The sequence below is a fragment of the Verrucomicrobiota bacterium genome (assembly GCA_016200005.1).
In the GTDB taxonomy this organism is placed as follows: domain Bacteria; phylum Verrucomicrobiota; class Verrucomicrobiia; order Limisphaerales; family PALSA-1396; genus PALSA-1396.
In genome coordinates this window covers 1-57,671 of record JACQFP010000020.1, presented here as the reverse complement: position 1 = coordinate 57,671, position 57,671 = coordinate 1, and the positions used below count along the sequence as shown (strand labels likewise).

Below are 57,671 nucleotides of genomic sequence, written 5' to 3'. Positions count from 1 at the left end.
CAAACCGATCCGTGCGCTCCCAATACGCAGACTTGACGCCCGGGCTTTTCTGGATGGCGTTCGTCGGCGGTCCTTCAGCCGCAGCCTGGGCGCGCGGTTGCGAGAGCGCTGGCAGCGAAAGTCCGGCGAAACCGGACAGGCTCAAGCCGAGAAACGTCCGGCGTTTAATCGTTCCTCTCGATTCCCGTGCAACATCCGGTTGATTCTCGTTCTCCAGATTCAAGTTTTCTTTGGTTTCCATCCGGCCCCCTTACAGTGCCGCCAACACTTCCGCTGCGTGCTCGGCCGGTTTGACCTTCGGCCAGATTCTTTTGATGCGTCCGTCCGCGCCGATCAGAAAGGTCACACGATGCGTGCCCATGTATTTCCGGCCCATGAAACTTTTCTGGCCCCAGACGCCATACGCCGAAACGATCTTCCTGTCCTCATCCGCCAGCAGCGTGAACGGCAGCTTGAATTTCTCCACAAATTTGTCGTGCGACTTCACCGGGTCGATGCTGACGCCGAGCACAACGGCGCCTTTCCTTTTGAACTCGGCAAAGTGATCACGAAAGGCACACGCTTCCTTGGTGCAACCGGGCGTGTCGTCCCGGGGATAAAAGTAGAGGATGACGTTTTTGCCTTTGAGGTCGGCCAGCGAAATTTGGCCGCCGCCGCTGGTCAACGCAGAGAATTCCGGCGCTTCATCGCCTGCTTTTAATTTGAGTTCGATTTCTTTTGCCATGTTACTCGTATGATTCGGTCGGTGGTTTGGATCAAATACATCCTTTTGCAGCATTAGGTCTTCAACTTCGAACTCGCCTCGGCCTTGGGGCTGGCGCTCAACTGCCGAACGCCGTCAAAGATGTAAAGCAGGCCGGAGGCGCCGGTGCAGACCGCGGCGCCAACATTCCAAACCAGAAGCCAATGCGCGTCCCAGCGCAACAATGTCCAGAGCACGACGGTCATTTGCACCACGGTCGCCACCTTGCCGATCATTCGTGGATGAACAATCACCTTCCCGACCGTATAATGAATCACCACCATGCCGATCAAGATGATTACGTCCCGCCCGATGATGGTCATGGTCAACCACAATGGAATCTGCTCCAGATACGGCGCGTTGTTCAGGCTCAGGAGCACGATGCCGGAGACGAGCAGAAGTTTATCCGCCAGCGGATCGAGAATCGCGCCCAACTCGCTGCGCTGGTTGTAGTGGCGCGCCAGGTAGCCATCCACGCCGTCACTGATGGCGGCGATGGCGAATGAAACGATGGCGAGCAGCCGATACAGTTCGTTACCGCTGCCGACATAGTAGAGGACCTGCGCGATAAAGAATGGTACCAGCAAAATCCGCAGAATCGTGATTTTGTTGGCCATGGTCATGGACTGCACGCGCCATCATGCGCGGCCAGAGTTGGAGTTCAAGCTTTAGCTTGTCGGTGGAATGATCTGGTTTATCGCCCTCCAGTCCTAACCGCCGACAAGCTGAAGCTTGAACTCCAACGCGGTTTAAGGGCGCCGCCGATAAATAAACCACCAAAACCAGAGCGTGCCCAGCCCGCCGCAAATCGCTGCGCCAATAAAATTCGCGTGCGGACTGAAACTCCACAACCACGCTCCGAGGAACGAGCCGCTCGTCACCATGCAATCGCGAATCAAATAATACGCCCCGTACGAACGCGCCCGGAGTTCCGGTCTGGCCTCGGCGATGATCAATGCCTTGCGCGCCGGCTCGCCGAATTCCTTCAGCCCCCGCACCATAAAAGCCAATGCCAGCCACGTGAAGTTATCCGCCCAGAGCAACGTGATCGGAAACAGTGTAAAGAAGCAGAACGTCACCAGCACGAAAGGGCGACGACCGTATTTGTCTGCCAGATGAGCGACTGGAATGTAGCAAAGCATCGCGGTCACCATTTCGATGGCCACCAGCCAGCCGAATTGTTCAGCGTTCAACCCGCCGTGATTCATCGCCCACAAGATCACCCACGCGAAGGGAATGCGTTCACAATAGCGGATGAGGATGTCGCTGACCAGCAATTCACGCAGCGCGGGCGTGAAGGAGTTGACGACGGTGAAGAACCCAATCTGTTGCGACCCACCCCCAACCCCTTCGGTGGAGGGGAGCAAGGAAGAACGCGTGCCCCCAGAATTATGCCCCTCCTGGGAGGGGTCAGGAGTGGGTTTTGTCTCAAGCATGAACCATTGGAAGACCGCGGTGAGCGAGCTCAGTGCGATGCAGATGAGCAACGCGAGCTGCACTCCCCTGCCCCAACCGTAATGATTCACCAGCCAGCCGCCGATCAGCGGACCGAGCATCATCGGCACGCGGCGCACCATCGATTGCACGCCAATACCCATCGTGTGCCGGCTTGATTCCAGTGACGTGGCGACCACAGAGAAGGTCGTCGGCAACGACAGCGCGCTCCAGGCCAGAAACAGAAACGCGCCGATAACGAGCGCCAGCCAGTGTTGCCAGAAGATAACCAACACATAGCCGGCCAACGAAAGCGCGTTGAAGAAGAGCAAGGAGCGGCGCTGACCCCAGCGATCCGTCAACCAGCCGCCGGGATAGGCGTAAAGCGCGCCGAGCAATGTTTGCAGGGCGTCGAACAAACCGATAATCAGGATGCTTGCGCCCAGCGTTTCGAGATATTTCGGGGCGAAGTTGAGCCACAATCGCTCGCCCGTCAGCGCCAGCACCAGCGCAACCAGCAGCAACGAGGTGTTCCGTCGCAGCGCCAGAAAATCAGCGATTTGTTTCCAGCCGTTCATCTATCGTTATTTTCGGAGAGTCTAAGGTCTGGAGATCTTAAGTGCAGCAGATTTCAGAACCCCTTCGGAAGCTTATTGTCGCTGGCATATTGCTTTCCGTCTTGCCAATCCCAATACGCTAAAGCTCAATCTGTCGGGGAAACATGAACACAACGAATAATAGGAATCCAGTAGTGGGAATATTGATGGGCAGTGACTCGGACTGGCCGACAATGAAAGCCGCGGCCGATACCTGCGCGGAGTTCGGTGTTCCCTGCGAATCCAAAGTCATTTCCGCACATCGCACGCCGAAAGATTTGGAAGCTTACGCCAGCAGCGCGATCAAGCGTGGTCTGCGCGTCATCATTGCGGGAGCGGGCGGCGCGGCGCATCTGCCGGGCGTCACGGCGGCGTTCACGACGCTGCCCGTCATCGGCGTACCGATCGATAGCAAGTCGCTGAAGGGACTGGACTCGCTGCTGTCCATCGTGCAGATGCCGCCGGGAGTGCCGGTCGCCACGGTGGGAATTGGCTCGGGGAGGAATGCCGGTTTGCTCGCGGTGCAGATTCTCGCCTCCTCGGATGCGAAACTCCAGCAGGCGATGGTGAAGTTCAAGGAAAAGCTGGCCGAGGAATCGCGAGCAAAGAACCACACGTTGAACATCAAATCCTGAGCATGCGATCAATCCGGTTCAAGACCCGCTCCTTACCCAACACTTCCAATAGATGGTAGAGACTCGGCCCGGCGGCGCTTCCGGTGCAGGCCATCCGGGTCGGATGCACCAGTGCGCCAGCTTTTACTCCCAGTTCGCCTGCAACGGCTTTGAGCGCGGCTTCCAATGACGCGGCGTCGAAGGTAGCGAGTTTACCGAAGGCGTCGCGCAGTTTTTCCAGGCGCGGTTTGTTTTCGGGCAAGAAACTCTTCTTCGCGGCTTCGAGGTCGTAGATGATTTCGTCGCGGAAATAAAAGCCGCCATACGCCGGCAGTTCGCTGAAGGTTTTGATTTTGCCTTTGCAGGTGTCGAGCGCGGCTTTGACGTAGTTCACGTCGTGCTTGTTGGTGTCAATGCCGGCCTTGGCGAGCGCGTGGACGGCGAGTTCGTAGAAGCGGTCGTTAGGCAGTTCGCGACAGTATTCGCCTTGCAGCCAGAGGAGTTTGTCGAAGTCGAACCTGGCGTTGTGGCGGAGAATTTGCGGCAGGTCGAAGCGCTCGACGACTTCGGCGAGCGAAATTTTTTCCGTGTTCTCCTTGGGTGACCAGCCGAGGAGGCACAGATAGTTGTTCACGGCTTCGGGTAGAAAACCTTCGTCGAGATAAGTCGTGAGGGACGCGCCGCGGTCGCGCTTGCTCATCTTGCTGCCGTCGGCGTTCAGGATGAGCGGGATGTGCGCGTAGCGCGGCGGCTCGACGCCAAACGCGCGGAAAAGCGCGATGTGCTTGGCGGTGTTGCTCAGGTGATCCTCGCCGCGAATGACGTGCGTGATGCCCATCTCCAGATCGTCCACGACGTTGACGAAGTGGAACACCGGCTGGCCGTCCGAGCGAACGATGACGAAGTCGGGGTCGGCTTCCTCGCGGTCGGTGAGTTTACGGAGCACGTCGCCGACGACGAGGTCGGGGATGACAATCGGCTCGCGTTGCATCTTGAATTTGATCGCGCCCTCGTGTTCGTAGGCGAGCCCGTGCGAGAGCAACGCTTCGACGCGGCGTTGGTAGTTCTCACTGCGCTGACTTTGGAAATACGGGCCGCGGTCACCCTTGCAGGCGCCGGTGGCATCGCTCGTGAGCGGACCTTCGTCCCAATGCAGGCCAAGCCAGCGCAGGCCGTTGAGGATCACGTCCACAGCTTCCTGCGTGTTGCGCGCGGCGTCGGTGTCTTCGATGCGCAGGACAAACGTGCCGCCGGTGTGCCGGGCGTAAAGCCAGTTGAACAGCGCGGTGCGCGCGCCGCCGATGTGGAGAAAACCCGTCGGGCTGGGTGCAAATCGTACGCGAATGCTCATGCGGTATTCCGGATGTTACGTTTCCAAGATAAAGAATTTCATCGTCACCAGGACAAGGGTAGCGAGACGCGAGAGAAAGTGGCAAGCCTGTCGATGAGACGCGAATCGACTCCAAGCCAACCAACTGTCAGTCCACACGCCAGACAAGTCAGTTACGTACTCGGTCTGCGCCCGGCTTTGATTCTCGGACAGATTTTGGTCAGGCGGAGAAACCATGCTCCCAACCCGGAGGTTCGAAACGCTCCCTTGTCAGAGCCAGGGTGGTTGCTCGGCCAGATCGACATTTATACATGAAGCTGGGCCAGCGTGACATTCACATTTCCGTACGTCTTGCGGGGCATTGCGTGACAAAAAAGGCCCGCCTTTCGGCGGGCCTTGAACCGACGCTAAATCCGGTCGGCCGTGTTTGGAGTTCTATTATCGCACCAACCGGACGAACAAGTTGCCGCTTCCGATCGGTATGGTCACCGTCTTCGAGCCGCCAACAACGACGATCGGTGGCTGCGGACTCAGGTCGGCGTAGGGACCCGTGACGCTCGTCGCGCTCTGGACAACGTAATCGCACGTGTTCGTCGCCCACGAAACGATGACATTACTTCCTGACTGGGCAATGCCCAGGATCGGCAGTGTCGGATCAGCCTCGGGCGCCGGATGGCTGATGACCGTATAGACAGTCGTCTCAGTCGCCGAATCAGCACCCGCGGACGGGTTGTTCGTGCTGTTGATCGAGCCTTTCGCGGCGATGCAGATTTCCTTCGTCGTCATGGCAACGCTGGAACCGATGGTCTGAATCGTTTGTACTCCAGCACCAACCCGGTCCTGATTCACAAACGGGAAGAACTCGGGGCTCAGGAAGCTGAAGTTACTCCTACGCGGATTGAACTGCACCACCCGCGCCGCGATTTGGCGAAACGAGAAATTGGCCGCATCGGAATTATCTGGATTGACTGCGTATGTGACACACACGCGATCACAGGCATCCACTGCCAGATTCACGCGGTCCGGGCCATGATTTCCACCTCCATCACCTGGCTGGTAACAGGTCGTAATCGCTGTCTGGGCGACAAACGCTCGTGTCCGTGAATCCCAAACCGCCAACCGGACAATACCATTCGTGCCTTCGTTGATCTCACCAGCCAGATAAACGTACGGGCTGAAGATATGAGAGGCAATGCGCGTCCCGTCCCCACGACCTGTGTCAAAGCTGACCCCCGACGCGCTTTGCAGAGTCGAGCCTTGGAGATTCCCGGCGTTGTTGTAGAAGTAAATCGTGTCATGGCAACGCACAGCAAACCCACCCTTGAACGCGCTCACATTGTCCCAAATGTCCCGCGGATCAACCAGTGTGTTGCTTTTCACGATTCCACCACTCGGTGTTATGATCGCAAAAGTAGTGACGTTGGCAGCGGGATCGGTGTAGGTCGTCTTGTCATGAATCACTACCACGCTGTTCCCATTGTCCAAGACCGTCAGTCCGCCGCCAAAACGGGAGACTTCCGGTGCATTTCCCGCATACGCAGCCGTCTGCTGACCATTGACAGCATCGAAGGCCTTGTGGAGTGGACTTTGCACCAAGGTTGAAGTATTCAACGAATAGGTTTGAACGGCACCGTAACGGTTCCCTCCGTTGTACATGCCGCTCGTGGTCCCGGCAGCCCAACGGGTGTCGGACAGGAATGGCGCAAATCCATCAGGCGAAGATTCACCGCCAGCAATAAAGCTCGTGGCGCCCGGACGCTTATCACCGGCCACGCGGCCAGGGTTTCCGTTTTGGCGGGAACCGTTAATTTGCCCCCGGTAAGCCGCACCCGCGTCGGTGTAGAACGCCTCACCGATCTTGGCCGTGCCGCCACCGACGGGCTGTAAAGTGACTGCGTAGCGCTGATTCACTTGAGCTCCATCGTCGGCAAAAGTGTTGGCTTCAATCAGGAACGTGCTATTGCCCAGCACGCTGCAGAAAGGTTCCCAGTTCCCCAAGTTCGGAACTTGTACCGCCGGGTTGAGCGGACCATTTGTGTAGAAGTTGGCGGAATTGTACCAGAGGGCTTTATCCGGCACAATGGTCGTCATGCCAGCCGCGCTGGCGCTGCAGGGAGTTAGATTGCAGGGCGGGGCGTCAAATATTCTGAGGGCAAGAACATTATCTGCAAGGACCGGGCTGTTCAGACTGCCCCACATCACGGCGATGGTATTGCCTCGCCAAGCAACGCGCGGCCGTCCAGCAGTGTTGCCCGCGATGGCATTAGTCGCATTCTCGCGCTCGCTCACATAGAACACGGGCCCAATGGGATTACCACAAGGATCGAACACGCGCGCTTGAGTCAAGCGGAACACGTTGCCGTTATTAGTGTCATTATTTGAGGCGTCAAACGCTACAATGACCCTCCCGGCTTCGTCAATGGCCGCATCCAGACGGTCGGAATTGGCGTATAGGCCCGAGTCGTTCGTTTCCGTAACCGCGCGCGAGTAACGCACAGTGCCATTGGCGTTAAACACCGTTACCCAGGGTCCTCCTGCGCCGCTGTTAACGGCATACACATAAGCGTCGTTGCCATTGCCTTTGAAACCCATGCCGTCCCCGCGACCAGCAGTGGCCGCTTCTGGATGGCCCGTCACTGCTGCAACATTGATGTTCGTCCCCAGCGGGTTGCCATTATTGTCAAACAAGCGCATCTTGTCCCCAGCCTGACTAAAGCGGATCGCAAAACCATTGGCTGTCGCCGCCACACCGTGCCACGCGTCCTGCCCCGCCGTCTGATCGCCAGCCAGTTCTGAAGTCGCCACTGAATAAGCCTTCACCACCCCGCCCGACGAATTCAAGACTTTATAAACCACAACGTTGCCGTTGGTCTGGCCGGTTAGCGCACGGTCTTCTGTCTGACGGCTAAAGCCCGCGATCACGATGTTCCCGTTGGACAAGAATTCAAGATCAGTTGGCCGGATATCACCGTTACCGCCGTTCGGTTCTGTATCTGCGTCGGAAAATGACACAATCCCTGCCACGTCCGGACCTCCCGCAGATGTGTTCCGGCTACCATCGTTGTTAAGCAACTGCACGAACGGAGAACCATTCGCCGTAGCACCGCCGCCATCTACGTTGATGGCGGTCAACTCTGGAATTTCACAAGCGATACCGTCGCACCCGGCCATAAACCCAAACCCCGGGCCAAACCAGTTGCCCTTGGCCTTCCCTCCGTAATCTCCAGTGTAATGCGGAGTCGGACTGCCATTCGAACGGAAGAAGGACCGAGTCGTGCAGTTCGTGATCGCTTCCGCGGTCGCAAAGCATGCGCTACCCACAATATTTGTGATCGTTACCGCCGGCGTGAGCAAAGCGCCCAGCGCGCTATACACCGTCCAATTAGCTTCAAAATCCAAGATCCCGCCGTCGTCATCCTCATATGCCAAGACCACATTGGTATTAGACGTGATGGTAATGTCACCAGTCTCGAGACTGTTGTTGTTGTAGTTGGTGTTGACGTCGATTGTCGACGTTCGTGGGGTCAGCCCGGCGTCTTCCGGCGAGCCCACTTGGGCCAGCGAGAGCGACGAAGTTATGACCAATGCGAGGAGTGTTATGATTTTTGTTTTCATGGTTCTCATGGGGGTTGAGTTGAGATTTTCAGAACGTCTGTTCAATGACAGCCATTGGGTTATGCCTATTTCTACAAACGATCAAGTTTCCATGCAAGTGTTTTTTTTACTTTTTTTTCCACTTGAGAGTTATGAATTTCGCTTTCACAGCCGGCTTCCACTTTAGATTTTCTGAACGGCCGTTGTTTGTATTATTTACCACGTCTCGCAGTAATCAAATCCTGAAACCATGAAAGGATGCCCGTTGATTTTCTTACACGGGTGTCACAGTTCGATCGACCGAACCAGGTAAGGAAATGTTGCATTTGATTGCGCGCACAAATGAATTCGTGGTGAACTTACGCGGGAGCATCCTCTTTATTCGGAAGTTGGGTTCCATCAGTAGATGGTATCAAAATGTTCCGGCAGATTGCCAAAACTGGGTTTCACCGTTTCAACGTGCCCATCGGCAAAAGTAACGGTCCCCTTACCGGAGTGGCGGTTGCTGATGTAGCTGGGCAAGGAAGTGAACGGCGGGGGATGTGCCAGGCCAATGAGTCTGACCGTGGTCGGGGTCCACCGCCCATCGTCGGGCAAATTCCTGTAGGCGTGTTCTTCAACGAGCATGAGCTTGGCCCCTGGGCGGCGAACCGTGGTTGATTTGAAGAGCAGCGGGTCACCGTAACCCGGATCACCAGGAATAAGCGAAGTAATACCGTGGTTGATCCCGTTCATCGTCAGGCCAGTACCCTCGAACCAACTGTTGGCTGTGTAACTGTAAAGGTAGTTTCCCACTGGTTGTCCGTTCGGAGTAGCTGCGCGCACCTTAATGTCTCGGTCGGACGGGCATTGAAACAGATTGGTGACGAAGCGGCCGATAAATGGAACGATGGCCCCATTGTTGATATCTGCCCTCCGAGAGTTGGCGGTAATCCTAGCATCATCGCAATTCCAATAAATCCAGTCTTCGTCCACCGGCGGGGTAGGTTGTCGGGCGGCGCATCCGGGAAAAGTGTCCCGGTAGTCGCCCACGTAAAGCATAAACGCCAGCCCGATTTGTTTTAGATTGTTGATGCAACTGACATGCTGGCCTTTCGCCTTCGCTTTTGACAAGGCGGGCAAAAGAAGGCCCGCGAGAATGGCGATGATGGCAATGACGACCAACAACTCAATCAACGTGAATGCCCGCCCTGATGACCGCGCGGAGTGGCGGGTAATTCGAAACCGTCGGGTGAAACTCAGGACGCTATGCGTCTCTTTCTCGGCGACCATTCTGGTCACCGACGAAACGTCGGTAGTTTTCATGAACCTTTTGGGATTTTAAGTGATACAAAAATAATTGTTACACCTGTGGTGTCAAGAATCATTTGGGGTTCTTGCCCAGCGATAATCGTTTGAGTTGATGAAGCCGGGATTGACCGTGTTTGGTGAAGGGCCGTCACCTATTCGTAATGGCGGGCTTGAATTCCGCATCCAACCGCTTCAGCACCGCGTAGAAGTTCTCGAGGTTGGCTTCCGTGGCATCTTTGTGGCGGCGGCCTGCCGAATTATCAATTTCCTCAATAATCTGTTTAAGCTCCACCAATATGGGGTCCACTCGCTCCTTCTTGTCACCCTCCAGCTTACGAGATAACGCATCCACGAAAGTGCCGATGTAATACATCTGGTTATGGATGAACAGAAGGTCGTTGGTCTTGAATGCTGTGCTCAGCAATGCTGGTTGCTGTTGCAAAACATTGTTCACGGCTTCCGGCGAATGCGGGTCAACCTTCACTGCGGGCTGGGGCTTGTTACAGGCGCTGGCAAGCAAACCAAACATCACTACGCACAAACCCGTCATCGATGTTATTGTCTTCATAATTGTTCTGAAAGCGCCAAGGTGAATTTCGCGATTGTTGCAGGAATCTTCAACTCAAAACTACGTGAAACCGTTGCGTTGGACGCACCAGTGGCGCCCTCGGACATTGAGATCAACCCTGGTTCGTCGCGTAACATTGATACGTGCCGGGTGCGCCCCCCCCGCAAAGAATCCCTGCCGGGCTTGACCAACGCTGACGTAAAGCTTGAAAATGCTTCCTACTTTTGTAAGCGTGCTTCGAAACACAATCGTTATGAAACTGTTCCGTGTATCCATCGGAATTCTTCTGGGCTCAAGTTTGCTCTTCATGATCGGGCTGGCGCAACCCAAACTTGACATCGCCTGGCAGGGCACGAACGTCTTGCTCTCCTGGTCGGCCACCAATTCCACGAATATCATTCTGCAACAAACCACCACGCTGCCGTCATCCAACGACTGGACCGCCGTACCGCAACTGCCCGCCCCGGGTACCGGCACGTTCTACGTATTGCTCCCACCGACGAACAACGCTTTGTTCTTCCGCCTCTTTCTCGCCGCCAGCAACATCGTTGATGAACCGGACGACGCTTTCATCGATTCGAATGGCGATGGCATTGATGGCGATGTGACGCGGGCGATCTTCGTCGCGACGTCCGGTAATGACGGCTTTCCTGGAACGATGGCGCAGCCCGTGCGCACCTTGGCGGAAGGCATTCAGCGCGCGGCAGCGGCAAACAAGGACGTTTACGTAGCGGCTGGCGTTTATACTTCAGGCACGCTGAATCTTTCCAATGGAGTTTCCATTTATGGTGGCTACAGTTCTGCCGATTGGTCGCGCAACGATGCGTTCACTGTCAATGTCACGGTCACCAACGCAACGGCGGTAAACGCTGGCAATCTCACGAACAGGACGACGCTGGATCATTTGACGATCACCGGTGGGAACGCGTCAGGTGCAGGGGCAAGCGCCTATGGCATTTATGCCCTTAACGGTTCCGGCCTGGTTATCCGGCGCTGTTCGATTCAGGCAGGCAATGGTGGGAACGGAATTGCGGGTTTCAGCGGCGTTAACGGAGCAAACGCTGTAGACGGCCAGCTCGGTCAGCCTGGCTGCGAAGATAGTTCCGGCTTTTGCAGTTCTTGCAACCGGCCGGGTGGCGGCCCAGGTGGAACTTCGCCTTGCGGGCGAACCGGAGGTCAAGGTGGCGGTCCCGGTAACGGCGGTTCATCAGGCTCGTCCGGTCTCATCGGTGCTGGCGGCACCCTTGGCGGCCAAGGCACTCCTTGCTGTAATGGAAATTGGGATACGCCCACCAACTATTGGGGCAGCAACGGCGCGAATGGCACCAATGGCCTGAATGGTAGTGCCGGATTGCAGGGCGGCTACACGCAACTGGGATACGCCTCAACGAGTGGCAGCTCGGGCACTGGCGGTACCCCCGGTAACGGCGGCGGCGGCGGCGGGGGGGGAGGTGGTGGTACTGTTAACTGCGATTCCTATGGCGGGGGTGGTGGCGGGGGTGGTGGCGGGGGTTGCGCCGGAACTGCCGGCACTGGTGGCCAATCCGGCGGTGGTTCGTTCGCCATTTATCTCTGGAACTCGGACGCGGGAATTGAGAACAGCACACTCGCTACCGGCAATGGCGGCGGCGGCGGCGGCGGCGGCGCTGGCGGCGGCGGTGGTGCTGGCGGCCTCGGCGCTCATGCCGCAACACTTCTCGGCGCAGGGAACAATTACGGCGGCGGCGGTGAACAAGACGATGGCTCAAATGGAGGTCGCGGGGGTGACGGTGGCAACGGCGGCAACGGCGGACATGGTGGCGGTGGGGCCGGCGGGCCTTCGATCGGGCTTGTGCGTGCCGGCAGTTCGAATCCACAAACGAATTCGCTGAGTTTCACCCTCGGCAACGGCGGGGACGGCGGCAGATCACCGGGCAACGCTGGACCGCCCGGAGTTGTGTCAACGACTTACCCCTAGCAACCGGCGATAGATAATATAAGTCTCTGGTCACCACCAAAGCGGTCATCATCGTCACCGGAACGGGGCAAATACTTTCTTCCGAACGATCGAAAAGCATCCCAGTATCCCTGTCGGGCTTAACCAACACTTGACCTTTCCATTCCACAAGGCATACTACGCGGCTCGGTCTGAAAAATTATGCAGCATATACGCAACATCGCCATCATCGCCCACGTTGACCACGGCAAGACGACGCTCGTCGATTGCCTGTTGAAACAGTCGGGCACCTTTCGCGCCAACCAGGCCATCGCCGCCGAGGAGCGCATCATGGACTCCATGGATCTGGAGCGCGAAAAAGGCATCACCATCAAGGCCAAGAACGCCGCGTTCAAATACAAGGATTATCACGTCAACATTGTTGACACGCCCGGCCACGCGGATTTTGGCGGCGAGGTCGAACGCATTCTCAACATGATCGACGGTGTGTTGCTGGTCGTCGATTCGGTGGATGGCCCGCAGGCCCAGACGCGCTTCGTCCTTCGCAAGGCGCTCGAAGTCGGCGCCAAACCCATCGTCGTCATCAACAAGATCGACCGCGAAAATGCCATGCCCCACAAGGTGCTCGACGCGGTGTTTGAATTGTTCGTCTCGCTCCATGCGACCGATGAGCAACTTGATTTCCCGGTCATTTATGCCAGCGCCAAGCTCGGATTCGCCAAGGTGGAATTGGAGCACGTCAGCGGCACCATGGACCCGTTGTTCGAGGCGATCATCAAACACATCCCGCCGCCCCGCGCCCATGCGGGCACCGATTTGAAATTGCTCGTCGCCAATCTGGATTACTCCGATTACCTGGGTCGAATTGCGCTGGGCAAGATTCTCTGCGGCCAGATCAAGGTCGGCGATCCGCTCGTTTGCATCCACGGCAACGGCAACAGAACGAAGTCCAAAGCCACCGCGCTCTTTCATTTTCAAGGATTGCAACGGATTGAAATCCAGGAAGCCCATGCCGGCGACATCATTGGCGTGACCGGCTTCGACGATGTGTTCATCAGCGAAACCATCACCAACTCCGAGACCGTGACGCCGGTCCCGTATGTGCCGATCGATCCACCGACGATTCAAATGCAATTCGCCGTCAACGACAGTCCGCTCGCCGGGCAGGACGGCAAACTCGTCACCGCCCGTCACATCTGGGAACGGCTCGTCAAGGAAACCCGCACCAACGTCGCGCTGCGGGTCGAGCAGACGGACGCGCCGAACATTTTCAACGTCAGCGGGCGCGGTGAAATGCAGATCGCCATCCTCGTCGAGCAGATGCGACGCGAAGGTTACGAAGTCCTGGTTTCCCGTCCCGAAGTGATTTATCGCAAAGACAAGGACGGCCACCTGCTGGAGCCGATTGAAAAGCTCTTCCTCGAAATCCCCAAAAGCTCCATGGGCGACGTGTTGCAAAACCTGGCCGACCGCAAGGGCGAAATCATCAACATGAATCATCACGGTGATGAAGTGAGCATTGAAGCGTTGATTCCCACGCGCGGCCTCATCGGTTTTGAAACCGACCTCGTCAACCAGACGCGCGGCCTCGGCGTCATGAGCCATCTCTTCCACGAGTATGGCGCGGACCGCGGCGACATTGCCGCGCGCAAGAATGGTTCGCTCGTCAGCATGGAATCCGGCGAAGCGATGGCCTACGCGCTGAACATGGTCCAGGAACGCGGACGGCTCATGGTCGAACCGGGCGAACAGATTTACGTCGGGATGATCGTCGGCGAAAACGCCCGCGAGAACGACATTCCGGTCAACCCGTGCAAGGCGAAACGTCTGACCAACATGCGTTCGCAAGGCGATGGCAAAGGCATCCAACTCGACGCGCCGTTGCGGATGTCGCTCGAACGCGCGCTTGAATACATCGGCCCGGATGAGTACGTGGAAGCCACGCCGAAGAACCTGCGCCTGCGCAAGAAGGAACTCGACGAAACCAAACGCAAACGCGCCGCGCAAAGCCGGGCGACTAGAGTGGTGGCGGAGTAACAACGACATTGCCTACTGTGGAAAGTTGAACGCGTCACGAGCTTTGCTCGTGTGGCTAGTTTCAATTCGGCGTGGCGGGCGAGGCCGGCCGTCTTGGCGGTCGAACCGAGCTTCGATCGTTTGCAGATGCATTCCTCGACGCGGGGCGATCCTTCTGCCGCCGACCGTCCCAAATCCGCTGAAAGCCGCCAAGGCGACAGAGACTCCTCCGGGTGCGCCGCAAACTCCCCGCAAGCTACCACCGGCCGTTCGCGGGGAACGAAACGACCGGGGAGCTGGTGTCGCGCGAACGGTTTCTCGACGCGGTCTGGGGCCTCGCTGGATTCCCGCCCACGCGCACGGTGGACAATCACATTGCAAATTTGCGCGCCAACATCGAACAATCCCGACGAACCGCGCTGGATCAAGACCGTGCCTGGGGTGGGATACCGGCTCGAAACAAGATGAACATCCAACATCCAACATCGAACAACCAACACTCAATTGAACGGCGAGCAACCAGCGGCAATTGGATGTTCGATGTTGGGCGTTGGTTATTGGATGTTTTTGCTTTTTTGCGGCCAGCCGATTTTACAAAAGTGTGACAATTGGTTGAGGCCGGTTGCGTCAAACTTGAAAGAAATCAGACAACTATGAAGACAAAACTTTTGCTCGGCGGAATTCTTCTGATCGCCGCAACTCTCGTTCGCGCGGCCACCAACGACCTCAGCAGCGCGCTCCAGAAAGGATTGTTTGAAGAAGAAGCCAATCGCAATCTGGACGCGGCCATTCAGGCGTATCAATCGGTCGCCGCGCGATTCGACAAAGACCGGCAACTGGCGGCCACGGCCATCTTCCGTTTGGGCGAATGTTATCGCAAACTCGGCAAGACCAACGAAGCAAATGTCCAATACGAACGCATACTGCGGGATTTCTCCGATCAAACCGACTTGGTGAAATTGAGTCGGAACAATGTGCAACGTCCACAATCCGGTCCCGAGGCTTTCACAGAGGCACTGCGCAGAAATGTGCAACAAAACGCTGCGCAAACTGAAGCGGCTTCCATGCAAGCACAAATTGAGGAACTGAAAAGGCTGACCCCCGAAAAGCGGCGGATCGCCATCCAGCAAAATTATCCCAATCCGTATTTGACCACGTTGATGCAGGACTTGAGCCGGGCGGAACAAAACTTGGCCGGTCTCCAAAAGGATTATGGCCCGGAGAGTTCAGAAGTGCAGAAGGCCCGTGCGGTTTTGGACACGATCAATAATCAGATCAATGCCCAGTTGGAAGGCGTGATGCAAGGACTGGAGCTGAAAATGAAAGCTGCACTTCAAGCGGCAAAAACGGAGCAAGCATCATCTGAGAAAAATGCTTCCGGCGGCGGCAGTGACGCCCTTGCCACGACCGACGACGAGGAAAAAGAAATCCGCCGCATCCAGGCGATGATCCAGAACAGCCCCGACCTCATCAACGCACCGTCGGGTGATCCCAACCTCACGCCGCTGTGCCGCGCTGCCCGCATGGCGCAGTCGCGAGTCGCGGAGTTCCTGTTGTCCAATGGCGCGGACGTGAACTTGAATCGGCCCCTCTCCTACGCCGCAGGTGACGGGCATAAAGCGATGGTCGAATTGCTCCTGCGACGCGGAGCGGCGGTCAATGCCGTCGACGGCGCGGGTCAGACGGCTCTGCACCGGGCGGCAGAACGCGGATTCCTGTCGGTCGCTGAAGCTCTGTTGGCCGCCAAGGCCGACCCGAACCTCCGCGACGAAACGGCGCGCACTTCGCTTACCCTTGCAGTGGAGAACGGCTCTCGGCCCGTGGCAGCGGCGCTGCTCGCGCACGGAGTGGATCCGAACATTGTCAGCCGAACGCGCAAGAATTGGGGGCGCGATCGGACGACCGAAGGTGCGCCGCTTCATTTCGCCGTCGTGCGCGGAGACGCGGCGATGGTCTCCCTGCTGCTGACCAATCGTGCGGACCTGACCTTGCGCAATTCCTTCGGTGAATCGCCGCTCGACCTCGCGGCGATTCTGGGCAAGACGGCCATTGCGGCTCAACTGCTTGCCGCGGGCGCGGAAGCGAACGGCAGCGAGCCTGCCACAGGTGCATCAACCCCGTTGCACCACGCCGCAAGCGGTGGGCACCGCGATGTTGCAAAGCTCCTGCTCGAACACGGCGCCAATCCGAACGCAACTGCTGTTCGCGGCCAGGCTGAGGTCACGCCATTGATGATCGCCGCCGGCAACGGAGACGCCGAGATCGTTTCGTTGCTGCTGATGCACAAGGCCAATCCAAATCTGCTGGACGCGCAAGGCAACACAGCGCTTTGGAACGCCATCAACAGCCGAAAAGTGGACGTGATAAGATTGCTGCTGGCGAACGGAGCAAATCCCGACCAACTCCGTGCCGACGGCTATGCGCCTCTGGTCATCGCCATTGGCAACCTTCAGGACAAAGCCATCGTGGCCGCGCTTCTGGATGCTAAGGCAGATCCAAACGCCAAGGACAAGAGCGGCATGACTCCGCTGCATCATGCGGTTCAGATCGGTCGGAAGGAATTTGTTGAACTGCTATTGGCAAGAGGCGCTGATCCCAACATCCGGAACAACCAGGGTCAAACCCCGCTGGATATCCTGAAGCCGAAAAGCGGTGAGTTGGCTGAATTACTCCGCCAGCACGGCGCGCTGGATGAGTTGCCGGACTTTTCCAGCGTTCGCGTGACGCGGGCAGGTGTTCCCCAGCAGATCGTGTTCAGAAAAGATGCAAATGGAATCAACGGTTTCACCGTGCTGGAGGCGGTTCGCAACTTTTATCCTCAACCCGTCAACTCGCAGAAGTTCGTTGGCGGTTCCTTGGTTTCCTACCAGCAGAACCCCACCGCACTGTCTTTCCCGGACTTTTCAAGGATTACTATCGTGCGGCGGACTGGAACCAAAGCGGGCGAGCAAAAGGAAATTCAAGTGAATGTACTTGGAGGGACAAACGGTTTTGATCGAACAAAGGATGTAAGTCTTGAATTTGGCGATTTGGTTGAAATCCGGGAACGGGAGCACGCCTTGTCGGAAACGGCGGTTGGTTTGACTCACAATCAGGATCAACAACTCCTAGAGTGTCTGTCACGGCAGGTAATCTTCGTTATCAAAGGCCAGCCGAACGAAGTCGCGATTCAAGGCCGTTCAGAAGCAGCGTATCTCTCGTCCGCGCTTCAGCAAGACACAGTGCGAAGAATTCTCCGCTCTTCCTCTGACCTGTCTCGCATCAAGGTCAAACGAACCAACCCTGCGACGAACGAGACGAAGGAATTCGTTGTGAATGCGCAGGAGTTCCTGGATGGCAAAAAGCCGCGTCAAGACGACCTCTGGCTGCGCGACGGCGACGTAATCGAAGTGCCAGACAAACCCTGAAAAATACCCAAACACCCAAAATCCAAGCACCCAAAACACAAACGCCCAAACCGCGAGCGGCGCAAAGTATTGGGCCTGGAAACAGTTGGGTATTTGGTTGTTTGGGTGCTTGAGTGATTGGGTAATTGAAGTTTTCTCGCGCGCCACTTTCCCACTTTCCCACTTTCCCTTTCGATTGTAGCCTCGTCGCGATGCTCAACTACATCTGGCTTGGACTGGTCGTGGGCGCCGTGCTCATCGGCGGTTGGGACGGCCGGCTCAAGGAGGTCGCCGACAAAAGTTTCGAGATGGCCGAGTTCGCGGTGGTCAAGACGGCGTTTCCGCTGATCGGCATCATGGCGCTGTGGCTCGGCATCATGCGCGTGGCCGAACGCGCGGGGCTGGTGACGTTGCTCGCACGCGCGCTGCGGCCCGTCATGCGCCGAATTTTCGCGGATGTCCCGTCCGATCATCCGGCGATGGGTTCGATGTTGATGAACATCGCCGCGAACATGCTCGGTCTGGGCAACGCCGCCACGCCGCTCGGCCTGCGCGCAATGAAGGACCTGGAATCGCTCAACCCGCGTCCCGGCACGGCGACGAATGCGATGTGCACCTTTCTCGCGATCAATACCAGTTCCGTGCAGCTCATTCCGGTCACAGCCATCGCGATTCTGGCCGCGAACAAATCCCCCAACCCAACGGCGATCGTGGGCACGGCGATCATTGCCACGGCCTGCGCGTGCTTTTGCGGCGTGACGATGGCGAAGTTTCTCAGCCGGTTGCCGATATTCCGGTTGGCGGAAGCACCCCGCGCTGATGAATCGGGTAGCAGCCGAGGTAACGAGGCTCACTCTGAAATCCGAAACAGTCAGAGCCGACTGACGTCGGCTGCTACCAATCAAGAGACTGACAGAGCTGCCGTCAAGGAGGCAGCCACGTTGCAACCGCTGCGATGGTGGGGCGGCGTCATTCTCGCCTCGTACGCGTTTTTCTTCCTTGTGTTGTTTCTGCGGTTGGCGTTTCCGAGTGTGTTGGGTTTGGAGTTGTCCGCCGAATCCGCGGCGCAAACAACTTTTGTCCGGGTGGTAGATTCGATTTCCAAACTCTCGATTCCGTTTCTGCTTTCGGCATTTCCGCTTTACGCAGCACTGCGGCGGGTAAAGGTCTATGAAGAATTCGTGGACGGAGCGAAGGAAGGGTTCGAGGTGGCGATTCGCATCGTGCCGTATTTGGTGGCGATCCTGGTGGCCATCGGCATGTTCCGCGCGGCCGGCGGCATTGAGTTGATCACAGCGTGGCTCAAGCCGCTGATGGATGTTTTGCACTTCCCATCCGACTTGCTGCCGCTGGCCTTGATGCGGCCATTGAGCGGCAGCGGGTCGCTTGGAATTTTCACAGAACTGGTGAAGCAATTCGGGCCAGACAGCTTGATTGCGCGCATGGCGGGGACGATTTACGGAAGCACGGAAACGACATTTTATGTGCTGGCAGTTTATTTCGGCGCGGTGAGCGTGCGGCGCACACGATACGCGGTGCTGGCGGGATTGACGGCAGACTTGGTGGGAATCATTGCTTCGGTCATTATTTGCCGATTGGTTTTTCCGGCGTAGCCGCCGACGTGGGAAGGCGGCTTTCAGCGTTGGAATCCCGTTTCCGACGGTCGATCGGTTACAATGGCTTTCAAGGCGGACGGCGGCTGTTCGTGGGCCAGCGGGCGTTCAAGGAGAAACAATAATAGGCTTCAAATCGGGAGCCAAAAAATGAAAATGGCGCAAATTGAGGGTGTAGATTCTTTCCGCGCCCGCCTTCCGTGCGGACGCGAGCAGCAGCAAATCGTAAATGGCGGCGCCCCGGCTGCCGATCGGAACGGCGGATTGAATCGCCTTCAGATAATCTGAAAGCGACAACGTAACGGGGTCGAGAAGTTCGACGATGCTTTTGTCAATGGCTTGCCGGGCGTCGGCAGGAGGAATGCCGAGCTTGCCGGTCAAGGTGTTGTAAATCTCCGCCAGACTATGGAGTGAATAACATCCGCCTCGCGCACGATTGAGTGCGGCGCTACAGGCCGCGTGATGCGATTCGTCCTCGCACAGTGCCGCGACCAAAATCGACGAATCAAAAAAATCCTTCATTCCCGATCCGCCCGCGCCTGTTCGATGGCTTCGACGGCATTGAACTTTTTACCGGTGCCGGCGAGCACCAACAGCCGACCTTTCTTCCTCAGGCGGGACACAGATTTTGAAGGGATCAATTCCAGTTCGATCCGGTTTCCCAATGCATCGACGCGAAAAACGGCGGGGCCGTTCAGGTTCAATTTTCCACGCAGCCGCTTGTTTAACACAATCCGGCCCGCCGGGTCCATGGTAACTGTCTCAATCATGAGGCTAAAATAGTTTATGGCATGCCAAATGGCAAGACCAAAGCCATGACCGAAACCAATACCGACTGAACCTGGAGCGTCATGGGAGTCTTGATGAATCGCAAGCTGTATCGCGGATCTGCCGGCATTCACACACGGAACTGAATGCTCGACAATTGATTGACTGGGCGTTCTGGTCGACCGACCCGAGCAGGGTTGCGCTGGCAGTCATCTACTTCTCGTAAACGCACACACGCGCGGGCGGAAGGTTCAGCAACACCCACTCGGACGCAATGAGACGGAAATGGGCGGCGGCGGCGTTCGGCTGTCGTTTGCCGATGTGATAGCTGTATTGAACGTAGCGACCGCGCGGACGCAGAACGGCGCGGATTTTTCTGGCGAGGCGATCAGCGGTTTCCGGCTCGAAGTTCATCAATGGCAAACTGGAAAAGACCACGGCGACGTTTCTGGATTGATTGACCTGCATTTTCAATACGTCGTCCAGGTCGAGCGCGTCGCCGGTAACGACGTGGGTTTCGGGAAACTGCTCGCGAAGGTGTTCCGCCATCTTCGGAGATTTTTCAATGGCGACCAATCGATCCGGCGCGTGACCGCGTTCCAGAATTGCCCGGGTGACGACGCCAGTGCCGGGGCCAAGCTCCAGCACGTAGGAATCCGGTTCGGGCGGCAACCAGCGCGCCATGGCGGCGGCAAGATTCTTGGAACTAGGCGCAATCGCCCCGATTTGACGTGGATCGTTGACCCATTCTTGGAGGAACAGAGTCGTGGCGCTCAGTCTGGCAAGCAACGGTGTTTCCATTGGATTGAAATCGATTTCATAGTTAACCGCCAACTCCATGACTTGCCCCTCAGTCCTGCCCTGAGGTGACAATCCCTTGCCGCTCGTCCTCGGCAACCGGCATCGTGAACGGACACACACTAATCCAATCTGCGGTCCCTGCGCCAGAGAAAAGTTTAGGCGGAAACTTCCTGCGGGCCTTTGCCGCCGTTGACCAGAAACAACACCGCCATGCGCACGGCCAGACCGTTGGTTACCTGTTCCAGAATCACCGAACGGACACAATCGGCGACATCGCTGTCAATTTCCACACCGCGATTGATCGGGCCGGGGTGCATGATCAAGGCATCCGGCTTGGCGCGCGAAAGCCGCGCCCGGTTCAATCCAAACAGACTGGTGTATTCGCCGAGGCTGGGAAACATTGTTTTGCGCTGCCGTTCATGCTGGATGCGCAACAGATTGATGATGTCGGCTTGGGCGATGGCTTCATCCACATCGTAAGTGACGCGGCAACCCATTTGTTCAAAGACGCGCGGCACGAGCGTGGCCGGGCCGCAAAGTGTTACTTTGGCGCCAAGTTTTAACAACGCCCAGATGTTCGAGCGAGCCACCCGACTGTAAAGCACGTCGCCCAGGATGGTGACATTCAACCCGGCGATGCTTCCCTTCCTTTCGCGGATGGTGAAGGTGTCGAGCAACGCCTGTGTGGGATGTTCATGCGCGCCATCGCCGGCGTTGATCACACTGGCGTTCAGAAAGCGCGAGAGAAAATGCGGCGCACCCGTGGCGCTGTGGCGAATGATGATGATATCGGCGTTGAGCGCTTCCAGATTGCGGGCGGTGTCCTTGAGCGTCTCGCCCTTTTTGAACGAGGAGGCTTCCGCCGAGAAATTGATGACGTCCGCCGTCAAACGTTGCGCCGCCAGCTCGAAACTTATTCGGGTGCGGGTGGACGGTTCAACGAACAGGTTGACGACGGTCTTTCCGCGGAGCGCCGGGACCTTCTTGATGGCGCGCTCGCCGACGGCTTTGAAGGCGCGGGCCGTGTCGAGCACGGTGATGATCTCCTCCGCGGTGAGCGATTCGATGTCGAGCAGATGTTTGCGGTTCCAGCTCATTTCTTTTCGAGACACACTTCGTCCTTGCCGTCGGTTTCTTGAAGTTGCACACGGACATTCTCAGTGAGCGCCGTCGGCACATTTTTGCCCACAAAGTCGGCCTTGATCGGCAGTTCGCGATGGCCGCGGTCGATGAGCACGGCCAGTTGAATTTTTTGCGGGCGGCCAAAATCGTTGAGGGCATCCATCGCCGCACGGACGGTGCGGCCGCGGAAAAGCACGTCGTCCACGAGCACCACGGTTTTGGCGTTGAGGTCGAATGGCATTTGGGTTGGATGAACGTCAGGGGTCATCCGCTGATCGAGGTCATCCCGGTGCATACTCACGTCGAGACTGCCGGTGGGCACCGCGTGCCCCCAGATACCGCTCAAAATTGTGCCGAGCCGTTGAGCGAGATAAACCCCGCCACGCTGGATGCCGACGAGCGCCACTTCCGCACTGAGGTCGTTGCGCTCGGCAATTTCATGGGCGATGCGGGTCAGGGCGCGCTCAACGGCGGAAGCATTCAGGATGAGCGTGGATTCAGACATAAAAAAAGCGATCCGGCCCGCCCTGCGAACCAGTTCGCCCACTGAGAATGAGTTCGTTCATGGCTTTCCTTCGCAACCTCACCGGGCTGCCTTAAAGGAGACGACGCCAGCCGATCAGTTTTGGTGGCCGCTCGTCTGCCGGCTTTTCCGCCACTTGGCGCGATGTTTCACGATCCAATCGATCAAAGCGCGTTCGAATCCGATGTCACGTCCGGCTTTTTCCGATTCGATCCATTTATGCTTCAAAATCTCCTCGCGCTCGGCTTGGAACTCGCGATAGAGCGAGGAATTTTTCAGCAAGTCATCGCCCACAGGCAGCTCTTTCGTTTCGTTGGCCATAGTCAAGAACACACGGTCGCTTTCGACACAGGAACGTAACCATTCCGTCGCCCGATGACAATCTTAATTTGAGAGGAGCGCCGGCAACGATTTGCGGCGGAAATTCAAAACTTTGAACTTGAGGGTGGCAGGTGAGTTTGGCTAAATCCCCGTCCGCTTCAAACGGATTTGCGGCGGTAGGTTACCCAAGTGGCCAACGGGGGCAGACTGTAAATCTGCTGGCTTACGCCTTCGATGGTTCGAATCCATCACCTACCACCATCCAATTTCCTGCTGCTGGGTTTCTTTCTCAGCCTCGACCGCCCCGACCACGCATGACAACCTTTTGTCTCATATGAGACAAAAGGTTGTCATTAGTAATTCTTGGTTGGGAAACGTGATTTCAGAATCTCCCGCTGAGATCCCATGACAAACAAACGGATCACTCCCACGAAATCGCGTACCTGCCCTCGCCGTAGTCACGCGTCTTGATGATGATCCGCTGGTCTGCTGCATCAAACTTCCAGGCGCTTCCTTCGGGCAGGTCTTTGTCGTCCAGGTTGACGCTGACGGGTTTCAGCTTTGAAATAATACGAAGGATGTGAGGCTCGCGCTTCCCGGTGAATTCGATCTTCAACGATTTGCCGGAGTCCACCTTCACGGTGGTCTTTTCCGGGTTGGGATGCGTCTCGGGATGGAACAGCGTGAATTCGCTCCGGCCTTTGGGGTAGATGATCCAAGTCATAAACTCCGCGGAGTCCTGGTCCCCAAATCGCGTGTAGGGGCGCTTGACCTTCAGCGGCACGACGGCGCCATCGCGGACAAACACCGGGAACTCGTCGAGCGGAAAGTCGCGTGTTATTTGCAAGGGGCCTTGGAGGACAGCGTGGTCGTCAAAGAAATAACGCCAACCGCCCGAGGGCAATGAAACCGTGCGCATGAGCTTGTCTTCGTGAATCGGCGCCACGAGCAAGTCCTCGCCAAACAAGTATTGGAACTTCCCTTCAGTGAGCGGCCGGATGAGCGGCTTGTCGCCGCGGTGGCATCGCACAACATGCGAATACATGTAGGGAACAATCTCGGTATGGAGCCAGGAAAATTTACGGACGATCTCAAGCTCTGGCTGCGTGCGCTTCCACAAGCGGCGCTCACCGTGCCCGCCGTTGAGAAAGAATCCACAGAACGTCGAGAACTCCGCCCAGCGAATATAAATGTTGGGCGCAATTTCATCCTTGCCGGCAGCCGTGCCAAACTCAGCGCTGGTCGGGCCTCCGCTATTCGTCTTCGGCTTCCAGGAGGACAAGAGCGCGGCCGTCGCCGGGCCGATGTCGTCCGGATTGCTGCGGCCATTGTAGCCGGCGATGTCACTGCCGGTGACGCAATAGCCGAGCTTGGCGCTGAGCAGGATGTCGGTGATGGCTTCTTCAATCCCGCGGTCCTTGTATTTCCAAGTGTGTTGATTGTCGCCCATCCACGTCACGGTCGCCGCGTCCAATGGCGAAAAGCCTTCGGGATGGCTCCAAGGGCGATCCATCGCGCGGACCATGATCACGAACTCGGGATTCTGGGTGAGTCCGTACTGGTACTCATCGCGGGCGTAGTGGTCCATGTATTGGCGCGTGGTCATCCAGCCGGAGTGCACGCGGTTGAACGGCACGGGGAGCTTCCCGAGTTTGCCGGAGAAGAAAGTGTCGCAGCCATCCAGCTTCCAGCCGTCCACGCCCCAGTCCAACACCTGCTTCTGCATTCCATGCCACCACTTCATGGCATCGGGGTTGGTGTAGTCGATGAACCCGCCCTTGCCTTTCCACCAGCGCCACTGCTCGCCTCGCGCTGCCAGGTAACCCTTTGACCGCGCCTCGTCATAAAAAGCCTGAGAGTCGGTGACCTTGGTATCCTTGCTATGACTGTCCACCATGCAAGTCATCCAGAGGACGACGCGATATCCCTGGTCCTGCAAGCCGCGGAAGAACTTCTCCGGTTCAGGGTAACGGTCTTCATCCACCTTGAAGTCGTTGTAACGCCAACTCCACGGGCTGTCGATGAGGATGGTGCGCACTGGAAAGTCGTACTTCGCGTAACCTTCCAGCAACTCCTTCACGTAAGCCTCGTTGTTCACGTCGTCCTCCCACAGCCAGCATTCCAAGGCCCACGGCGGTGTCAGCGGCACGCGACCATGGCGCGAGCCGTTGAACGGAATGCCCCAGAACGGCAGGACGTAAATGAAATAAACAAAACCTGCCAGCAGGAAGAGCAAAACGAAAGTCGCTCTGAACATGCGGAACAAGCAACCACGTTTCTTTTTGACAGGTGCATTTTCCATCTGGCGAATCAAGGATCGTGTTGCGGACTTTTAATCTCTGCGAAAGTAATCAAGCGACCGAGTAGCTGCAATCTGAATGCTCAGGTTAACCCGCTGGCGCCGGCGTGGCAGCTCCGCTGGACGCAACGCGACGACGATGGGTGTGCCGCGCCATCCATTCGCGAACTCCTTCTAGGTAAAGATAAACCACCGGGGTGATATAAAGCGTCAGCAGTTGAGAAACCACCAGTCCACCCACCACCGTAAGTCCGAGCGGCCGGCGCGATTCTCCGCCGGCGCCAAAGCCGAGTGCAATCGGGAGTGTGGCCATCAACGCCGCCATGGTCGTCATCATGATCGGGCGGAAACGCAGCAGGCAGCCCTGGTAAATCGCGTCATACGCAGGTTTGCCTTTACGCTGCGCGTCGATGGCGAAGTCGATCATCATGATGGCGTTTTTCTTCACAATGCCGACGAGCATGATCAGCCCAACAAACGCGTAGATGTTCAAATCGATTCCGAAGATCATCAGCGTGAGCAAGGCGCCGAAGCCGGCGGAAGGCAGGCCGGACAGAATCGTGATCGGATGGACGAAACTTTCGTAGAGAATTCCGAGAATGATGTAGATGACCAGAATTGACATCAACAGCAGCACGCCAAGCCCTTTGAGCGACGATTGAAAAACTTGAGCGGAACCCTGGAAACTGGCGCTCACCGTCGCCGGCAGATGCATCTCGCTTTGCAGCTTTTGCATTTGCTCCACGGCAGTCCCGAGGGAGACGCCCGGCGCCAGATTGAATGAAATAGTAACGGCCGGAAGTTGTCCTTGGTGCGACACGGTCATCGGACCGACGGTGCGAGCAAGCTTGGCCACCGCGCTGAGCTGGATGAGTTTACCCGTGGAAGAGCGGATGTAGAGTTGCGAAAGCGCATCCGGATCAGATTGGTACTTTGGCTCCACTTCCATCACGACCCAGTATTCGTTGATGTCGGTATAAATCGTCGAGACCTGACGCTGGCCGTAAGCATCATACAAGGCATTTTCAATCTGATCCGCAGCCACACCCAGTGAATATGCCTTGTCGCGGTCGATCTCCACCATGACCTGCGGATTGGCGATCAGTAAATCGCTGGTCACATCTTGAAAGCCTGGCAACTCGGCCATCTTCTCCATCAACAGCGGTGTCCAATGATAAAGCTCCTTTGAGTCAGTCCCCTGAAGGCTGAATTGGTAAAGCGCCTTGGTAAATGTGCCGCCGATCCGGATCAGCGGCGGGTTTTGGAGAAACACCTGGATGCCAGGCACGCTGGCCAGCTTGGGCCGCAATTCCTGAATGATCTGGTCCGCGCTTTGATGACGTTCCGAACGCGGCTTCAAACGGAGAAAAATGCGACCGCTATTTGCCGAAACCGTCGGGCCACCCGCGCCGATGGATGAAGTATAGTTCGCTACATTCGTGTTCGCGCCCACAATTCTGGCAATTGCCAGTTGATGGTCGCGCATGGACTCGAAGGAAATGCCTTGAGAGCCTTCCGTTATCCCAAAGATTTGTCCAGTATCTTCATTCGGGAAAAACCCTTTGGGAATCACCACAAATAAATATGCGGTCGCCACCAGCACCACGGCTGAGACAAACAAGGTCGCCCTTCTGTGGCGCATGACCGCCTGGAGGCTGTGGTCGTAAGTCCGATGCATCCCCTCGAAAAACCGCTCCGATGCCGCGTACACGCGCCCGTGCTTCTGCTTGTTGGGCGGCCGCACGAACCGGCTGCACAGCATCGGCGTCAGCGTCAATGAAACGAAACCAGAAACCAGTACCGCCACGGCAATGGTCACGGCAAACTCATGCAATAACCGTCCCAGGATCCCGCTCATGAAAAGCACGGGGATGAATACCGCTGCGAGAGACAAGGTCATCGAGATGATTGTGAAACCGACTTCGCGCGAACCGTTGAGGGCGGCGGTCATCGGCGGCTCGCCTGCTTCCATGTGACGGACGATATTTTCCAGCATGACGATGGCGTCGTCCACCACGAAGCCGACGCACAACGTCAACGCCATGAGTGAGAGGTTGTCGAGGCTGTAATTGAGCAGATACATCACCGCGAACGTGCCGATGATCGACATCGGCACTGCCAGACTGGGAATCACCGTGGCGGAGAGATTCCGCAGGAAGAGGAAAATCACCATCACGACCAGGCAAGCTGTTAGCAGCAAGGTGAATTCGACGTCAGCGACCGATTCGCGGATCGATTGCGAGCGATCATAGAGAATGTTGATGTCCACCGAGGCGGGAAGCTGAGCGTGAAATTGCGGCAGCAACTTGCGAATGGAATCCACCACTTTCACCGTGTTGACGCCGGGCTGGCGCTGGATGGATAGGATGATTCCCCGCGTGTCGTTATACCAACTGGCCACTTTGTCGTTTTGCACGCTGTCCACCACTCGCCCCAGTTCCTCCAAACGCACGGGGCGACCATTGCGATAGGCCACAATGAGCGGGCGATAGTCGGCGGCTTTGGTAAGCTGGCCGGTCGCCTGAACGGTGAACGCTTTATGTTTTCCATAGAGCGTGCCGGTCGGCAAATTCACGTTGCCAGACGCGATGGCGTTGTGCACTTCGTCGATGCCGATGCCGCGCGAGGCCAGGGCGCTGGGATCGAGTTGCACGCGCACGGCGTATTGTTGTGAACCGAAGACAGAAACCTGCGCAACGCCGTCCACCATTGAAATGCGTTGCGCCATCATCGTCTCCCCGTATTCGTCCACGGTGGACAAGGGGAGTGTCGGCGAAGTCAGAGCGAGATAAAGAATCGGCTGATCCGCCGGGTTGACCTTGTTGTAAGTCGGCGGTGTGGGCATCTCGGGTGGCAACTGCCGCGTTGCCTTGGAGATGGCTGCCTGCACGTCCTGGGCCGCGGCATCGATGCTTCGCTCCAGCGTAAACTGAATCGTAATCTGCGCGAGGCCGAGCGCACTGACGGAAGTCATCGAATCGATGCCGGCAATCGTCGAGAACTGTTTTTCCAGCGGCGTGGCCACGGCCGAAGCCATCGTTTCCGGGCTGGCACCGGGCAGGCTGGCGCTTACCAGGATGGTTGGGTAATCCACGCTGGGCAAATCGCTGACCGGAAGGTAACGATAGCTGATGATGCCGAACAACAAAATGCCTGACATGACGAGCGTCGTCATGACCGGCCGACGAATGAATAGTTCGGGCACGTTCATGGTGAGTTGGTTTGCGCAGTAGCGGTCTTGACTGGCGCGTCGGGCGCTTTGACGTTCACCTTTGCGCCCGGCACCAATCGCAATTGACCGTCCGTCACCACGGTTTCGCCGGCCTTCAATTCTTTTTCCACCACAGTGGCACCGTCACGGGTGATGCCAGTGACGACCGTGCGCATTTCCACCGTCTGATCCAGCTTCACCACGAAAACAAACTCACCCTTTTGTGAATTCTGGATGGCCTGCGAGGGAACAACAATCACATGCGGCTGCTCGGACAAAGTCAGCGACACTTGCACAAACTGACCGGGCCAAAGCGCGCTGTTCTCGTTTGGAAACGTCGCCTTGAGTTGAATCATGCCCGTCGTTGGATCAACCGCGTTGTCGATAAACGTCAAGTCTCCGCGCTGCGGCGGGACACTCATCTTTTGAAACGTCGCTTCCACTTTGAGCGTTTTCTCGAGCATCTCTTTTTTGATCTGCGGCAGGAAGTGCTCCGGCACGGTAAACGACACATAGATTGGATGAATCTGGTTGACCGTCAGCATGGCGTCATCCGGCGCTTTGACGATGTTGCCGGGACTGACAAGGAGATTGCCGGTGACGCCATCGACCGGTGCACGAATGGAGGTAAACTCGACATTCAATGCGGCGCCGGTAATAGCCGCCTGGTCGGCCAGCACGGTCCCCTCCAATGCGTCGCGATTGGCGCGCGCCTTGTCGAATTCGTCTCGCGAGATCAAAGCCGAATCGAACAATTTCCTCTGCCGCTCGAATTCAATGCGCGCGTTTTCCAACATTGCCTGGTCACGCGCCAGATTGGCCCTGGCCTGTTCGAGCGCCCCCTGCGGCGGGCGCGGATCAATCGTGAACAGGGGGTCGCCCAGCTTCACTTCCTGTCCTTCGCGAAAATGCACTTGCTTCAACTGGCCGGTAATTTGTGATCGGATGGTCACTTTGGAATAGGGCAGCACATTGCCAATGGCGCGAAGCTGCACCGGCACGTTGGTCTCGATCGCCTGAGCGACCAACACCGGCACGGGCGGTCGCGTTTGTCCGCCCCCCTGCTTCGCGTCCGGCGATAGCTTGGGTGAACAGCCACTGAGGAACGCGACAACACTCACCAACAACAGCGTAAGGCCACGAAAGAAGAACTGCCGCCGCATACCTAAACGAGCGGAGAACCGGCCCTTTTGAACATTGGAAAACTTGTTTGGTTTCATGTGTTTGCGCCCTCTGAGAGTCTAGTTGCCTGGATTGCTGTTCCGATGAGCGGAACAATTCACCGGACGAAGAGTCGCGCCGAGCCGGCGAAGGAATTCCGTCCGCTCTTTGCAAAACTTCGGACTGTCCGGCGACAGGCCGGTGATCAATCGCGCCACTTGAGGAAACGCAAGCGCGTAAGTCGTCAGCGAAATCATCGCCAGCAACAAATGACGCGGATCCAGTTCGCCCGAGAGATGACCGCTTCCCTGGCGACGGGAAATGTTGTCCACGGCCACAGCACTCGCCTTGCGGCGCGCCTCTTCATCCATCACCCTGCCATTGCCAACCTGCAATGCCTCCCATTCGAGCAGCCGGATCCAGTCGATGTCCTGCCGCGCCAAATCAAACCAGTAGGGAAGACTCTCGCCGGGGTCGTCCGGCGACGAGGACACCCAGGCAGCCCGTTGCGCGATTTTCCGTCGCAACACCTCGCGAAACAAACCATCCTTGTCGCCGAAGTAATGGTAGAGCATCCGCTTGTTGATCCTGGCCCGGCGGGCAATGCAATCCACCCGCGCTCCGGCAAAACCGCGGGCCGCGAATTCGTGCAAGGCCGCGACCAGGATTCGCTCCTGCGTGCGCGCGGGATCGCGCGCCGTTCCCTTGAGCTTCCGGGTCTTGGTTGGGAGTGCGCCGCGCATTGTTGCACGTAACTAAATGGATACCTTAAGTAACTGTCAAGTTACTTATGATTGCACGACGCCTACCGCCCCCGGACTGTTCAAAGCAAGCAGCTCAAGTCTGCAGGGCCGTGGAATGCCAAACATAAGCCCGGCGGGTCCTCTGCCACCGAGTCAGCGCAGAGACAAGCTGGAAGCAACCTGGCTAACAGCGCAGATCATTTCAACCAACCAACTAACGAGACAGTTTCGCCGCGGCTTCGCCGGCTTTGGAGGCGAGCAAGCTGCCCAGTCCAGGGCCGTAGTAGGAGCGGGTGTCCACTTCGTAGCCGGCATGGGGATATTCCTTCTCGTTGACGATGTAACCGAGGTAATCATTTGCCAGTCCGATGGCCAGAACATTTTTGAATCCGGCGGCCGCGACCTGTTTCTGCGTGGCCATGCCGACTTCGCAGATCGGTTCGCCGGGCAGGCCGGCCAATGCCGTATCGCCAATTCGAAGCACCTGAATTTCGGCCTGCTTGGGAAGCGCCTCCAGCGCGAGCGGCTCGTAAGATTTGTAAGCTCCGTTCCGGGCGCCGGGACTGAACTCGATGGGCGGCAGGTCCGGCGTGATCCGCACGATGCCGATGGGTTGGTTCGGTTTGGTTTTGACCCTCTGCGCGACCGTTTGCGCGCGCTGGGCGAGACGCGTCCCAAAATCCTTGACCCGCGCAAACTCGTCCGCGCCCTGGGCGCCGGCGGGCGATTGGTCACCTTCGGCACCGTTGCAGTAAAGCGCCACCGCGCCGGGGAACGCGCTCTCAAGTGACTGCTGCAAGACGCCGGGCCATTCGGCGGACATCAGCATGTTCGACGCGCCCAGAATTGTCGGGTGCGTGGCGAAGTGGACCAGCAATGCACGGCACTTGCCATCGTTGCCGTCCACACGCAGCACGGACAGAATTGGGTTTATCGCGGGCGTTTCGCCGGCGGCCTTACGGGCTTCGTTGTCGTACCCCCAACGTCGGTTATGCGTAAACCCTTCCAGTCGTTCAGAACCAAAACCCACGCGTGCCGGCGCCAGGTTCTTGGCGGCGGCGTGCAGTCCGCCCGCAATGGCGCCGCTCATGGCGTCAACGACCGCGGGGTCGCACTTGCCGAATTGCAGTTCCCAAAACTTCTCAGGAAAAATCGATGGGCCGTCATGGGTATGTGAACCACACAGGAAAAGAGTGTCCGGTGTGAGGCCGAGATCGGATATTTTCCGGAGAGTTTGGTGCTTGAGCTGAGGCGTAACGGACCGGAGATCGCACGTAACCAACGCCATCGACTGCCTGCCATCGCGCAGCAAAAGAATTTTCGCGTGCAATGGGTCGTGCACACCTGTGGAGGGTTGACCCTTGCGCGCGCCGTAACCGGCCATGGGCACCGTGTGTCCCTTCACGTCCGGCGTAATGTCGCAACTGGCCACGCCGACCTCTAGCGCTTTAGCCGGGACGGCGGACAAAAGGAACGCGAGACAGAGGGCGGCGGTAATGGAGCAGGGATGAGTCATGGCGTTGGTCCTTTCGCTATGATGTCTGGTTTCTAGTGATACAAAGAAACTTCTAACCCCCAAAAGTGCGAAGAGCAAGTCACAAGGAAGGCCCCGACAAAATCTCCACAGCCTCGGCGACGCATCGCCCAGACGCTGACTTGGGAGCGGACGGAGCTTGGCACTCAGGTTGGTGACCACGGTGATACCATCACGACAAGTTGCAAAGCGATCATGGAGGGCAAGGAGACGGCGGAGCCGTAAAACTTCAAACTGCACCACTGCCCATTTTTTGAGAGGTTCTTCCTATGCCACGCGGTCGGATCCTTGTAGAGTCCGGGAGGCAGTCAACCCATTCTGCTTATGAAGCATTTGATACTCATGGCGCTCCTGCTGACAATCGCAGGTCCAGCCGTTCGTGGTGAACCACCGGCCACGGGCACGCGCTGGACGCAGAAGCAGTTCATCATCACCTTCTGGTGTCCGCCGCCCGCCACGGATGAGGCGCTGGCGCGAGTGGCGGCTGAGGGTTTCAATCTGACCTGGACTCCGCCCGAGGGCCTGGACATCGCCGCACGACACCACTTGCGCGCGATGCTTCAGAGCGGCCTGTTGCAACCCGACGTACTGAATGACGCCGCCAAGCGCACAGAACTCGATGCGCTCATTGAGCGCGTGAAAAATCATCCGGCGCTCGAAGCGTATTTCCTCACCGACGAACCCGGCGCTGGCGCGTTTGCCGGGTTGGGCAGGCTGGTCGCGTACTTGCGCGAACGCGATCCGCAGCATCTCGCTTACATCAACCTGTTTCCCACTTACGCCAACGAGCAGCAACTCGGCGTCAGCGCCGAGAAGGCCGAGCGGGCGCGTGTTGGGTATCCGACCGGTTTCACCGGCGTGAACGCGAGCGACAAGATCGTGTTGCGTTATCGCGAGCATCTCAAGCAGTTCGTGGAAATCGTCAAACCGGATTTGATCAGCTATGACCACTATCACTTCTTCAAAGCATCGGACGGCAAGGAGTATTTTCTCAACCTCGGCTTGATCCGTCTCGCCGCACTCGAAGCCGGCAAGCCGTTTCTAAACATCATTCAGGCGGACACCATCGAGAAATCGTGGCGGTTGCCAAACGCCGATGCAATGCGCTGGCTGGTGTTTACGACGATGGCCTACGGCGGACGGGGCATCAGCTATTTCACCTACTGGGGGCCGAAGGCTTACAACGGGCTTTATCAAGATGGCCAGCCTGCGCCGTTGCTGCAACCCGTGGTCGCCCTGAACAAAGAGATCGCCAAGTTCGGACCAGCGCTGATGGAACTGGAGTCGTTGGGCGCATACCACACCGCCCCGCTGCCCTACGGTGCCGAGGCGCTGCCCAAGCCCGGCTCGGTGCAGATCGCGGGCAAAGGTGAGTTCGTAGTCGGCGTGTTTGGCAAGAACGGGCGGCCCTCGTCATTCATGATCGTCAACCGCGATTATCGGCAGGCGCAGACGGCCACGGTCACGGTGATGATTCCGGGACGGAAATTGCAGGAGCTTGATCGCCAGACCGGCCAGTGGACTCGGGGCAGGACGCTCAACCGAAAGCGCGTCGTCGAGGTCAAGCTCGCGCCAGGTGATGGCCGGCTCTTCAGGGTCTCCGAATGAATCCACATCGAAACATGAAACTCAACGACACCTCACTCAGCCGTCGCCGCTTCCTGCGGCGGTGCGTGGACTTATGAATGGGTCCTGGGCATTGAACAGATTGCTCATGGTTTATCCGCGGCGCGGATCAGGATGCGGCGTCGTTGCCCCTCAACTCTATTGACCCAACGGGACTTTCCCGCTCGCGCGGTTCACCTTCGGGTTTGCGGCTTGAGCTCGATGACCAGACTGGTCAGGTTGCCGGATGTTAGCGGCGATTTCCCGACTACGGCTGGCGATTGATTGAAAGTGAATCCGGTCTTCCCGGCTGGTGCTTGCACACGGCCATCGGGCGAGTCGTAAAACTTCAAACTGCACCGCTACCAATTATCCCCAGGAACAAACACCTTTACAAAGTTCGTCGGAAGAGTTTTCTTCCGTCGAAGTTCCAAGCGGTAGAAACTAATCCTTTCCGCATTATGATTGTCATATTTGTTCACGGCTGGAGCGTGCGCGACACCGGCACCTACGGCGGCCTGCCCCGCTACCTCGCCTCGCAAACCGGCCCGGACGGAAAACCTTTCACGGTGTCCAACGTGTACCTCGGCCGCTACATCAGCTTCGACGACACGGTCACGCTGGACGACATTTCGCGGGCGTTCGAGCAGGCCATCCGCGACCAACTCGGCAAGAAACTCAAATCCGGCGAACGCCTGGCTTGCATCACCCACTCGACCGGCGGACCGGTCATCCGCAACTGGATTGATTTGTATTACCGCAAGTCGCTTGGCGACTGTCCGCTCAGCCACCTTGTCATGCTGGCCCCGGCCAATCACGGCTCGGCGTTGGCGCAACTCGGCAAGAGCCGGCTGTCGCGCATGAAGTTCTTCGTCGAGGGCGCCGAGCCGGGCGAGCGCGTGCTCGACTGGCTTGAATTGGGCAGCGGAGCGGCCTGGACGTTGAACGAAACCTGGCTCGATTATGACTGCGTCGGGAACGGGCTTTTCCCCTTCGTGCTCGTCGGACAGACTATTGACCGCAGCTTCTACGACGTATTGAACAGCTACACAGATGAAATGGGTTCGGACGGAGTGGTGCGCGTTGCCGCCGCGAATCTCAATTACAGCCTGCTCGAACTCGTCCAGGATGAGGCCGGCGACCTCAAGCCCAAGCGCGTCTGGCGCTCCAAGCCCACGGCCTTCGGCATCCTGCCGAAACTGGCCCATTCGGGCGACGACATCGGCATCATCCGCAGCGTGTCGTCGGACGGCTTGCGCCCGGCGAAAGTGGCAAAGGAACGCGGCATTTCCCGCGACCATCCAACGGCGCAGTGGGTTGTCCAATGCCTGCGGGTGACGACGCCGGCAAACTACGCCAAGGTCGCGAGTAATCTGGCGCAATTGACGGAACAAACCCAGCAGGCCGAACGCGTCGAGGAACACAAGACGTTGTTCTGGACGCGCGAATTTCCAAACGACCACTGCGCCCAGGTGATCGTCCGGTTGCGGGATGATCGCGGCCAGACGCTGTCCGATTACGATTTATACCTGACCGCCGGCCCGCGCTACAGCGAACAGGAATTGCCGAAAGGGTTCTTCGTGGACCGCCAGCGCAACCGGCGCGATCCCGGCAAACTGACATATTATTTGAACTGGGACGTGATAGATCGCGAACTGCGCCAGCCCAAACTTCAAGGTAAGTTCGGTTTCCGCATCGAGGCGCGTCCGAAGGAATCCCCGGATGCCCTGGCTTTCTACCGCACGCTGAATTTCAAGTCAGACCTCGATGCCCTCGAACGCGCGTTGCGGCCAAACGAGACGTTGATGGTGGACATCGAAATGAAACGGATGGTGGACGCCGCCGTGTTCCGCATCAGCAACGACCTTACACCCGGCAAGATCAGTCGGACTCCGCTGGGCAAGACGGTGACCTGAGACCGGGGCGCATGGCGAGTCGTAAGACTTCAAACTGTGCCACTACCGGGTCACGCCTACTGCTTGAGCAACCACACTTCTGACACGGCAGTGCCCATCGAGCCTTGTCCGCGCTCGAAGGCCAGTTCCAGAATGCCGCCTTCGATCAACTTCCTGGGAATATCGTATTCGAATTGTTTGGCCGTATATTCGGGCAACTCGATGTCTTTGGCGATGTATTGACCGTTGGCGAGGATGTTTTCAACCCGGCGCGGGGAGGTCGGAATATTCGTCAGCCCTCTGGGGACACGCAGCGTCACAAGTGTCACCCGCACCTTGTACGAAGCTGCGGAATCCAGACCGGTATAGCGGAACACCACGCCGATGGGTTCCTCCAGGTTGTAGGCCAGGGTGTTTTGGCTGGGACGATTGTTCGGATCCAACATGGCGCTCCCATCAAACGATGCGCCCTTGGTCAAATGCGGCTGCCGCGCCGGATTACCGGCGTCATCATAAAAGCTGCCCGCCCCAACCGACTCGTAGCCGATCAGACTTTCCAGAATGGCGGCGCGTTGGGCCTCCGGCGCGGCCGCGGCGCGCTCCACCTGTTTCGCGCTCCACGCAAGGTCGGTCAAAGGTTTCTGCATCGAGAAGTAACCAACGTTCCGGACACCGAAGTTCTGGTTGCTTTCTTCGCCGAGCTTACCAGCTTCCTCGCGGAGGGCGACCATGGCCGGCGTTTCGAGCGGTTGACCCAATACTGCCTTGGCGGCTGCAATCCTGGCGTCAGTCTCCTGGGAAGAAGCCAGCGCACGGGTCAGCTTCTCCTTCTGATTTTGCTCGGCGCGCAGCTTCAACTGAAAATACTTGTCCAACGCGGCTTTCTGCATGTGCAAACGCCAGCGATGATCGATCTGCATCAGATTCCCGGGGATCTTCGATCCGGCCTGTTTGACCAAAGAATAGTACCGATCAATTCCCTCGTTGGCCTCCAGCGGCAATTCGAGGTTTTGTTCGAGTTGGAAAAGCGCCCCGCGCATGTCGGCGACGGCAGCGGGACCAAAGTGCAGCCGGCAGTATTCATCCATTACATCCTCAAGGGTGCGGTTGGGATTCCACAGCAGACGATTCCACAGGTACTGATGGAACTCATCGTGGTAACCCTCCGAATAAATAATATCGCCCTCGGAAAAGGGCATGATGGCCTGGAAAATTGCGTAGAAGGCCCTGGGCCGCGCATGAAAGGTGCGGCGGCCATAAATCTTCACCACGTTTGGTTCCGGATGCGCGACCTGGTATTGCGCGCTGATCCAGTGCGTGATGTCGGTATAATGGGTGATGTGCTGGTAGCGGGGAAGTTGATTCAGTATCTCAGCCAAATACCGATTCACCGGACCTGAACCGGGATACTCAAAAAGATCTTCCCGCAGCTCATTGCGGAAATATTTGGACATGGCGCTGCTGCCAGGTCCGTACGCAATGCCTTCGAGCCACTTTCTCGGCTTTTCATTTAGATAATCAAAGATCGCCTGATCCCCGGCGTTACTGAGATCCTGATTGGCGATTTGAACGACGCCATTCGGGTGGTACTTCAGCCAAAGGTTCGCCACCTCCTCACATAATAGTACAAACGTCTTCCCCCACGGCTCACAACGAGGACAACGGCATCCTCCGGGATCACCGGCATAGAACCGCAAGACGTCGTCGTCCGGTCGCCGCGCAAAATCCTTGTCCCACTTTTCCAGCAACGCTTTGCGCGCCGCCGGTATCGAAGGGCACACCCAGTTGCCACGTTCGGTGGCCTGCCACTCTTTCGGAAAACCGGTAAGCTCGTTGGGACGACAACCTGTCACGGTCATCATCCCAAACGATTTGACAAAGTCGAACTGCGCACCGCCCGCATAAAAGCAATTGGCGCCTGACAGCGCCAGATCCAGTACGTAATCCTGCCATTCTTGTGGAGTCCAGGAACGCGCGCCGGTGATCTGCATCATGGTGCCGCCCTGGTTGGCGGAAGACCCGCGAAATCGATAGGCCGGTGGCGTAGCGACGTTGATCTCACCGACTCTCACCGCAGCGGGTTCGTAAGTCATTTGGCGGAGGATTTCACCCGCCGCATACAGCACCCCACGCTGGTCGGCACCGACGGCAATGATGCTGTGCACCCGACCCACGATTATGGTTTTCACCGCAATACCTTCCGGTGCCGGACGCTTCTTCCCCGGTACACTGACGCCGTGCGTTGAGCACAATTGGTCCAACGATCCACCCGCGCCCGCCCGGCCCAGGTAAATACGGAGGTCAGCGTCCTCCTTCGGCGCGCGCACTACTTGCACGCCAACCCGGCTCCGTTTGAGGATACGATCGTGAAGAACCGTGGCGACGCGCTCCTCGGCGTCACCGGTTTTTTCGTCAAGAACAATGTCAATCTTCGACGCGGAGGTTTGACTCCCTGACTCCGTGGAAAATCCTGCCGCGGTGGAGCGCCCAGATATTGAAAGCAGACCCAGCAGGGCAGCATTTGCCGCCAGGACCACACAGCCTCGAGTTGACATGGGATGTATCCAACCAATGCACCATCCACCTGTCAACCCTGCCCGTGATCCAACAACTGCCCGGCAACGATCAAAGGCATGCAACAAGTTTGGCGACTGGGATTTGATTAGTTCTCGCTCCAGATGTGCCCAGTAACTCAGCTTGCCTTACGCATGTTAAGTGATAAAACATGCGCGTCATCACTTGAACCAATGAACATCCATCATCTGGAGCTGTTCTACTATGTGGCACGGCACGGCGGCATCAGCGAAGCGGTGCGCAAAATTCCCTACGGCATCCAGCAGCCGGCCGTCAGCGGACAAATTTTGCAGTTGGAGGAATTCCTCGGCGTCACCCTGTTTCAGCGGCGTCCTTTCGCCCTGACGCCGTCCGGCGACGAACTCTACAAATTCATCCAGCCGTTTTTCGACAATTTGGAAAGCATGACCAGCAAACTGCGCGGCGACGCGACGCAACACGTGCGCATTGGCGCGTCGGAGATCGTGTTGCGTGACCATTTGCCCACGCCTCTGGAAAATGTGCGAAGGAAATTTCCGAATCTGAAAGTGACGCTGCGCACCGGTTACCAGCCGCAACTGGAAGCCTGGGTGCAAAAACGCGAGCTGGATCTGGCCGTGACGGTGATCGAAGGCAAGCCGCCCGCAGGCGTCCACGCTTTGCCAATGCTCAAATTGCCGCTGGTGCTGCTGGTCCAAAAGAGCAGCCGGCTGCGCTCCGCTGAAGAACTGTGGCAACAAGATAGAATCGAGGAAACGCTCATCTGCCTCCAAGCCAATGAAGCTATCTTGAAAAACTTTCAGGAGGGCCTGAACCGGCTCGAAGTTGATTGGTTTTCCCGGATTGAAGTGGGTTCATTGATCCTGGTGGAGCCTTACGTAGCCAACGGTTATGGCATTGGGCTTTCGATCGCTGTGCCGCATGCCAAACTTTCGCCGCAAGTGCGCGCGCTTCCATTGGAAGGCTTTCCGCCGGTCGTCATGGGCGCTCTGTGGCAGGGCAAAGCGACGCCGGTCATCCAAGCCTTTCTTGATGAGTTGCAAAAACGGGCGAACAGTCTGGCGGGCGCAGAAGCGAACGAAGCGAGTGACGCGCGAAAATAAAATGTGGCGCGGGCGAAGCCACGTTCGTCGCTCCACCAGTTTTCGATCGCGCCCGAATTTCCGGGTGCCGGAACATTTTCTACGACAAAAACGTTTTGAAAAAAACGTGTAATGTTACTTGCCAAGCAGATTTGAATTGTATACGAACTCGCTTATGGCGTTGCCGTTTTTCAGCAGCCGTGCAAAAAATCGAGAACAGATAGTGGCGATTGACTTGGGCGGGCGCACCACCAAAGCCGTCCACATTCAGCGCAAAGGAGACTCTTTTACGCTACTGCGCTACGCCCTGCTGGACGCTCCCATTTACGAAAAAAATCTTTCCGCCGAATTGTTGACCGAACACTTGAAGAGTGTCAGCCAGGCCTTGGAAACCAACACCAAACTCGTCGTGCTGGCCATCGGCGTGAACGAATCCATCGTGCGCCACGCGGAAATGCCCCACCTGCCGGTGGATGACATGCGTCAGATCCTCAAAATCAATACCAAGAACTATTTGCAACAGGAATTGCCCGGTCATGTATTCGACTGCCATATCTTGCCGACCCGCGAAGAATCCAAGCCGCCGGAGGGCGGCAAAACGGCGCCCGGCCCGGCGAAGCTGAAAGTGCTGGTGGGCGGCGCAAAAAAACAACTCATTGAAGACCTGCAAGCTGCCATCAAAGGCGCCAATCTGGTGGCTGATCAGATCGTCCCCGGATTGATCGGGCCGGTGAATGCATTTGAAATGGCGATGCCGGAAGTTTTCGCGCGCGAAGTAGTGGCCTTGGTGGACCTCGGCTTCAAGAACTCCACCATCTGCCTGCTGCAGGAAGGCAGCCTCGTGTTGAGCCGGGTCGTGGCGATTGGCGGAGACAAACTCACCAGTGGCCTGGCAGAGTCCCTGAACATCAGCTATGCCGAAGCCGAGGGCATCAAGGTCGGCATGCCCTCTGAAGTCCAATCTAATTTGGAATCCTTGCTGACGCCGCTCGGACGTGAATTGCGCGCTTCGATTGACTTTTTTGAACATCAGCAGGACAAAATGGTGAGCCAGGTTTTTATTTCCGGCGGCTCCGCCCGTTCGGAATTCATCGTGCGGGCGCTCCAAGCCGAATTGACGGCTCCCTGTAGAGGCTGGAATCCAACCAGCTTTTTGAAACTCTCACTGCCGCCGCAACAGATGGCGGAGACTGAACAAGTGGCGCCGCAACTGGCCGTTGCCCTGGGTGCCGCAGTCGGCGCATATTAGCATCAGATTATGCCCATACGTCTCAATCTGCTCTCGGAAGCGCAAGCGCTCGAAGAATTGCGCCGCCGTGACCCGGTCAAGCGCGCCATGTGGGGTGCGGGGGTGCTGGTTGCCGGCGTGGTGATTTGGTGCGTTTTGCTCCAGATCGAGATCATGCGAGACAACGAAAAACTAAGCGGTCTTGAAACCAAATCAAAATCACAGGAAAGCCAGTACCAACAGGTCATCAATAATAAGAAGAAACTCGAAGAAACCGAGGAGAAGGTCGCCAAATTGCGGCAGTTGGCCAGCAACCGTTTTCTCATCGGCAATCCCTTGAACGCACTGCAACGAACCACCGTCGATGAGGTTCAACTCGTCCACCTTAAAGTGATGCAGCAATATATCTTAAACGCTGAAGTCAAGGACAAGACTAATGATACCCGGGTCATCAAAGGCAAGCCGGCCAGCGTCACGGAGAAGATCACGCTCGTGCTCGATGGCAAGGACTTCAGTCCACGAGCCGAACAGTTGAACAAATTCAAGGAAACGCTGGCCAATTCGTCCTATTTTCAGGAGGCGCTTGGGAAAACCAACGACACCAATATCAAATTGACAAGTTTGTCGTCGCCGCAAATTGACAGCGTGTCGGGCAAACTCCACGTGCTGTTTACCCTCGAATGCCGTTACCCGGACAAGACCCGTTGACATGAATAAACTCTCCAAAGAAAAGCGGCAGCAACTCATCCTGGTGGTATTGGCCACCTTGCTGACCATCGCCGGCGTATGGTATGGCATCATCAATTTGCAAAAAGCCAAACTTAAGGACCTTTCGCAAAACCTGGGCAAGGCCCAACAGCGGCTGAGCAAAGTCCAGCAAGCCGTCGATGCGGCGGACAAAATCGAAAGCGATCTGAAAGAAGCGACCCAAAAACTTGGCGCCATCGAGAGCGGCATGGCCACGGGTGATCTGTTCTCCTGGTTCGTGCTCATGCTCCGGGAGTTCCAGTTGCGCTACAAGGTGGATATCCCGCAAATCAGCCCCGAGCCGCCCAGCGAGGTCAACGTGCTGGCCAACTTCCCGTACAAACAAGTCACGTACATCGTCCGGGGCATCGCGTACTACAATGACCTTGGCAAGTTTGTGGCTGACTTCGAAAACCAATTCCCCTACATGCGCGTTCAGAACTTGGAATTGCAGCCGAACCTTTCTTCCACTCCGGGAGAAAGCGAGCAACTCGCTTTCAAGATGGAAATCGTATCGCTGGTCAAACCTACTGGCTCATGATAAACTGCCAACCAATGAACCCTTACCCGCTTCGGATCAATGGCCGTTGGCTGCGTGGCTGCGCAAGTCTGGTCTGCCTCCTGGGCTGTGCGTTCGGTTCGTTAGCCGCGCCTCCCAAAGCGCCCGCAACGGCCGTTGTCACCAACCCACCTCCCGAACATGAAACCGCCTTCCCCAAATCTGAATTTGACGAACGAGGCGGCAAGGATCCTTTTTTCCCATTGCGCTCCATCACTCCGGTCGAAAAGCCGAAACCCGGTGCGGCAGCCGGCGCCGGATATCTGGTCCTGCAAGGATTCTCGGGCACGGTCAGCCAACCACTTGCCATCATCAACGGACGCACCTTCGGAATCGGTGAAGAAGGAGATGTCCCGACGCCTGCCGGAAAAGTCAAGATTCGGTGTCTGGAAATCCGTCCTCCGGTATCAGTCGCAGTCGAAATCGTGAGTACAGGCGAGCACAGAGAACTGCGAAAAGGGTTGTAAATCTGCGCGGCAACATTACACACATCGTGTGACGCACAGATGCAAAATGAAATGTTGGACCAACTGATGTTGTCACATTGGTGGACAACAAGGTCGGGAAATAGGGCATTTTGATTCACCGCCGGTGCATTCGGGAAGCTTCACAAGCACTGGCACCTGGGTTGCTAAAAACTGTAATGAAGAAGCCGTATATCTGTGAACGGATCGTGAACACATAAACTAAAACCAAGCATCAGTAACTAAAACCAAAAAATAAATGAAATCAAAACTCATCCTCCTGAGTCTCGCTGGGCTTCTTGCCGGAAGTACGGTCGGCTGGACCCAAGACAAACCCGCCGCCACTCCAACCAACGCTGCTCCGCACGATCCCAACGAGGTGATCCCTCTGATCGTGATGGATGATGTCGGTTTGATTGACGCCATCAAAAACCTGGCCCGCCAGGCCAACTTGAACTACATCCTCGATCCCAAGGTTTCGTTTGGCACCGTGGGGCCGGATGGCAAAGTGATCCCCCAGCCCACCATCTCCATCCGCTGGGAAAAATTGACCGCGCAACAGGCCCTTACCGCCGTCCTCAACAATTACAACCTCATCATCGTTGAAGACCCAAAAACCCAGATCGCCCGGATCACGGTCAAAGACCCGGCCTTGCCCGATCCCCTCATCTCCAAGATCATCCAGCTCAAATTCGCCAGCCCCACGAACATCGAGTCGGTCGTGCGAGCCAACCTGATTGACAAACGCAGCAAGGTGATTGGCGACGTCCGCACCAGCCAACTGGTCGTCCTCGCCACGGAAAAAGAAATGCTGGGAGTGGATGAACTCGTGGAGAGACTCGACACGCCGACCAAACAGGTGCTCATCGAAGCCAAGCTGGTGGAAACCTCCTCGAACCCGAAAACCAAGAAGGGCATCGATTGGACCAGCACACTCCAGGCGCAAAACCTCTCGCTGGGCAACAATGCGCAGCGATCCGCCGCCCCTAATCAGCCCTCCACACCTGGCTCAGGCGGACCCGGCACCATTAGCCCGGCACCGATTGGCGGTCTTCTCCAAGACCCGTCGAAGTTCATCGTCAGCACCTCGGGCGGGTTGACACCTTACACGGCCTTCTTGAATGCGGATGGCGTTAAAACAGTGCTCTCGTTCCTCAACAGCGACGCCGACGCCCAAGTGTTGTCCACTCCGCGAGCCGTGACACTTGACAACCAGGAGGCGATTCTTTCCGTGACGCGCGCTGAGCCGATCTTCGCGACGACTGCCGGCACACAAGGTTCGCCGGGCGGCTCGCAAGTCACCTACACCAACCTGGGCACGATCCTTAAAGTTACACCCCGTATTTCGGCCAACGACTTCGTCAACCTGAAAGTCATTCCGGAAGTCTCCAGTGTTTTCAACACCATTACCAAAACCGTCGCCGGCACCATCAACCAGGCAGATGAATATGACATTCGCCGGATCGAAACGCAGGTGCTCATCCCCAGCGGCAATACCCTGGTCATGGGCGGACTGGTCAAGAACAACTCCAACAAGACCTACACCAAGGTGCCGGTATTTGGTGATATTCCGGTGCTCGGCTGGGCCTTCCGCTCGGAGAGCAAAACTCGCGAGAAGAACAACCTGATGATCTTCATCACGCCCACCATTGTGACCGAGGATGATTATCAAGTCACGGCCAGAACCGATTTCCTCAAGAGCACGTTCGTGGAAGAGCCTGAACTGAAACCGACGGCTTGGGACAGCGCCAAACCCCTCGATTGGAGCAAGCCCATTCCCGGCGACCGGGCCATCGAACACGAGCAAAACCTCAAGAATTAATCCGGCAAACGTTCAAGCCAATAGGAATTAATTTCCATGAAAACGAATATATTCAGCCGGAAGAACCGGATCGCCGCGGGTTTGGTTTTTGCCTTGCTGCTCAGCGGTCTTGAGATCACCGCGCAAGCCCAGAATTCCCCGGTGGGGATGTGGGATTTTAGGATGGGCCATGCCAGACAAGGCACGGCGTACATTACCTTCGGCGACGATTTCTCGGTTTCAGGCCACGAGATTTTCGGCCCCGTCCCACATGGCGTGAATGCGCTTGTGCTTGCTCCCAAAGAGAATTCTTATGGAGCGGCCGCCATTTCCGGCGCCTGGGGTTTCGATCGTTCCGGCCAGGTTGTCGGCTTTTACACCGAGCGCGCAACCTCCAACGGCACCAATACCGATATTGCCGACCCCGTCAGCTTCGTGGCCACCGTAAATCCTGGCAAGATGTCAATGCGCGCCACGATCAAGGACGGCAGTGTTGTTTTCCTGAAGGGTGTCCCGGCGATTTTTCTGCCCGACATCTCCGGCACTTACTTTGGTAAAGGAAAAACGAACGGTGTTAACGGAGTTCTCTTCAACGAGTTCTTCAGTTTGACGCTGACGGACGATCCCGTCCCGAATGCCTACGACGTGGTTGGCACGGGTGCCGGCGGCGGCCCCACGAACCACAACTTCACAGGTCAGGCGCTCTTGTCCGCCAACGGCCAGATTTCGATTCAATCGTCGTTTGTGATTTATACTGTGGAAACCAACGTCATGGATACGAACATTCTGGTAACGAACTTCGTCACCACGAACATCGTCATCACCAACTTCGTGGTCCGCGAGTTTACCGGGGCGATCAACGTGAAAAAGCCAGACCCCAGGGCCACTACAACCTTGAGGGGTGTTTCCGGCTCGGACAAAATTCTCTACAAGATCACTCGGCTCAACGCGCCATCCCCCGAATAGTCAGGATTCAGCATCTCTGAACCACCGCCCCTTGATGGGCGGTGGTTTTTTGGTGCCAGTTGCGCCCATCATTTGGCGTCCGCGACCTTGCGCAAATAATCGAAGGAATAGATCCCCGTGGCGTGGCCGTCGCCCCAGAACGGTTGGATGGCGTAACTGCCGACCTTGGCTATTCGCTTCAATTGAAATGCGCTCGCGGGCAACGGCTGGTCCGGGTTCTTGTAAAGATTGCCCATGATGTCCACCTCCCCTTTGCACCCGGCGCACGGACAATGGCGGCGCAGTCTTTCCAGCCCCACAAAACTTTCGCTGCCATCCTCCCATTTGATCGCCAGCTCTTCGCCAACTTGTTGAATGTCCTTCGGTCGCACGTTCAAAAGATAACCCGCCGTGATTCGCCCCGTCCACCCATTCATTGCAATTGGACCAAACTCCCCTCCCCACTTGTCATCCGGGGAGTCAAAGGATGAAGCTTTCAAAGAATACTTTGCGGCTCACAATATTTCCAACACACGCTGAAGCTCCGCGTCGGTGTTGTAGAAATGCGGTGAAAGCCGAATGTAGCGTTGCCCCGCACGGTCGGTGCGCAACGAAGTCACGATGTTGGCAGCCAGCAACCTTTGGTGCAAGGCCGGCAGGTCAGCGCCGGCCCGGTGGAAACTGACAATGCCGCTCGTGGTCTCGCTGGCCGTGCTGGCGTGCAACACTTCATACCCTTTCGCCTGCAACGCGGGTACGAGCCAGGTGCGCTTGCGCAGCAACTCGCGGCTGATGTTCTCCAACCCGATTTCCAAAATCAGTTCCAGCGCGGCATGCAGACCCACGAGACCGAGCAGATTATAGGTGCCGGCTTCGAACCGTTGCGAGCCGCTTCGGAAAACAATCTGTTCCTGCGCCACGTAATTCGGACAACGCACATTGTTCCAACCATAAATGGGCGGATTCAATCGTTCCTGAAGCGATCGCCGCACATACATGATTCCAGCAGCGCAGGGTCCCAGCAACCACTTGTGCGCATCGGCAGCCAGGAAATCAACGTGCTCCACCGTCGTCGGAAATGCGCCCAATGTCTGGATCGCATCCAGACAAAAAAGAATGTTTCGTTCGCGCAGAAACTGACCAATCGCCTGGTAGTCGATCCGATAGCCACTGATGAAATGACACGACGCCAAGGCGACCATCCGCGTCTGTTCATCCACCTGCTCGCGCACATCCGCCAGCCGGATGCCGCCCAGCTCGCGCGTGTTGAGCATGCGCACTTGCACTCCTCTTTCCGCCAGCGCCATCCACGGATAAACATTCGACGGGTAGTCGTCGAAATAGATGAGGATGTTATCGCCCTTCCGAAAAGGGAGACCGCTGGCGATCAAACTCAACGCCAGCGAGGTCGGGCCAACGAAAGCAATTTCTGCAGGCTGGGCGTTGAGCAGACGCGCGGCCAATTCGCGACTCTTGTTGACCACCGCCGGATAAACCAGTTGCTCCTGATCCCCGGTCGTCGTCCGGCGCGCGTAATCGGAGATGGCTTCCGCGACGCGCCGGGGCAATGGACAAACACCCGCGTGCGCGAGGAAGATTTTCTCGCGCGTCACGGGGAATTCACGCTGGCGCAGTTCTTCATTGGCGAACAGATCGGTCAATGTCACGGGCGTTAGATTAAGCGAATCAAAAGCGGGTGCAAATCACAACGTAACTTCCTGAGTAGCCGGCTTTGCGATAACCAACCCAGTAAATCGTCTCAGTTGCGCCGAGGGCGAGGGTTACCAAACCGGTCGTATCGCCGATTTCCACATCGGCAGAACTCTGGCCTACGATTTCCCCGACAACCTTGCCGCGGCAGCGCGATCCAGCAACACGCGCACATCCAGATGATTTTGTAGAAACGAAGCCGGGCATTGGGCGCTTCGAGGTTCTTCAATCATGGCTTTGACGGCAGCCACTTTGTTGGCACCGTAAGCCATGATGAGGATATGCCGTGTCGCAAGAATGGTTTTCAAACCGACGGTGACCCCAAGGGACGGCGCGTAATCACCGCCGAACCATTTGCAGTTGGCCGCGATCGAGGTCGCATCCAAGTGGACAAGTCGCGCTGTGGAATCTTCCGTGCTGCCCGGTTCGTTGAAGCCGAGATGACCGTTCTGGCCGAGGCCAAGCACGATCACATCGAGGCCGCCGAGTTTCTTGATCCGTTGTTCGTGCTGGCGCACGCTTTCGAGCGCGTCGGTTGCGGCCGAACTTATGGTGAAGAATTGCGATGCTGGAATCCCCCACGCTTCCGCGACGGAGCGGCGCAGGAGATTGGCGCAGTTGCGTGGCTCGGCCAACGGCACGCCGACGTATTCATCGAGGAGAAAGATATTCAGATGCGACAGCTTCATCTTGCGTTCAGCGACCAGGCGATAGACTTCCAAAGGCGAGTTGCCGCCGGCGACCATCACGTTGCGCGTGGTCGGAAGTGTCAGCCACGCCGCCAGGCAATCTGCCGCAGCGATATTGGCTTCGTCGGTTTTCTCGTGAATCGAAATGTTCATGTCATTCGGATGGAGCGCGCGTCGCGAGAATGTCTTCAGCGCCCTGAAAAAGATTGGCAAGTGGGTTTCTGTCCAACAGAATTGATCCGTTGTTATTTGTGTTAAATTAAGAACGCCATGAATTCAGTCACCGTGCCAGTTGAAATCAGTGACCCGGTCAACGCCCGTATCCTTGCGATTTCGGAGGACAAGATTCAAGGTTTTCAGCGCGCGCCGCTCCAGGAAATCTCCCGCCAATGCGGCGTGGAACTGCCCGTGGTCATGGAACGGATTCAGGCGATGTTGCGGGCGGGAACGATCCGCCGGGTGCGGCAGACGTTGTTGGCGACCAATCTGGCGCAGGGCGCGCTGGTGGCCTGGCAGGTGCCCCAGGAAAAACTGGATTCCGCTTTCGATTACATGTTCCAACAGGACCCCTTTTCCGGGCACGTGGTCACGCGCTCGACTGATGCCGCCACGCCCGGCTCGAATTACAAGCTCTGGACCACACTGAAAGTGCCGCAAGGATTCTCGCTGACCAGGCATTGCGAATTCTTGTGCCGGCAGACCGGCGCGGAGCGGTTTGTGTTGCTGCCGGCCAAGCGGCTGTTCGCGCTGGGCGTCGGCCATATCCGGCGGCGTGGGATGATCCCGGGCAGCAAGGCGGACGTGCTGGCGGAAGTGATGGACGTGCAGGTGGTGACTTTGAATGAACTGGAATGGATAATCCTCATCGCGCTCAAGCGCGAGTTTGAGCCGGAGGAACTCAACGAAAATCTCTGGCAGTCGCGCGCCGACGAAGCCGGAGTGCCATTGGATACTTTTTTGGAAGTGGCGGAGGCGATGAACCGGCGCAAAATCATCGGCCGTTTCTCCACGTTTCTCGAACATGTGAAGCCGCTGGCCGACGGCGAGCGGGTGACGCGGTTCAACGCGCTGTTTCATTGGGCGGTGCCGCCGGGGCGCGAGATCGAGGCCGGGCGCGAAGTGGGGCGCCATCACATCATGACGCACGCCTATTGGCGCGAAGGCGGACCGGAATTCCGCAACGTCAACATCATGGGCGTGGCGCACGGGACTGACAAGGCCGTCGTGCTCCAGCACAAGGCGGCGATTGACGAGCACTTGAAGAGCGTGGGCCTGCCGGTCAGCTACACCAACGTTTTCTGGGGCGGTCGCAGCGAAATCAAGCCCTCGGAAATTTCGCCGTTGGCTTATCGCGCCTGGTGCAGAAGCGTGGGACTTGACGCGGACAAAATGAAGGATTGATCGTCAGGGCAGTCGAGCCTTGAATGATACGGTTGCTGGCCAACAGACCAAGCAATTGAGATTCTGCGCGCGCATCGGCGCCGAATGAATCGCTTGTCACGGGCCCCCAGTTTTGATATACAGGCCTCAACTCAATGACCGCATACCCATGACCAGATTAAACGCTCACAACGTGTGAATCGCTTAATCGCACATTTAGGGGTCTGGCTTTTCACCTTCCTTCTGGTTGACACCCTGCCCGCTCAAACTCCGGTGACACCACTTCCAATCCAGTCGCTCCTGTTGACGGTGGAAGGCAAGGTCGAGGTTTCCCGCGTCGGCGGCACCGACTGGACGGCGGGTCACACCAATCAAGTGCTGCGCGTCGGTGACCGTTTGCGCACGGGAGCCCGCAGTCGCGCCACCGTTCGCCTGTCCAATCTCACGGTCCTGCGCGTGAATGAGTTGACCACGCTGCAAATTCAGTCCCCGGCCCGCGTTGAAAATCAGCCTGTCCTCGATCTCAAATCCGGTGCGGCGTACCTGTTCAGCCGCGAAAAACCGACTGAACTCGAGTTTCGCACGCCGCTGGCTTCCGGGGCCATTCGGGGCACGGAATTTCAGCTCGACGTGGCCGACGACGGCCGCTCCGTCGTGACGCTCATCGACGGAGAAATCGCGTTGCGCAATGAACTGGGAGAATTGGCTTTGGTTTCCGGCGAACAAGGTGTGGTCGAAGCAGGCCAGCCGCCGACCAAGACGGCCGTCCTCAATGCGATCAACATCATCCAATGGTGTCTTTATTATCCGGGTGTGCTGGACGTCGATGAATTGAATTTGAGCGCAGATGAACAAAGAATCCTTGCAGACTCGCTGGCGGCTTATCGCGGCGGTGACTTGCTGCCAGCCTTGAGTCTCTATCCCGAAAATCGTGCGCCCGCATCGGATGCCGAGAAGATTTATCGAGCGGCCGTGGTGCTGGCCGTGGGTGATGTTCCGGGAGCCGAGGTGATATTGCAAAGCTTGCCGGCCAGGTTGCCGCTGGCCGACGCGCTCCGCGAATTAATCGCCGCCGTGAAATACCAGACTTGGACCCGCGCCGCGCCACCTGTCCTCGCCACCGAATGGATGGCGGAATCGTACCACCTCCAATCGCGCTCCAAACTGGCGGAGGCGCGGCAGGCCGCTCAAGCCGCCGTGGCGAAGTCGCCGGCTTTTGGGCTGGGCTGGGCGCGGCTCGCGGAACTGGAGTTCGGTTTTGGCAATACCGGCGGGGCACAAGCGGCTTTGGAAAACGCCTTGCGCCTCTCGCCGCGAAATGCCCAAGCCCTCGCCCTGAAAGGTTTTACCCTCAGCGCGCAAAACAGAATTCCCGAAGCCATCCAGCTTTTCGATCAGGCCATCGGGATTGACCCCGCGCTGGGCAATGCCTGGCTCGGTCGCGGCTTGTGCCAGATCCACAAGGGCCGGCGCCATGAAGGGCTTGACGACCTGCTCACCGCCGCCGCCCTCGAACCGCAACGCTCGATGTTGCGCAGTTACCTCGGTAAAGCGTTCGGCGACGCCGGCGACAATCCGCGCGCTGTAAAGGAACTGGGGCTGGCCCGGCGGCTCGACCCGAACGACCCGACCTCCTGGCTCTACTCCGCGCTCCTCAACCAGCAGCGCAACCAGATTAACGAAGCGGTGAGCGATTTGGAAAAATCACAGGAGTTGAACGACCACCGCAGCGTTTATCGCTCGCGGCTTTTGCTCGACCAGGACCGCGCGGTGCGCAGCGCGAACCTCGCCAATATTTACCGCGACGCCGGCATGACCGATGTGAGCGCGCGCGAAGCGGTCAAGGCCGTGAACTCCGATTACGCAAACTATTCCGCGCACCTGTTCCTCGCCAACAGCTTCAACGAACTGCGCGATCCGCAGCGGGTAAATCTGCGCTACGAAACGCCCTACGTGAGCGAGTACCTGCTGGCCACGCTGCTGGCCCCGGTCGGCGCCAGCACTCTTTCGCAACAGGTCTCGCAGCAGGAGTACTCGAAGCTGTTCGAGCGCGAAGGCTTGGGATTGAGTTCGAGCACGGAGTATTTCAGCCACGGCGACTGGCGGCAGGGTGCGGCGCAGTACGGAACGTTTGGCAACAGCAGCTTCGCCGTCGAAGAATTTTACCGCTCCGAACACGGTTACCGGCCGAACAGCGATTTTGAGGAAACGACCTACGACGTGCGCTTGAAGCAGCAACTTGCCCCCAAGGACAGCGTGTATATTCAAGCCAGCCTTGCCTATTCCAGCGGTGGAAACTCGGCGCAGTATTACGACCAGGCAGGCGCGGCCCAGGATCCGTTCCGTTTCGACGAGCGGCAGGAGCCGATTCTCGTGGCCGGTTATCATCACGAATGGAGTCCGGGCGTGCATACGCTGGTGCTGGGCAGCCGGTTGATCGACACCTACGCGGTGACGAACCCGTTGCAGCACACGATTTACCTGGTCGAGGATCCCAACCGGACGCTGCTCGAAATCCTGCCGCTGGATGCCAGCCAGCGTTACCGGAGCGAGCTGGAGATTTATTCGATGGAGGCCCAACAAATCTGGCAGACGCCGCGGCAGACGATGGTGATGGGGACGCGTTTCCAGGACGGCGGTTTCGACAACCGCAGCCGACAGGAACTGGTGGACCTCAACTACCTTTATCTGTTTCAAGATCAGGTGATTTCCGACCAAAACGGGTCCGCGCGGTTCCAGCGCTGGAACATCTACGCCTACGAACAGTGGCAGGTGGTGGATTCACTGCGGTTGATTGGCGGGTTGAGTTACGACCGTCTGGTATTTCCGGAGGACTACCGTTTCGCCCCGCTCTCAACGAAAACCGAAACGCATTATCACCTGCTGCCCAAGGCGGGCGCAATCTGGACGCCGCTCAAAGACACGACCCTCCGGGCGGCGTTTTCGCAATCCGTGAGCGGGGCGAGTTTCGATCAGAGCTTCCAACTGGAGCCCACACAAGTGGCCGGGTTCAATCAGGCGTTTCGGAGTTTGATTCCAGAATCGGTTGCCGGAGCCAATGCGGGGGCGACGTTCACGAGTTACGGCGTCTCGCTCGAACAAAAATTTCCCACGCGCACCTACGTGGCCGTTGTGGGCGAAATTTTGGAATCAACCGTCAAGCGCAAGCAGGGGGCGTTTGAATTGGTGGATTTCAACGGCCCCTTCATCGGCACGCTGCCCGAGCGGCTGGAGTTCCGCGAGAAGTCCGTCTCGATTTCGACGCATCAGTTGTTAGGGCGGGAGTGGGCACTGGCCGCCATTTACCGCCTGAGCCGCGCGGAATTGGATGACAACTACACGTCGGTCTCGGACGCCATCGCCGCGGCGGGTTCTTTCCCGGCGCGCCAGGCCTTGCGGGGCACACTGCACACGCTCAATCTCGGCGTCATCTACCAGCATCCGTGTGGTTGGTTCTCGCAACTGCGCGGCGTCTGGACCCGGCAGGAGAACGGCGGTTATCCAACGCCAAGAGCGGACGCCGACTACTGGCAGTGGGATTTGCTCGCCGGCTACCGCTTTCCCAGAAGGCGGGCTGAAATCGTGGTCGGCGGGCTGAATCTCACCGGCCGGAACTACCGCCTCAGTCCCCTCAACCTGCATCAGGAAACCCCACGCGACGCGACGTTTACCGCGCAATTCCGCTTCCAGTTTTGACGCGGCCCGGGCCATTGTGGCGTCGCGCGCGATGCGCGCGTGGGTGCTGGTGTTTTGCGTCATGCTGAAAAGTAATTGGCTTGCGGGCCTCGAGAAATCGTTTAAGCTGACGCAGCGGAGATTTACCGGCTTGGTGAAGGGCCGTCATTTATTCGCAATGGCGGGTTTGCATTCCGCCTCCAACGGTTTCAGCAGAGTCCAGAATGCTCAAGGTTGGCATCTGTGGCGTCTTTCTGATGGCGGCGGACAGCCGAATTGTCAATCTCCTCAACAACCTGTTTTAGAACGGTTGCCAGAATTCATTTCCGCATAGAAATACACAGACCCCTCACCCGGTCTTCGACCACCCTCTCCCCATCGGATGGGGAGAGGGAACGGGTGAGGGGCAATTCGGAAGTCAATTCTGGCAGACAGTATAACTCGACGAAGACGGGGTCCACTCGTTCCCTTTTGTCCTTCGAGCTTGCGCGACGACCCATGCACGAACGTGCCGATGCAATACATCTGGTGATGGATGAGGAGCAGGTCGTTGGTCTGGAAGGCTTGGCTCAAGAATGCCGGTTTGTTGCCGCAAGACATGGTTGACAGCTTCCGGCCAACGCGGGTCAATCTTTACTGCGGGCTTTGGTTTCTTACAGGCGATGGCAAACAAACCCACCATCACCACGCAGAAAACCATCTTCAATGTTGCGAACTTCTTAATGGAGTTGAATTCGGCAAAGCGACCTTCAGCTTTGAGGCAGGATTCTACAACTCAAAGCTACAAAAACCAGATGCGTTGGACGAACCAGTAACTGCCTGCCAACGCTACCAGCGCCGAACACACCGGCACACCACGCTTGAGAAACACGGGCCGGTCACGCAACTTCCAGATCAGCGGCAACAGCACGGCTGCCACCGCGATTTGCCCCAACTCCACGCCCACATTGAATGCCACCAGCGGCGCCGCCACACCGGTTTTCCCCGCGGCGATGCCCAGGTCGCGCAATACACTCGCAAAGCCAAGGCCGTGAACCAGTCCAAAAGCAAACGTGAGCAACCAGCGCCCTTTTGGCCCTTCCGGCCGCGCGAGGTTTTCCACACCGACGTAAACGATGGAGGCGGCGATCATCGGCTCGACCACCCGGCTGGACATCTGCACCACATTGAACGTCGCCGCCGCCAGCGTAATCGAATGAGCAATGGTAAAACAGGTGATGATTTGAATCGCCGAATTAAACCCACGACACACCAGCAACAACGCCAGCAGAAACAGCAGATGATCGTAACCCGTCAAAATATGTTCCATCCCCAACAGAAGAAATCCGCTGAATGACGCAAGTTGTGGTTTGTCGGTATCCTGCGATGCAGTGAGGTCAAACTCGCAACTGGCAGACTGGGGAGTCAGCATTTTTTTTCCCAGTGCTTGTCCGTTCAGGTCCACGACCGTCAGGAACTGTTGATGGCGGGCCGGCAGATGGTTGAACAAGCGGGCTTCCACAGCCAAATGGCCCGGCCGTGTTGCATAAAAGCTCAGTTGGATATGACAATTGTTCGTTCCGTCAATCACGAGTTGTGGTTTGTCGGGAGTGACCAGTTGCCCATCGAACTTGACCTTCAACACCTCGGCGGCCCAGGTTCTGACGCGTTCCAAGCCGGCGGCCATTTCCTCCTCGGTGATCTTCCCGTCGTGGTTGGCGTCAAGCGGTGCGCGCGTCTCCAAGTCGGCAAGCGCGCGTGTCAGATCGATGAGGGAGAGAGTGACGACAGCATTCAAACGATTCGTCTCGAATCGCAAATCTGCCGAACTCAGTCCAGCATCGTGCGCCAACACGGAGTGCGACGCCAACAAAAATGCCGCCAGGCAAATCCAAATCTGTCTGGGCTGCCGGATGACATTCACGTGTGCGATGTTTATGAAGGTATCCGGTGACTGTGAAAAGAAAAATTGCCGCCTCGACCTGTTGGTCGTTTGTCGTCCGGTATACAAACCTTTGGCTCATGGAACCTCACGACTCAAGGAATTGCTGCGTTGAACAAGAAAGGCCCGCCTTTCAGCGGGCCTAGATGTGTATCAAATTATTTACTGTCCAGACACCCGGAAGAAACCCGTCGTACCACTTGCTCCATTGGTGATCGTCACGGATGTCTGGACGAGGTTGGTGACAACCGTGGACCAGGAGCCGGTGCTCAGGCTGGCACGACTCTGCACCTCGTACGGAGGCAAGCTACCTGACCAAGTAAGTGATAGGTCATTTCCGTCACGAGTGACTGATTGAATCTGGAGTGGCTGTGATAGGACAAACGCCAAGCTCGTAAAATGCATGCCCAGGTTGCCAACCAGCGTCGTGGCACCTGTCTGGGGATTGATAGTTACAAGCTCGCGCGCAAAGTAAAAGTTGTTAAAGTCTGTCTTTCGAATTCCGTAAATGACTCCCGTCACCGGATGCTGGGCAAGGCCGAGGAGGCCGCCAAATTGATCCACCGGCTCTCCGCCGCCCGGGGGATAACTCAAAGCGAGTTCACTGATCCATGCGCCAGTCTCCGTGTCGATTTCCATTACGTACCCATTTGCTCCAGACCCCTTTTGATGTCCGACCCACAACTTCGTCACATTGGTCACGGTGACGAAAGCGATCGCTTTGCTCACAGTGGTGCTGCCATCTACCTGAAATGCAGGGCGCGAAAGAAATGTGCAGTCACCGCTCGGCGTCAACTTGAAGATGCCGTACTGATCGGCGATGTAAAAAAGATTCTCGTTGGTTGACCAGGCCATGCCACGCACTTCGCGGTATTCGTTCGTTCCCAATCCCGCGGGTGGAAGTCGGTAAGACGAAGCGGTCTGCGTGGAATCGCGGCGGATCACCGGCAGGACCCAACTGGGACGGGGTGCGGACAATCCAAAACAAGGCAGCGTCGGATCCGGATTCGGACACGGGTCAGCGTTGTAAACCGCACTCAACGTGCGGGTGGCCAGATCAATGGTTTCCAAGTACTGACTGTCCTGATAACCGCTCCCCACGCTGTCCGGTTGCCCTTGGTTCTGGCCCACGTTAGACGGGTTGTCTGTAAATGCCTCGGCACCGGCCGCATGATAGACCAGCCCGTTCGTCGGGCAAAAGCCAATTACATGGCCCTGATCAACAAACGTCGGTTGGAACAGTTTGATAATTGCCGCGTTGGCAGGGTTGATCTGAAAGAGGGTGCGGTCCGGATACACGAAATCACCCAATCCATTTGTGGTGGGATCATTCTGCTGCCCCGTGATCCCGATCAACCTCCAATCTTGGGCGAGAGTGACTCCCGGCACCAGCAACAGGGCTGACAACATTAGTAGGCAAGCGAATGATTTTGTGAGCAAATGTTTTTTCATAAGTGTCTGCAGGTTTCTTTCATGTGTGTTTGGAAAGTAAAAGTGTCGCATGCTTGTACATCCTACGGCCAATTAATCAACACCACACGAGCAGTACTGACAAGCGCGACGGCCAGCCAAGCCGGGGGCAAAACGAAGAAGAAGACTCATTTGAACAAAATCATTTTTTCAATTTACGACTGATGATACCGAGGACAATGCACCCGTAGCAAGATTACAAATAATGGAGCACATCAACCGAGCGAAATCAAAGAATCATTACACCAAATAGAGAAGGCCCGCCTTTCGGCGGGCCGTGAAATGGTGAAAGCTGGTAGTCTGAAGGCCGCTCAGGGCGCAGCTACTACAGAGTCTGCGAACGGTGAAGTTTGCCCACCACCCGAACCAGAAGTCGAGACAAGGCGGTAGAACACCGTGTCGCCGCATTGTGCAATGATGGTCGTGCTACTGCCAGTCGCCGCACCGGCGGTTGTCCACGGACCAAGCACACTGGTTGCCGACTCAACGGTGTAATTTCCAAGCGGGTAGTTGAGCGTCGTGGTACAGAGAAGGGGATCGTGACTGACGGAAGTGATTGTCACCCCTTTTGCATACGTGACCGTAAGTGTATTCGTGGTGCCCGTCAAGATACCCGCGCCGGTTATGTTGAAGGTGAATGCTCCGACCGCCGGGTTGGAATCAAGCAGCCCGTTATCCACGAAGCTGCCTCGATAGGTCTTCCCCTGCGGAAACCCGGCTGCACCACCCTCCGGATCCGACTCATAAAGATCCACAATCAAAGCCGTGTAAGGAGCACCGACTGGAGTCCCACAACTGCCACTCAACGACGTGGTCGTAAGCGCGGTGATCACCGGGATAACGGGGACATTCATGAAGTTGGTATAGACGTTCTCGCCTTCGAACGCAACAGAACCGTCACCTAGCGGAGGCCTAACGCTGTTGTTCACCAGCGTATTGCCGCGCATCGAAATCCATGCACGATTGCTTTCGGTGGTGCTACTAGAGAAAGAGAACATGAGGGTGTCGTAAACCTTGTTCCCCTCCAAGGCATCGCTAACGCCGTTGAAGTCCGAGCCAAAACGAACTCTGGTTAGCTGGCTAAAAGCAAATTCGTCAACGGCATTATTTAAACTAGCAGTTCTTACTCCAGCACAGGTGACACCAAACGTGTTACCGGCAAAGACAAACAACTTGTCGCGCGTGTTATACTGTGAGATCAACAACACGGTATTGTCGAAAAGGTTGCCCTCATCGGCATCATTCACGCCGTCGCCATCGGTGCCGTAGAGAATGCTGGGATTATCCGAGTCATCGCTGGACCGGCCGAATTCCGGCGGGTTGTGGAATTGGTTACCGGAAAGACGGGTGTGAATGCCCTCGGCAGCGATTGCCAGTTCGGTGCATTTGAACACGTTGAATTCGGCCCTTGGATCCGCAGATCCCGGTGCGACGCCAATGACGAAGTTTTCGCCATTGGGAACAGTGTCATTGTCGGGAGTCGCGTCAATTGAAAGTGGGCGCCGCGCCGCTGCGGACAGACCATTGCGGTCACGATGGCGAAACATCGCGACGGCATTCTGACTCAGCGCATCCGCACCGGTGCCGGGATCAATACCAAACACGCAGCCGGCCAGATGAAACCCGCGGCAAGTGCCATCGTCATACGCAAGGCGGTCGAGAATGGCTGTGTTGCCCCCGAAATCTTGAGCTATGGCAAGACCATAACCGTCGCCGGCGTCGGAAAGAAACGCGATGCCCTTGACCGTGACATTTGTCGCACGATAAATGCCAAGGATCGCCTTCTCCCCAGTGGCGTACGTGGGAGGTCCCGAAGCGGGATCATATCCGCCCCGCTCGCGACCTGTGCCGCCAGCGTCTCCGCCATCACCATACATCGCGGTATTGTCGATCACCGGATTTGAGGGGGGCACGTCCACGGTGCCGTAGTAAACATAGGCCATGTCGCGAAAATTGGCGTTAGGAGGGCGGGCATCCAGCGCAATCTTGATAGCTGCATTGTTGCAATTGGTGATCGCCGCCGTGTTCTTCACCCACCCCGTCTGGGTGGTGCCGTCAATCGTGACGTTGTCATTCGTGATCAGCGGAAAGCCGTCCAAAGGTGGCACAAGATAATGCACTGTCGCGCCCGTGGGAAGAATATTGAACGCGATTGTGTGCGTACCTGGGGCGTTTGCTTGGATAATGGCGTTTGAGAGGCTTCCTGCGCCACCAGCAGCCGTGGTAGTGACGGTGAATGTAGCTGCACGAGTGCTCATCGCGAGTCGGTGTAAAAGTCTTTCTGTAAATTGTCTTTCTTCTCTCCGCCTCCACCCCTCCGGGGTGAGGCGGAGCGAAGGCGAGCG

The 57,671-nt window shown here is 57.2% G+C and carries 43 protein-coding genes and 1 tRNA gene (1 of these 44 running past the window's edge); 19 read left to right on the top strand and 25 right to left on the bottom strand.

The features are described from left to right. From HY298_06405 to HY298_06390, 4 genes are all read right to left on the bottom strand, one after another. Positions 1 to 241: the start of a metal-sulfur cluster assembly factor gene (locus HY298_06405; protein ID MBI3849908.1), read on the bottom strand. It extends 1,748 nt beyond the left edge of the window; 241 of the gene's 1,989 nt are visible here — the first part of the coding sequence; the start codon lies at positions 239 to 241; the stop codon falls past the left edge of the window. Positions 242 to 250: 9 nt separating this feature from the next. Further along, positions 251 to 724 carry a thioredoxin-dependent thiol peroxidase gene (gene bcp, locus HY298_06400; protein ID MBI3849907.1) on the bottom strand — a complete coding sequence of 158 codons (474 nt, stop codon included), beginning with the start codon at positions 722 to 724 and terminating at the stop codon, positions 251 to 253. 53 nt (positions 725 to 777) lie between these two features. Beyond that, the gene (locus HY298_06395; protein MBI3849906.1) at positions 778 to 1,359 is read right to left on the bottom strand and encodes a CDP-alcohol phosphatidyltransferase family protein; all 582 of its coding nucleotides are present in this window, start codon (positions 1,357 to 1,359) and stop codon (positions 778 to 780) included. 132 nt (positions 1,360 to 1,491) lie between these two features. Then, on the bottom strand, positions 1,492 to 2,754 hold the full coding sequence (locus tag HY298_06390) for an MFS transporter (GenBank protein ID MBI3849905.1): 1,263 nt from the start codon (positions 2,752 to 2,754) through the stop codon (positions 1,492 to 1,494). 143 nt (positions 2,755 to 2,897) lie between these two features. Between HY298_06390 and purE the strand changes: the two genes are divergently transcribed. After that, positions 2,898 to 3,407, top strand: coding sequence for a 5-(carboxyamino)imidazole ribonucleotide mutase (gene purE, locus HY298_06385; protein MBI3849904.1), 510 nt, complete (start codon positions 2,898 to 2,900; stop codon positions 3,405 to 3,407). On the opposite strand, the gene HY298_06380 is transcribed toward purE, so the two are convergent. The 4 genes from HY298_06380 to HY298_06365 form a co-directional block, all read right to left on the bottom strand. Continuing rightward, on the bottom strand, positions 3,397 to 4,737 hold the full coding sequence (locus tag HY298_06380) for a glutamate--tRNA ligase (GenBank protein ID MBI3849903.1): 1,341 nt from the start codon (positions 4,735 to 4,737) through the stop codon (positions 3,397 to 3,399). The genes purE and HY298_06380 overlap by 11 nt on opposite strands. 417 nt (positions 4,738 to 5,154) lie before the next feature. Then, on the bottom strand, positions 5,155 to 8,331 hold the full coding sequence (locus HY298_06375; GenBank protein ID MBI3849902.1) for a hypothetical protein: 3,177 nt from the start codon (positions 8,329 to 8,331) through the stop codon (positions 5,155 to 5,157). A gap of 378 nt (positions 8,332 to 8,709) precedes the next feature. After that, on the bottom strand, positions 8,710 to 9,582 hold the full coding sequence (locus tag HY298_06370) for a prepilin-type N-terminal cleavage/methylation domain-containing protein (protein ID MBI3849901.1): 873 nt from the start codon (positions 9,580 to 9,582) through the stop codon (positions 8,710 to 8,712). A gap of 166 nt (positions 9,583 to 9,748) precedes the next feature. After that, positions 9,749 to 10,168, bottom strand: coding sequence for a hypothetical protein (locus HY298_06365; protein ID MBI3849900.1), 420 nt, complete (start codon positions 10,166 to 10,168; stop codon positions 9,749 to 9,751). A 253-nt stretch (positions 10,169 to 10,421) separates the two neighbouring features. Between HY298_06365 and HY298_06360 the strand changes: the two genes are divergently transcribed. The 5 genes from HY298_06360 (at position 10,422) to HY298_06340 (ending at position 19,119) form a co-directional block, all read left to right on the top strand. Then, the gene (locus tag HY298_06360) at positions 10,422 to 12,125 is read left to right on the top strand and encodes a PE-PGRS family protein (GenBank protein ID MBI3849899.1); all 1,704 of its coding nucleotides are present in this window, start codon (positions 10,422 to 10,424) and stop codon (positions 12,123 to 12,125) included. A 180-nt stretch (positions 12,126 to 12,305) separates the two neighbouring features. Continuing rightward, entirely contained in the window at positions 12,306 to 14,141 is a 1,836-nt protein-coding gene (typA, locus tag HY298_06355) for a translational GTPase TypA (protein MBI3849898.1), read from the top strand. A 212-nt stretch (positions 14,142 to 14,353) separates the two neighbouring features. Further along, positions 14,354 to 14,725 (top strand): winged helix-turn-helix domain-containing protein, encoded by a 372-nt coding sequence (locus HY298_06350; GenBank protein MBI3849897.1) that lies wholly within the window; start codon positions 14,354 to 14,356, stop codon positions 14,723 to 14,725. A gap of 48 nt (positions 14,726 to 14,773) precedes the next feature. After that, positions 14,774 to 17,527 (top strand): ankyrin repeat domain-containing protein, encoded by a 2,754-nt coding sequence (locus HY298_06345; protein ID MBI3849896.1) that lies wholly within the window; start codon positions 14,774 to 14,776, stop codon positions 17,525 to 17,527. A 191-nt stretch (positions 17,528 to 17,718) separates the two neighbouring features. Further along, a complete protein-coding gene (locus tag HY298_06340) occupies positions 17,719 to 19,119 on the top strand; it encodes a spore maturation protein (protein ID MBI3849895.1) in 1,401 nt (466 codons plus the stop codon). Positions 19,120 to 19,227: 108 nt separating this feature from the next. Here the strand turns inward: HY298_06340 and HY298_06335 are convergent, their stop codons facing one another. The 6 genes from HY298_06335 to HY298_06310 form a co-directional block, all read right to left on the bottom strand. Beyond that, on the bottom strand, positions 19,228 to 19,641 hold the full coding sequence (locus HY298_06335; protein ID MBI3849894.1) for a PIN domain-containing protein: 414 nt from the start codon (positions 19,639 to 19,641) through the stop codon (positions 19,228 to 19,230). Further along, on the bottom strand, positions 19,638 to 20,021 hold the full coding sequence (locus tag HY298_06330; GenBank protein ID MBI3849893.1) for a hypothetical protein: 384 nt from the start codon (positions 20,019 to 20,021) through the stop codon (positions 19,638 to 19,640). Before HY298_06330 ends, HY298_06335 begins: the two co-directional genes overlap by 4 nt. 79 nt (positions 20,022 to 20,100) lie before the next feature. After that, positions 20,101 to 20,688 carry a methyltransferase domain-containing protein gene (locus tag HY298_06325; protein ID MBI3849892.1) on the bottom strand — a complete coding sequence of 196 codons (588 nt, stop codon included), beginning with the start codon at positions 20,686 to 20,688 and terminating at the stop codon, positions 20,101 to 20,103. A 155-nt stretch (positions 20,689 to 20,843) separates the two neighbouring features. Then, complete coding sequence (locus HY298_06320; GenBank protein MBI3849891.1) at positions 20,844 to 21,785, bottom strand: aspartate carbamoyltransferase catalytic subunit; 942 nt, start codon at positions 21,783 to 21,785, stop codon at positions 20,844 to 20,846. Next, positions 21,782 to 22,315: a bifunctional pyr operon transcriptional regulator/uracil phosphoribosyltransferase PyrR gene (pyrR, locus tag HY298_06315; GenBank protein MBI3849890.1), complete on the bottom strand. Its 534-nt coding sequence runs from the start codon at positions 22,313 to 22,315 to the stop codon at positions 21,782 to 21,784. The genes HY298_06320 and pyrR overlap by 4 nt, the downstream gene beginning before the upstream one ends. Positions 22,316 to 22,429: 114 nt before the next feature. Further along, a complete protein-coding gene (locus HY298_06310; GenBank protein ID MBI3849889.1) occupies positions 22,430 to 22,654 on the bottom strand; it encodes a hypothetical protein in 225 nt (74 codons plus the stop codon). Positions 22,655 to 22,829: 175 nt separating this feature from the next. Between HY298_06310 and HY298_06305 the strand changes: the two genes are divergently transcribed. After that, positions 22,830 to 22,915, top strand: a tRNA-Tyr gene (locus HY298_06305). A gap of 160 nt (positions 22,916 to 23,075) precedes the next feature. Here HY298_06305 and HY298_06300 read toward each other — a convergent pair. The 5 genes from HY298_06300 to HY298_06280 form a co-directional block, all read right to left on the bottom strand. Beyond that, positions 23,076 to 24,911: a glycoside hydrolase family 31 protein gene (locus HY298_06300; GenBank protein ID MBI3849888.1), complete on the bottom strand. Its 1,836-nt coding sequence runs from the start codon at positions 24,909 to 24,911 to the stop codon at positions 23,076 to 23,078. A 130-nt stretch (positions 24,912 to 25,041) separates the two neighbouring features. Then, the gene (locus HY298_06295) at positions 25,042 to 28,164 is read right to left on the bottom strand and encodes an efflux RND transporter permease subunit (GenBank protein MBI3849887.1); all 3,123 of its coding nucleotides are present in this window, start codon (positions 28,162 to 28,164) and stop codon (positions 25,042 to 25,044) included. Continuing rightward, a complete protein-coding gene (locus HY298_06290; protein ID MBI3849886.1) occupies positions 28,161 to 29,384 on the bottom strand; it encodes an efflux RND transporter periplasmic adaptor subunit in 1,224 nt (407 codons plus the stop codon). The genes HY298_06295 and HY298_06290 overlap by 4 nt, the downstream gene beginning before the upstream one ends. Before the next feature lie 21 nt (positions 29,385 to 29,405). Next, complete coding sequence (locus HY298_06285) at positions 29,406 to 30,068, bottom strand: TetR/AcrR family transcriptional regulator (protein MBI3849885.1); 663 nt, start codon at positions 30,066 to 30,068, stop codon at positions 29,406 to 29,408. A 214-nt stretch (positions 30,069 to 30,282) separates the two neighbouring features. Next, positions 30,283 to 31,584: a neutral/alkaline non-lysosomal ceramidase N-terminal domain-containing protein gene (locus tag HY298_06280; protein ID MBI3849884.1), complete on the bottom strand. Its 1,302-nt coding sequence runs from the start codon at positions 31,582 to 31,584 to the stop codon at positions 30,283 to 30,285. 342 nt (positions 31,585 to 31,926) lie between these two features. Here HY298_06280 and HY298_06275 point away from each other — a divergent pair, with 342 nt between their 5' ends. The 10 genes from HY298_06275 (at position 31,927) to HY298_06230 (ending at position 44,502) form a co-directional block, all read left to right on the top strand. Continuing rightward, positions 31,927 to 33,210, top strand: a complete 1,284-nt coding sequence (locus tag HY298_06275; GenBank protein ID MBI3849883.1) for a hypothetical protein — start codon at positions 31,927 to 31,929, stop codon at positions 33,208 to 33,210. Between the two features lie 458 nt (positions 33,211 to 33,668). Then, positions 33,669 to 35,123 (top strand): phospholipase, encoded by a 1,455-nt coding sequence (locus HY298_06270; GenBank protein ID MBI3849882.1) that lies wholly within the window; start codon positions 33,669 to 33,671, stop codon positions 35,121 to 35,123. 1,655 nt (positions 35,124 to 36,778) lie between these two features. Then, positions 36,779 to 37,024, top strand: coding sequence for a GAF domain-containing protein (locus HY298_06265; GenBank protein ID MBI3849881.1), 246 nt, complete (start codon positions 36,779 to 36,781; stop codon positions 37,022 to 37,024). A gap of 825 nt (positions 37,025 to 37,849) precedes the next feature. Next, positions 37,850 to 38,758: a LysR family transcriptional regulator gene (locus HY298_06260; protein ID MBI3849880.1), complete on the top strand. Its 909-nt coding sequence runs from the start codon at positions 37,850 to 37,852 to the stop codon at positions 38,756 to 38,758. 154 nt (positions 38,759 to 38,912) lie between these two features. Next, the gene (gene pilM / locus HY298_06255) at positions 38,913 to 39,986 is read left to right on the top strand and encodes a pilus assembly protein PilM (protein ID MBI3849879.1); all 1,074 of its coding nucleotides are present in this window, start codon (positions 38,913 to 38,915) and stop codon (positions 39,984 to 39,986) included. A 9-nt stretch (positions 39,987 to 39,995) separates the two neighbouring features. Next, positions 39,996 to 40,673, top strand: coding sequence for a hypothetical protein (locus HY298_06250; protein ID MBI3849878.1), 678 nt, complete (start codon positions 39,996 to 39,998; stop codon positions 40,671 to 40,673). Position 40,674: 1 nt separating this feature from the next. Next, complete coding sequence (locus HY298_06245) at positions 40,675 to 41,253, top strand: hypothetical protein (GenBank protein MBI3849877.1); 579 nt, start codon at positions 40,675 to 40,677, stop codon at positions 41,251 to 41,253. A 14-nt stretch (positions 41,254 to 41,267) separates the two neighbouring features. Further along, positions 41,268 to 41,738, top strand: coding sequence for a hypothetical protein (locus tag HY298_06240; GenBank protein MBI3849876.1), 471 nt, complete (start codon positions 41,268 to 41,270; stop codon positions 41,736 to 41,738). Between the two features lie 256 nt (positions 41,739 to 41,994). Further along, a complete protein-coding gene (locus tag HY298_06235) occupies positions 41,995 to 43,557 on the top strand; it encodes a type II secretion system protein GspD (GenBank protein MBI3849875.1) in 1,563 nt (520 codons plus the stop codon). Between the two features lie 36 nt (positions 43,558 to 43,593). Then, positions 43,594 to 44,502, top strand: a complete 909-nt coding sequence (locus HY298_06230) for a hypothetical protein (protein ID MBI3849874.1) — start codon at positions 43,594 to 43,596, stop codon at positions 44,500 to 44,502. Positions 44,503 to 44,570: 68 nt separating this feature from the next. On the opposite strand, the gene HY298_06225 is transcribed toward HY298_06230, so the two are convergent. The 3 genes from HY298_06225 to HY298_06215 form a co-directional block, all read right to left on the bottom strand. After that, a complete protein-coding gene (locus tag HY298_06225; GenBank protein MBI3849873.1) occupies positions 44,571 to 44,873 on the bottom strand; it encodes a DUF971 domain-containing protein in 303 nt (100 codons plus the stop codon). Between the two features lie 123 nt (positions 44,874 to 44,996). Continuing rightward, positions 44,997 to 46,148, bottom strand: coding sequence for an aminotransferase class V-fold PLP-dependent enzyme (locus tag HY298_06220; protein ID MBI3849872.1), 1,152 nt, complete (start codon positions 46,146 to 46,148; stop codon positions 44,997 to 44,999). A gap of 162 nt (positions 46,149 to 46,310) precedes the next feature. After that, positions 46,311 to 47,033, bottom strand: a complete 723-nt coding sequence (locus tag HY298_06215) for a glucosamine-6-phosphate deaminase (GenBank protein ID MBI3849871.1) — start codon at positions 47,031 to 47,033, stop codon at positions 46,311 to 46,313. A 117-nt stretch (positions 47,034 to 47,150) separates the two neighbouring features. On the opposite strand from HY298_06215, the gene HY298_06210 reads away from it, so the two are divergent. Beyond that, positions 47,151 to 48,281 (top strand): Lrp/AsnC family transcriptional regulator, encoded by a 1,131-nt coding sequence (locus HY298_06210; protein MBI3849870.1) that lies wholly within the window; start codon positions 47,151 to 47,153, stop codon positions 48,279 to 48,281. Between the two features lie 174 nt (positions 48,282 to 48,455). Then, positions 48,456 to 51,956: a TonB-dependent receptor gene (locus tag HY298_06205; protein ID MBI3849869.1), complete on the top strand. Its 3,501-nt coding sequence runs from the start codon at positions 48,456 to 48,458 to the stop codon at positions 51,954 to 51,956. Between the two features lie 760 nt (positions 51,957 to 52,716). On the opposite strand, the gene HY298_06200 is transcribed toward HY298_06205, so the two are convergent. From HY298_06200 to HY298_06190, 3 genes are all read right to left on the bottom strand, one after another. Further along, complete coding sequence (locus tag HY298_06200; protein ID MBI3849868.1) at positions 52,717 to 53,838, bottom strand: HupE/UreJ family protein; 1,122 nt, start codon at positions 53,836 to 53,838, stop codon at positions 52,717 to 52,719. Positions 53,839 to 54,018: 180 nt separating this feature from the next. After that, complete coding sequence (locus tag HY298_06195; protein MBI3849867.1) at positions 54,019 to 55,308, bottom strand: hypothetical protein; 1,290 nt, start codon at positions 55,306 to 55,308, stop codon at positions 54,019 to 54,021. Positions 55,309 to 55,637: 329 nt separating this feature from the next. Next, complete coding sequence (locus HY298_06190) at positions 55,638 to 57,584, bottom strand: hypothetical protein (protein ID MBI3849866.1); 1,947 nt, start codon at positions 57,582 to 57,584, stop codon at positions 55,638 to 55,640. Between the last annotated feature and the right edge of the window lie 87 nt (positions 57,585 to 57,671).

Bases quoted from the DNA above. Each gene is read 5' to 3' on its own strand.
- HY298_06320 (MBI3849891.1), bottom strand. From the start codon at position 21,785: ATGAGCTGGAACCGCAAACATCTGCTCGACATCGAATCGCTCACCGCG.
- HY298_06215 (MBI3849871.1), bottom strand. From the start codon at position 47,033: ATGAACATTTCGATTCACGAGAAAACCGACGAAGCCAATATCGCTGCG.
- HY298_06290 (MBI3849886.1), bottom strand. From the start codon at position 29,384: ATGAAACCAAACAAGTTTTCCAATGTTCAAAAGGGCCGGTTCTCCGCT.
- pilM (MBI3849879.1), top strand. From the start codon at position 38,913: ATGGCGTTGCCGTTTTTCAGCAGCCGTGCAAAAAATCGAGAACAGATA.
- HY298_06245 (MBI3849877.1), top strand. From the start codon at position 40,675: ATGAATAAACTCTCCAAAGAAAAGCGGCAGCAACTCATCCTGGTGGTA.
- HY298_06370 (MBI3849901.1), bottom strand. From the start codon at position 9,582: ATGGTCGCCGAGAAAGAGACGCATAGCGTCCTGAGTTTCACCCGACGG.
- HY298_06380 (MBI3849903.1), bottom strand. From the start codon at position 4,737: ATGAGCATTCGCGTACGATTTGCACCCAGCCCGACGGGTTTTCTCCAC.
- bcp (MBI3849907.1), bottom strand. From the start codon at position 724: ATGGCAAAAGAAATCGAACTCAAATTAAAAGCAGGCGATGAAGCGCCG.
- HY298_06240 (MBI3849876.1), top strand. From the start codon at position 41,268: ATGAACCCTTACCCGCTTCGGATCAATGGCCGTTGGCTGCGTGGCTGC.
- HY298_06340 (MBI3849895.1), top strand. From the start codon at position 17,719: ATGCTCAACTACATCTGGCTTGGACTGGTCGTGGGCGCCGTGCTCATC.
- HY298_06360 (MBI3849899.1), top strand. From the start codon at position 10,422: ATGAAACTGTTCCGTGTATCCATCGGAATTCTTCTGGGCTCAAGTTTG.
- HY298_06270 (MBI3849882.1), top strand. From the start codon at position 33,669: ATGATTGTCATATTTGTTCACGGCTGGAGCGTGCGCGACACCGGCACC.
- HY298_06250 (MBI3849878.1), top strand. From the start codon at position 39,996: ATGCCCATACGTCTCAATCTGCTCTCGGAAGCGCAAGCGCTCGAAGAA.
- HY298_06395 (MBI3849906.1), bottom strand. From the start codon at position 1,359: ATGGCCAACAAAATCACGATTCTGCGGATTTTGCTGGTACCATTCTTT.
- HY298_06325 (MBI3849892.1), bottom strand. From the start codon at position 20,688: ATGGAAACACCGTTGCTTGCCAGACTGAGCGCCACGACTCTGTTCCTC.
- pyrR (MBI3849890.1), bottom strand. From the start codon at position 22,315: ATGTCTGAATCCACGCTCATCCTGAATGCTTCCGCCGTTGAGCGCGCC.
- HY298_06390 (MBI3849905.1), bottom strand. From the start codon at position 2,754: ATGAACGGCTGGAAACAAATCGCTGATTTTCTGGCGCTGCGACGGAAC.
- HY298_06260 (MBI3849880.1), top strand. From the start codon at position 37,850: ATGAACATCCATCATCTGGAGCTGTTCTACTATGTGGCACGGCACGGC.
- HY298_06335 (MBI3849894.1), bottom strand. From the start codon at position 19,641: ATGAAGGATTTTTTTGATTCGTCGATTTTGGTCGCGGCACTGTGCGAG.
- HY298_06295 (MBI3849887.1), bottom strand. From the start codon at position 28,164: ATGAACGTGCCCGAACTATTCATTCGTCGGCCGGTCATGACGACGCTC.
- HY298_06365 (MBI3849900.1), bottom strand. From the start codon at position 10,168: ATGAAGACAATAACATCGATGACGGGTTTGTGCGTAGTGATGTTTGGT.
- purE (MBI3849904.1), top strand. From the start codon at position 2,898: ATGAACACAACGAATAATAGGAATCCAGTAGTGGGAATATTGATGGGC.
- HY298_06235 (MBI3849875.1), top strand. From the start codon at position 41,995: ATGAAATCAAAACTCATCCTCCTGAGTCTCGCTGGGCTTCTTGCCGGA.
- HY298_06230 (MBI3849874.1), top strand. From the start codon at position 43,594: ATGAAAACGAATATATTCAGCCGGAAGAACCGGATCGCCGCGGGTTTG.
- HY298_06285 (MBI3849885.1), bottom strand. From the start codon at position 30,068: ATGCGCGGCGCACTCCCAACCAAGACCCGGAAGCTCAAGGGAACGGCG.
- HY298_06375 (MBI3849902.1), bottom strand. From the start codon at position 8,331: ATGAAAACAAAAATCATAACACTCCTCGCATTGGTCATAACTTCGTCG.
- HY298_06275 (MBI3849883.1), top strand. From the start codon at position 31,927: ATGAAGCATTTGATACTCATGGCGCTCCTGCTGACAATCGCAGGTCCA.
- typA (MBI3849898.1), top strand. From the start codon at position 12,306: ATGCAGCATATACGCAACATCGCCATCATCGCCCACGTTGACCACGGC.
- HY298_06310 (MBI3849889.1), bottom strand. From the start codon at position 22,654: ATGGCCAACGAAACGAAAGAGCTGCCTGTGGGCGATGACTTGCTGAAA.
- HY298_06345 (MBI3849896.1), top strand. From the start codon at position 14,774: ATGAAGACAAAACTTTTGCTCGGCGGAATTCTTCTGATCGCCGCAACT.
- HY298_06210 (MBI3849870.1), top strand. From the start codon at position 47,151: ATGAATTCAGTCACCGTGCCAGTTGAAATCAGTGACCCGGTCAACGCC.
- HY298_06190 (MBI3849866.1), bottom strand. From the start codon at position 57,584: ATGAGCACTCGTGCAGCTACATTCACCGTCACTACCACGGCTGCTGGT.
- HY298_06300 (MBI3849888.1), bottom strand. From the start codon at position 24,911: ATGTTCAGAGCGACTTTCGTTTTGCTCTTCCTGCTGGCAGGTTTTGTT.
- HY298_06195 (MBI3849867.1), bottom strand. From the start codon at position 55,308: ATGAAAAAACATTTGCTCACAAAATCATTCGCTTGCCTACTAATGTTG.
- HY298_06280 (MBI3849884.1), bottom strand. From the start codon at position 31,584: ATGACTCATCCCTGCTCCATTACCGCCGCCCTCTGTCTCGCGTTCCTT.